At 59.8% G+C, this 57,671-nt stretch carries 51 protein-coding genes, 3 tRNA genes and 1 other RNA gene (2 of these 55 cut by a window edge); 27 read left to right on the forward strand and 28 right to left on the reverse strand.

The genetic code is table 11. The features are described 5' to 3' along the window. The 3 genes in view from KTN04_RS06070 to KTN04_RS06080 are tightly spaced (each overlapping or abutting the next) and all read right to left on the reverse strand, a layout consistent with a single transcriptional unit that may run on beyond the window. On the reverse strand, positions 1–3,297 hold the 5' portion of the coding sequence (locus KTN04_RS06070; RefSeq protein ID WP_217334332.1) for an SbcC/MukB-like Walker B domain-containing protein. The gene continues 120 nt to the left of window position 1, outside the view; the window shows 3,297 of its 3,417 coding nt (coding positions 1–3,297); it begins with the start codon at positions 3,295–3,297; its stop codon lies off the left edge, out of view. Beyond that, complete coding sequence (locus tag KTN04_RS06075; protein WP_217334333.1) at positions 3,294–4,151, reverse strand: DUF4194 domain-containing protein; 858 nt, start codon at positions 4,149–4,151, stop codon at positions 3,294–3,296. Before KTN04_RS06075 ends, KTN04_RS06070 begins: the two co-directional genes overlap by 4 nt. Next, the gene (locus tag KTN04_RS06080) at positions 4,152–5,552 is read right to left on the reverse strand and encodes a Wadjet anti-phage system protein JetA family protein (RefSeq protein WP_217334334.1); all 1,401 of its coding nucleotides are present in this window, start codon (positions 5,550–5,552) and stop codon (positions 4,152–4,154) included. Between the two features lie 305 nt (positions 5,553–5,857). Here KTN04_RS06080 and KTN04_RS06085 point away from each other — a divergent pair. The 5 genes from KTN04_RS06085 (at position 5,858) to KTN04_RS06105 (ending at position 7,903) form a co-directional block, all read left to right on the forward strand. After that, positions 5,858–5,933, forward strand: a tRNA-Asn gene (locus KTN04_RS06085). Between the two features lie 26 nt (positions 5,934–5,959). Further along, positions 5,960–6,035, forward strand: a tRNA-Asn gene (locus KTN04_RS06090). 8 nt (positions 6,036–6,043) lie between these two features. Further along, a tRNA-Pro gene (locus KTN04_RS06095) sits at positions 6,044–6,120 on the forward strand. A 54-nt stretch (positions 6,121–6,174) separates the two neighbouring features. Then, entirely contained in the window at positions 6,175–7,431 is a 1,257-nt protein-coding gene (locus tag KTN04_RS06100) for a glycosyltransferase (protein WP_217334335.1), read from the forward strand. Between the two features lie 91 nt (positions 7,432–7,522). Then, positions 7,523–7,903, forward strand: a complete 381-nt coding sequence (locus KTN04_RS06105; RefSeq protein WP_217334336.1) for a rhodanese-like domain-containing protein — start codon at positions 7,523–7,525, stop codon at positions 7,901–7,903. Here the strand turns inward: KTN04_RS06105 and KTN04_RS06110 are convergent. After that, positions 7,875–8,837: a LysR family transcriptional regulator gene (locus KTN04_RS06110; RefSeq protein ID WP_217334337.1), complete on the reverse strand. Its 963-nt coding sequence runs from the start codon at positions 8,835–8,837 to the stop codon at positions 7,875–7,877. The two genes, KTN04_RS06105 and KTN04_RS06110, sit on opposite strands and share 29 nt — an antisense overlap. Before the next feature lie 119 nt (positions 8,838–8,956). Here KTN04_RS06110 and KTN04_RS06115 point away from each other — a divergent pair, with 119 nt between their 5' ends. Then, positions 8,957–9,898 (forward strand): sodium-dependent bicarbonate transport family permease, encoded by a 942-nt coding sequence (locus tag KTN04_RS06115; protein WP_217334338.1) that lies wholly within the window; start codon positions 8,957–8,959, stop codon positions 9,896–9,898. Here KTN04_RS06115 and KTN04_RS06120 read toward each other — a convergent pair whose 3' ends face one another. Next, on the reverse strand, positions 9,899–12,952 hold the full coding sequence (locus KTN04_RS06120) for an efflux RND transporter permease subunit (protein ID WP_217334339.1): 3,054 nt from the start codon (positions 12,950–12,952) through the stop codon (positions 9,899–9,901). Between the two features lie 6 nt (positions 12,953–12,958). Continuing rightward, positions 12,959–14,035, reverse strand: coding sequence for an efflux RND transporter periplasmic adaptor subunit (locus KTN04_RS06125; protein ID WP_217334340.1), 1,077 nt, complete (start codon positions 14,033–14,035; stop codon positions 12,959–12,961). Between the two features lie 108 nt (positions 14,036–14,143). Between KTN04_RS06125 and KTN04_RS06130 the strand changes: the two genes are divergently transcribed. Genes KTN04_RS06130 through KTN04_RS06140 form a run of 3 tightly spaced genes read left to right on the forward strand, consistent with a single transcriptional unit; the run spans position 14,144 to position 16,225 of the window. Then, entirely contained in the window at positions 14,144–15,649 is a 1,506-nt protein-coding gene (locus KTN04_RS06130) for an FAD-binding domain-containing protein (RefSeq protein ID WP_217334341.1), read from the forward strand. A gap of 31 nt (positions 15,650–15,680) precedes the next feature. Further along, positions 15,681–15,836 carry a DUF2256 domain-containing protein gene (locus tag KTN04_RS06135; RefSeq protein WP_217334453.1) on the forward strand — a complete coding sequence of 52 codons (156 nt, stop codon included), beginning with the start codon at positions 15,681–15,683 and terminating at the stop codon, positions 15,834–15,836. After that, complete coding sequence (locus KTN04_RS06140) at positions 15,833–16,225, forward strand: DUF3429 domain-containing protein (protein ID WP_217334342.1); 393 nt, start codon at positions 15,833–15,835, stop codon at positions 16,223–16,225. The genes KTN04_RS06135 and KTN04_RS06140 overlap by 4 nt, the downstream gene beginning before the upstream one ends. Before the next feature lie 42 nt (positions 16,226–16,267). Here KTN04_RS06140 and KTN04_RS06145 read toward each other — a convergent pair whose 3' ends face one another. Next, positions 16,268–17,575: a M18 family aminopeptidase gene (locus tag KTN04_RS06145; RefSeq protein WP_217334343.1), complete on the reverse strand. Its 1,308-nt coding sequence runs from the start codon at positions 17,573–17,575 to the stop codon at positions 16,268–16,270. Further along, on the reverse strand, positions 17,575–18,099 hold the full coding sequence (locus KTN04_RS06150; RefSeq protein ID WP_217334344.1) for an FKBP-type peptidyl-prolyl cis-trans isomerase: 525 nt from the start codon (positions 18,097–18,099) through the stop codon (positions 17,575–17,577). The genes KTN04_RS06145 and KTN04_RS06150 overlap by 1 nt, the downstream gene beginning before the upstream one ends. Positions 18,100–18,290: 191 nt before the next feature. Between KTN04_RS06150 and KTN04_RS06155 the strand changes: the two genes are divergently transcribed. From KTN04_RS06155 to katG, 4 genes are all read left to right on the forward strand, one after another. Further along, positions 18,291–20,378 (forward strand): carboxy terminal-processing peptidase, encoded by a 2,088-nt coding sequence (locus KTN04_RS06155; protein ID WP_217334345.1) that lies wholly within the window; start codon positions 18,291–18,293, stop codon positions 20,376–20,378. Between the two features lie 8 nt (positions 20,379–20,386). After that, entirely contained in the window at positions 20,387–21,181 is a 795-nt protein-coding gene (locus KTN04_RS06160) for a hypothetical protein (protein ID WP_217334346.1), read from the forward strand. A gap of 191 nt (positions 21,182–21,372) precedes the next feature. Then, positions 21,373–23,055, forward strand: a complete 1,683-nt coding sequence (gene rpsA / locus KTN04_RS06165) for a 30S ribosomal protein S1 (RefSeq protein ID WP_217334347.1) — start codon at positions 21,373–21,375, stop codon at positions 23,053–23,055. A 274-nt stretch (positions 23,056–23,329) separates the two neighbouring features. Continuing rightward, on the forward strand, positions 23,330–25,516 hold the full coding sequence (katG, locus tag KTN04_RS06170) for a catalase/peroxidase HPI (protein ID WP_217334348.1): 2,187 nt from the start codon (positions 23,330–23,332) through the stop codon (positions 25,514–25,516). 57 nt (positions 25,517–25,573) lie between these two features. Here katG and KTN04_RS06175 read toward each other — a convergent pair whose 3' ends face one another. From KTN04_RS06175 to dnaX, 6 genes are read right to left on the reverse strand one after another with little or no spacing between them, the layout of a single operon-like run. After that, positions 25,574–26,017, reverse strand: a complete 444-nt coding sequence (locus tag KTN04_RS06175; RefSeq protein ID WP_217334349.1) for a YcgN family cysteine cluster protein — start codon at positions 26,015–26,017, stop codon at positions 25,574–25,576. Positions 26,018–26,019: 2 nt separating this feature from the next. Continuing rightward, positions 26,020–26,310, reverse strand: coding sequence for a YcgL domain-containing protein (locus tag KTN04_RS06180; RefSeq protein ID WP_217334350.1), 291 nt, complete (start codon positions 26,308–26,310; stop codon positions 26,020–26,022). 3 nt (positions 26,311–26,313) lie between these two features. Beyond that, positions 26,314–27,495, reverse strand: coding sequence for a ribonuclease D (gene rnd / locus KTN04_RS06185; RefSeq protein ID WP_217334351.1), 1,182 nt, complete (start codon positions 27,493–27,495; stop codon positions 26,314–26,316). Then, positions 27,488–28,102: a recombination mediator RecR gene (gene recR, locus KTN04_RS06190; RefSeq protein ID WP_217334352.1), complete on the reverse strand. Its 615-nt coding sequence runs from the start codon at positions 28,100–28,102 to the stop codon at positions 27,488–27,490. Before recR ends, rnd begins: the two co-directional genes overlap by 8 nt. 2 nt (positions 28,103–28,104) lie before the next feature. Further along, positions 28,105–28,431, reverse strand: a complete 327-nt coding sequence (locus tag KTN04_RS06195; protein ID WP_217334353.1) for a YbaB/EbfC family nucleoid-associated protein — start codon at positions 28,429–28,431, stop codon at positions 28,105–28,107. A 22-nt stretch (positions 28,432–28,453) separates the two neighbouring features. Continuing rightward, complete coding sequence (gene dnaX / locus KTN04_RS06200) at positions 28,454–30,331, reverse strand: DNA polymerase III subunit gamma/tau (protein ID WP_217334354.1); 1,878 nt, start codon at positions 30,329–30,331, stop codon at positions 28,454–28,456. Between the two features lie 171 nt (positions 30,332–30,502). Here dnaX and KTN04_RS06205 point away from each other — a divergent pair, with 171 nt between their 5' ends. From KTN04_RS06205 to KTN04_RS06220, 4 genes are all read left to right on the forward strand, one after another. Further along, the gene (locus KTN04_RS06205) at positions 30,503–30,997 is read left to right on the forward strand and encodes an Lrp/AsnC ligand binding domain-containing protein (RefSeq protein WP_217334355.1); all 495 of its coding nucleotides are present in this window, start codon (positions 30,503–30,505) and stop codon (positions 30,995–30,997) included. Between the two features lie 320 nt (positions 30,998–31,317). Beyond that, on the forward strand, positions 31,318–32,691 hold the full coding sequence (locus KTN04_RS06210) for an alanine/glycine:cation symporter family protein (protein ID WP_254262403.1): 1,374 nt from the start codon (positions 31,318–31,320) through the stop codon (positions 32,689–32,691). A gap of 128 nt (positions 32,692–32,819) precedes the next feature. Next, positions 32,820–34,262, forward strand: a complete 1,443-nt coding sequence (locus KTN04_RS06215) for a YcjX family GTP-binding protein (RefSeq protein WP_217334356.1) — start codon at positions 32,820–32,822, stop codon at positions 34,260–34,262. Continuing rightward, entirely contained in the window at positions 34,259–35,305 is a 1,047-nt protein-coding gene (locus KTN04_RS06220) for a TIGR01620 family protein (RefSeq protein WP_217334357.1), read from the forward strand. Before KTN04_RS06215 ends, KTN04_RS06220 begins: the two co-directional genes overlap by 4 nt. A 39-nt stretch (positions 35,306–35,344) precedes the next feature. Here KTN04_RS06220 and KTN04_RS06225 read toward each other — a convergent pair whose 3' ends face one another. Together KTN04_RS06225 and KTN04_RS06230 are read right to left on the reverse strand one after the other, a co-directional pair. Continuing rightward, positions 35,345–36,427, reverse strand: a complete 1,083-nt coding sequence (locus KTN04_RS06225) for an alkene reductase (protein WP_217334358.1) — start codon at positions 36,425–36,427, stop codon at positions 35,345–35,347. 163 nt (positions 36,428–36,590) lie between these two features. Beyond that, on the reverse strand, positions 36,591–37,094 hold the full coding sequence (locus KTN04_RS06230) for a lactoylglutathione lyase family protein (protein WP_217334359.1): 504 nt from the start codon (positions 37,092–37,094) through the stop codon (positions 36,591–36,593). Positions 37,095–37,198: 104 nt separating this feature from the next. Between KTN04_RS06230 and KTN04_RS06235 the strand changes: the two genes are divergently transcribed. The 3 genes from KTN04_RS06235 (at position 37,199) to KTN04_RS06245 (ending at position 40,320) form a co-directional block, all read left to right on the forward strand. Next, the gene (locus KTN04_RS06235; RefSeq protein ID WP_217334360.1) at positions 37,199–38,119 is read left to right on the forward strand and encodes a LysR family transcriptional regulator; all 921 of its coding nucleotides are present in this window, start codon (positions 37,199–37,201) and stop codon (positions 38,117–38,119) included. Further along, a complete protein-coding gene (thiM, locus tag KTN04_RS06240) occupies positions 38,116–38,931 on the forward strand; it encodes a hydroxyethylthiazole kinase (protein ID WP_217334361.1) in 816 nt (271 codons plus the stop codon). Before KTN04_RS06235 ends, thiM begins: the two co-directional genes overlap by 4 nt. A 462-nt stretch (positions 38,932–39,393) precedes the next feature. After that, complete coding sequence (locus KTN04_RS06245; RefSeq protein WP_217334362.1) at positions 39,394–40,320, forward strand: LysR family transcriptional regulator; 927 nt, start codon at positions 39,394–39,396, stop codon at positions 40,318–40,320. Here KTN04_RS06245 and KTN04_RS06250 read toward each other — a convergent pair whose 3' ends face one another. The 4 genes from KTN04_RS06250 to KTN04_RS06265 all read right to left on the reverse strand — a co-directional run bounded on the left by KTN04_RS06250 (position 40,321) and on the right by KTN04_RS06265 (position 41,903). Then, positions 40,321–40,833 carry a 3'-5' exonuclease gene (locus KTN04_RS06250; protein WP_217334363.1) on the reverse strand — a complete coding sequence of 171 codons (513 nt, stop codon included), beginning with the start codon at positions 40,831–40,833 and terminating at the stop codon, positions 40,321–40,323. It abuts the gene before it with no gap. A gap of 24 nt (positions 40,834–40,857) precedes the next feature. Beyond that, positions 40,858–41,022 (reverse strand): hypothetical protein, encoded by a 165-nt coding sequence (locus KTN04_RS06255; RefSeq protein WP_217334364.1) that lies wholly within the window; start codon positions 41,020–41,022, stop codon positions 40,858–40,860. An 87-nt stretch (positions 41,023–41,109) separates the two neighbouring features. Continuing rightward, positions 41,110–41,206, reverse strand: an RNA gene (gene ffs, locus KTN04_RS06260) — signal recognition particle sRNA small type. Positions 41,207–41,291: 85 nt separating this feature from the next. Then, positions 41,292–41,903 carry a LysE family translocator gene (locus tag KTN04_RS06265; RefSeq protein ID WP_217334365.1) on the reverse strand — a complete coding sequence of 204 codons (612 nt, stop codon included), beginning with the start codon at positions 41,901–41,903 and terminating at the stop codon, positions 41,292–41,294. A gap of 125 nt (positions 41,904–42,028) precedes the next feature. Here KTN04_RS06265 and KTN04_RS06270 point away from each other — a divergent pair, with 125 nt between their 5' ends. Next, positions 42,029–42,571, forward strand: coding sequence for a DUF2058 domain-containing protein (locus tag KTN04_RS06270; RefSeq protein ID WP_217334366.1), 543 nt, complete (start codon positions 42,029–42,031; stop codon positions 42,569–42,571). 102 nt (positions 42,572–42,673) lie between these two features. Next, on the forward strand, positions 42,674–43,474 hold the full coding sequence (locus KTN04_RS06275; RefSeq protein WP_217334367.1) for a response regulator: 801 nt from the start codon (positions 42,674–42,676) through the stop codon (positions 43,472–43,474). Here the strand turns inward: KTN04_RS06275 and alr are convergent. From alr to KTN04_RS06295, 4 genes are all read right to left on the reverse strand, one after another. Beyond that, positions 43,465–44,541, reverse strand: coding sequence for an alanine racemase (gene alr, locus KTN04_RS06280; RefSeq protein WP_217334368.1), 1,077 nt, complete (start codon positions 44,539–44,541; stop codon positions 43,465–43,467). The genes KTN04_RS06275 and alr overlap by 10 nt on opposite strands. A gap of 22 nt (positions 44,542–44,563) precedes the next feature. Further along, positions 44,564–44,953 carry a RidA family protein gene (locus KTN04_RS06285; protein WP_217334369.1) on the reverse strand — a complete coding sequence of 130 codons (390 nt, stop codon included), beginning with the start codon at positions 44,951–44,953 and terminating at the stop codon, positions 44,564–44,566. Between the two features lie 83 nt (positions 44,954–45,036). Further along, the gene (locus KTN04_RS06290; protein WP_217334370.1) at positions 45,037–46,293 is read right to left on the reverse strand and encodes a D-amino acid dehydrogenase; all 1,257 of its coding nucleotides are present in this window, start codon (positions 46,291–46,293) and stop codon (positions 45,037–45,039) included. A 383-nt stretch (positions 46,294–46,676) separates the two neighbouring features. Further along, positions 46,677–47,279: a response regulator gene (locus tag KTN04_RS06295; RefSeq protein ID WP_217334371.1), complete on the reverse strand. Its 603-nt coding sequence runs from the start codon at positions 47,277–47,279 to the stop codon at positions 46,677–46,679. A 148-nt stretch (positions 47,280–47,427) separates the two neighbouring features. Between KTN04_RS06295 and folE2 the strand changes: the two genes are divergently transcribed. The 3 genes from folE2 to KTN04_RS06310 all read left to right on the forward strand — a co-directional run bounded on the left by folE2 (position 47,428) and on the right by KTN04_RS06310 (position 50,775). Next, positions 47,428–48,369, forward strand: a complete 942-nt coding sequence (gene folE2 / locus KTN04_RS06300; RefSeq protein ID WP_217334372.1) for a GTP cyclohydrolase FolE2 — start codon at positions 47,428–47,430, stop codon at positions 48,367–48,369. 54 nt (positions 48,370–48,423) lie between these two features. Continuing rightward, the gene (locus KTN04_RS06305) at positions 48,424–49,179 is read left to right on the forward strand and encodes a TlyA family RNA methyltransferase (protein ID WP_217334373.1); all 756 of its coding nucleotides are present in this window, start codon (positions 48,424–48,426) and stop codon (positions 49,177–49,179) included. Between the two features lie 69 nt (positions 49,180–49,248). Continuing rightward, positions 49,249–50,775 carry a carbon-nitrogen hydrolase family protein gene (locus KTN04_RS06310; protein WP_217334374.1) on the forward strand — a complete coding sequence of 509 codons (1,527 nt, stop codon included), beginning with the start codon at positions 49,249–49,251 and terminating at the stop codon, positions 50,773–50,775. 79 nt (positions 50,776–50,854) lie between these two features. On the opposite strand, the gene ftsZ is transcribed toward KTN04_RS06310, so the two are convergent. The 4 genes from ftsZ to KTN04_RS06330 all read right to left on the reverse strand — a co-directional run bounded on the left by ftsZ (position 50,855) and on the right by KTN04_RS06330 (position 56,072). Further along, positions 50,855–52,060, reverse strand: coding sequence for a cell division protein FtsZ (ftsZ, locus tag KTN04_RS06315; RefSeq protein ID WP_217334375.1), 1,206 nt, complete (start codon positions 52,058–52,060; stop codon positions 50,855–50,857). Positions 52,061–52,113: 53 nt separating this feature from the next. Then, positions 52,114–53,370 (reverse strand): cell division protein FtsA, encoded by a 1,257-nt coding sequence (gene ftsA, locus KTN04_RS06320; RefSeq protein WP_217334376.1) that lies wholly within the window; start codon positions 53,368–53,370, stop codon positions 52,114–52,116. 368 nt (positions 53,371–53,738) lie between these two features. Beyond that, on the reverse strand, positions 53,739–55,541 hold the full coding sequence (locus KTN04_RS06325) for a methyl-accepting chemotaxis protein (protein WP_217334377.1): 1,803 nt from the start codon (positions 55,539–55,541) through the stop codon (positions 53,739–53,741). Positions 55,542–55,718: 177 nt separating this feature from the next. After that, on the reverse strand, positions 55,719–56,072 hold the full coding sequence (locus tag KTN04_RS06330; RefSeq protein WP_217334378.1) for a hypothetical protein: 354 nt from the start codon (positions 56,070–56,072) through the stop codon (positions 55,719–55,721). Positions 56,073–56,188: 116 nt separating this feature from the next. Between KTN04_RS06330 and KTN04_RS06335 the strand changes: the two genes are divergently transcribed. Together KTN04_RS06335 and KTN04_RS06340 are read left to right on the forward strand one after the other, a co-directional pair. Next, a complete protein-coding gene (locus KTN04_RS06335) occupies positions 56,189–57,241 on the forward strand; it encodes an ion channel (RefSeq protein ID WP_217334379.1) in 1,053 nt (350 codons plus the stop codon). Between the two features lie 46 nt (positions 57,242–57,287). Beyond that, positions 57,288–57,671, forward strand: partial view of an O-methyltransferase gene (locus tag KTN04_RS06340; protein WP_217334380.1) — the 5' portion only. It continues 258 nt past the right edge of the window; only the first 384 of its 642 coding nucleotides appear in the window; it begins with the start codon at positions 57,288–57,290; its stop codon lies off the right edge, out of view.

Consider the following 57,671-nt stretch of genomic DNA (forward strand, 5'->3'; position numbering starts at 1 on the left):
GCAAACATTGATGATGGTATCCATGCAGGATGACAGCAGGGAGTACTTTTCGTCCGGTGCGGCAATAATGGTCTGCAGCCCCAGATCCGACATGAAGCCCAGCGAGGTCACTGTGTTCTCGGAATCAAGCTTGTTGAACGCTTCGTCAAACACGGACAGGCTCATTCCCCCCAACGGCTGACCGTCGTTGCCTTCCCTTAAGCGGTAGGTTGCGCCCAGGGCCGCTGCCATTGCCACATAAAAGGGCACCTGGTGCTCACCACCGGAACCGGTCTTGATACGCTGGGTCAACGTGGTCTTGCGGTTGCCATCCAGGTCTTTGACCACCAGTTCGAAATTGTAAAAGTTGCGGTAATCCTGCAGCAGGCTGCTCTCGCCTTCATCGCTGAGCACGTCGTGAATCTTGTTGAGCGCTTCGCGATGATCGTTTTCGCCCTGATGCTCGATATCGAACAGCGTACCGACATTGGCCTGATCCAGGCGGGTATACGCTTCCACCAGCTCCAGAATGTCCTTGAGCTCGGGGTTGGGCATCATCTCGAAACTGTACATTTCCTGGTGGAAGGGGCGGTTCTTGAGATGGCTGTTCAGCTCGCGGATCAAATCCTTGATCTGATTGATCTGGTCATTCAGGTGCGCCACGAAGTCGGAGCGGAACGCGGTTTCCGCTTCCAGTCGCGCCCGTTCCGCACGCTGGGTGTATTCCGCCAGCTCGGAATCGCGCAGCGCCTGTACGGTCTTGTTGACGTAGAATTCCAGATCCTCATGACTGGAGTCGGCACTGATGTTGTCCAGCTCCTGATGACTCATGCCGCCGCCGTGATAGCGCGCCTTGTACTGAGCCACGGCATCGCGCACGGCGTTCTTTTTCTTCTCATGCAGCTGAATCTCGGACTGAGCGCGCTTGGCCGCTTCAAAGATGACACGCTCCAGTTCGCCGCTGCAGCTTTCATCCAGGTAGTCGCGCTTTTCCTGTGCCGACTGGGCATCGAACTGTGGCTTTTCCTCGCACTGGGCACGAGCCTGGGCATGTTCGACCAGCTCCTGCTCCAGCACTTCAAGGCTGGCACTGTCCTTGATCATGCCGGTGCGTACCTTCTGCAGCTTATCCATCAGCGTCTTCTGCTTGGCGTCGATCTGCTTTTGCTGCTCAGCCAGTTCCGCGATGCGCTGACGGATACCGCTGTCATCGTGGTTGCGCAGGTCAACGATGGCCTGCTCGTAACCCTCGATCTCGCTGCCCAGCTGAGCGCGCTGGTTGACCAGATCGAACACGCTTTCGGTCATCTGGGCCAAACCGGTGGTCATGCTGATAAGGGCATCGCGTAACCGCTCCAGTGACTCGTGACGACGCCCCAGCGTGGTAAATTCGGCGATCAGCTCATCCACCTGACGCCCCTGCACCTGCAGCTGATCCTGACGGCGACGGATGCCCATGATCGGGCTCAGTTCATTGATGGAAGTGGTGGACCCTTCCGTTTGCAACATACAGTCGTAGGTCAGGGCACGCTCCTGGCGCAGCAGCTCGTGCTCGGTCTCCACCGCTATCACTCCGCCCAGAGCACGGTTCATGTAAGCGCGTGCATGCTCATTGTCGGTGTCGATAAACTCGGCCAGCGAGCCGCGCTTGCTGCGATGCAGCCAGTCACCGGACTTGGTGGTATTGATGATGCGGCAGCCCTTGAGGTGGCGCCCCTTGCGACGGTACAGGGTGATCGCCTCCTTGACCCGGTCCGGCGCCACCACCAGCGCTTCACGGCGCGCGCCCAGGAAGGATTCGATGGCCACGCGCCACTTGTCGTCGTTGATATCGGCCAGTTCACAGATCGGTGTCGAGTCGATGCCGTATTCCGCCAGCAGCTCCATCAGCTCACGGGTGTTGTGGCGGATGGGGGCACGGCCCTGCTGCAGCTGCTCAACGGCACTTTTCTGGTTTTGAATCAGGCTGCGCAAATCATTGATGCGAATGACCGATTCTTCATAGCGGCGACCAATCGCCTTGCGTACCTCGTCCACCTGCGTCTTGAGCTGTTCGATCACCTTGTCGACACTGACCGGCTCAGCCGGCCAGGCATCGGCCGACAGGTTTTCGCCGGAGCGCCACAGCTCAACGGAACGCTCGACAAGCGGGCGGAAGGTCTCCGGCAGCAACTCGCGGTAACCTGCAAAATCGACCGTAGTGCGCAACAGACTATAAGCTTGCTGAATCTTGTCGCGCACCACACCGTGCTCATGCTGGCGGGCCTTCACGGTGGACTCCAGCGCGCTGATCTTGTGGGCGGAGTCACTGGTATTCAGCTCGGCACGGGCATCGGCGAGATCCTGCATCGCCTGGTTCAGGCGGGTGCTGTTTTCTTCCAGCTGCTGCTGCAGCTTTTCTTCCTGTTCGGTGGCAGCCTCCAGCCGTTCGGCAGTGTCCTCCTTGCGCAGGTCGGCATTTTCAAAACGCGCTTCGTGCACCACCCACTCGTACTCGACGGCATTGCTGACGTTGCGGCTGATGCCCCCGCAAAGCTCCTGCACCTTTTCCAGCTCACCGATGCGGCTGGCGACCTCCTGGGTCTTGTTTTCCATGGCGCGGTATTCGTCGAGCGATTTGCGGAAGGCGCCGACATGGACAATGTTTTCATCGAGCACGAACTCGCGGATAAAGCGGGTCGGGCTATCGATCGGCACGAACTTGAGCGCGTTCTTGAAGTTCTTGATGAACTTATCGTCATCATTCGGCATCTGCGGGTCGTGACTCAGGTGGGTCACCATGTCACGGATAAAGCGATTGGCACGTTTCTCCAGGACCATGTCCGGGCATTGCTGGAACAGGCTGTCCCGCACCTCGTTCCAGGGACGCGGCAGCCGGCCTTGGCCCTCCTTGACGGAGAAGTCATCCAGAGACACCGAGAAGTCCGGCAGGATAAAGCGGCCCAGCACATCCTCTTCGGCACTGGCGGTGGATGCACTGATGGCGATACCGATACAGCTTTCCTTGCCGGTTTCCGTATCCATGAAACTCAGCGCCATGTAGGTCAGAGCATCTTCTCGCTCGGTGGCCTTCTTGCCCTGGTCATCCATGAAGCCCAGGCAGTAGGTACGCAGGGAGCGTTCGCTTTTTTCGCCGGCTGAGGCGTTGAAGCTCAGATGGCGCTTGTGACCGCCCATGAGCACGGTCTGGATGGCATCAAGCAGCGACGACTTGCCGGAACCGTTGGGGCCGACAATGGCCACATTGCCCTTGATCGGGATTTCGACGGCCCCCAACACATACCAGTTGACCAGTACGATTCGGTTAAGCTGTTTCATGAAGGGGTGTCCTCTGCTTTGTCATCGGCGTGTTCGGTATCGGCATCCTGGTCGCGAGGGCTCACGCGACGGGCGATGGGGTTGGTGCCCTCCTCTTCGTGCTCGGAGAACGCTTCCACATTGGCATTGGCATTGGCATTGGCGTCTGCGTCTGCGTCTGCGTCTGCGTCTGCGCTATCCTCGGCCGCTTTTTCAGCCGTGTCAGCATCCGGTTGAGCTTCGACAGACTCTGCCGCTGCCTCGGCATCCCCACCCTCAAGGCTGTCGCGGATATCCATGTCGCAGAGGGCCTCCAGCTGGCCAATGTAGTCTTCCACCACCACCTGACGGATCGTCGGATTGATGCGCAGCGGAATGTTCTTGGGCTCGGTTTCCTCGCTCTTGCCACGCTCGATCAAGCCATGTCGCGTAAACAGCGACAGTATCTCTTTCAGGCGCGTTTCGTTGGGAATATCCTTGCCGGTCAGGCTGGAAAACAGGCGCAACAGCTCATCCGTGGTGGTATAGGCCTTGCCCCCTTCCACTTCAAAATTTTCCAGCTTCTGTTCATACTGCTGGCGCAGGCACAGCATCAGCAACGATTCGTCCAGCTTGAGTTTCAGCACCCGCTCTTCGCCCTGGGGAATCACCCCCAGAAAGGCTTCGTCCGGCTGATACACCAGGGTCCAGCCGATGGCGGCAAACAGGTTGCGGAAATAGTCCAGGTTGCTCGCAATCAGGAAGTAGCCTTCACGATGCACCGGGCGGTCCGCATAAAGGAACTGGCTGCTCAGCAACTGGCCGGCGGCACGAATGAAATCATCCGCGTCATGCTGTTCATTGCGAGAGACGATTTTCTGCAGATCACCAAGCATTTAGGTATTCCTGTGGATAATGAAACCACGACACTCCACCATGTTGGAGACGTTGACGTAGTGGTCTTCAAATTGAATTCGATAGCGGTTGCGCATGTGACGCGCCTTCTTGCCCAGCGAGCTCAAATGGCGGACATAGCTGAAGCAGATGTAGTCTTCCACTGACTCGATTCTGAAATCCGTGGCCTTGAGCTGATCGCGCCCGGCCAGTTGGCTTTCCAGATAGGTTTCAATGCGGTCAACATTGACCTCGCGGCGCTCCTTCCATTCCTTGAACAGACGTCGCATTTCCAGCACCTTGGGATCGATGGCCTGCTGAGTAATCACGCGGGGCTTGGCTTCGATACGACGCCGCACCGGCGCACGCACGCTGGCCGGTGAAATGAACCCGACTTCGTCCAGCGTATCAAGGGTCGGCATCAGGTGCTCCGGCAGCTTGCTGGCCGCGGCAATAACCCGGGACAGGCGTGCAGCCATGCCCGGCGTGGTCTTGTCCATGTAGCGCACGGTATCGGCCACGCGCTTTTCCAGCTGGTAGCGGAAATCGTCGATGGCGGCCAGGCGCTGATCCACCGATTCAAAGATACGTATGACACGGTTGATATGCTGATGTACCTGCGCTTCGGCCACATCGTAGGAGAGGTCCAGCTGCATGCGGTAATGCTCGCTCAGCTGCTGCAGCTTGAGCGGGTCAAACTGCAAATCCCGCAGCATGGACAGAATCTGGCGCCGAAAGCGGAACGGGTTGTTGCGCGTCTTCAAGGTCTTGTAGTCGGAGACCAGCACCTGTTCCACAAAGCGATCAAAGAAGCCGCGGACGATTTCCTGCGGGTTGTTGCTCGCCGACAGATTGATCTTCAGCTCACGCAGGCTGAGCATCATATCGGTCAGGTGGGCGCTGAAATCCGCCGCTGTTTGTGCCGCTTCGGCCAGCGTAATGCCGCGCCCCTCGGGGTCGTTGACGGCCGACTCCAGTGAGCTGAGGACGTTCAATACCGCACCGCCGTAACTGCGTTTCTCCAGCTTGGCGATGCTGACCAGGGATCTCAACAGGTAGCTGACCGAAGGCGACAGCAGTACATAGGTACGGTAGACCCTCTGCTCCTCTTCCAGCCAGCCGGTCTGAACCAGGCGACGGTAGATACGGTTGGTGTATTCCGCCGACGAGCGCGGCAACTCGGCTGCCGGTTCGTCACCGGCCTCGTTCTCCCAGCGTCGCACGCCCAGACGTACTACGGCGTTTTCGATGGTCGAACGTACCAGGTCACGCGGAATAAAAGGGTCGATCAGATCCTCATCAAAGAAGAGATCCGCCAACTCCAGCAACACCGACTGGTACACCTGCCGGTTCTGCCCCGAAAGCGGGTGAAAAATATCATCTGGAAGCTTGTTGAACAGCACTGAATCGTCCGCTTGTGGTCGGTTTGCGTAAACGCGCTATAGTAGCGAAAAACCGGAAGCGAGATAAGAGGAATGATGCGCCCTGCGCGCGCCCGCACAACTCTGTCCCACCGGCTGGCACGGCATAACCTCTGGCACACCGTCACCGCGCGCCTCTCCGCTGTCTGCTGTCTGCTGTCTGCTGTCTGCTGTCTGCTGTCTCACCGGTGACAGCCATGCAGCGTTGATGCAAAAGGAATATTTTCAAAATAATGCTTGACGACTCCGACCCTCATCTCTAATATGCGCATCCACGGTTGAGGTGTTCCTCGATAGCTCAGTTGGTAGAGCAGTAGACTGTTAATCTATTGGTCGCTGGTTCGAGTCCAGCTCGAGGAGCCAACCTACTCAATCGTACAATTCGGTTTTCCTCGATAGCTCAGTTGGTAGAGCAGTAGACTGTTAATCTATTGGTCGCTGGTTCGAGTCCAGCTCGAGGAGCCAACCGAAGTCGGAGCATAGCGCAGTCTGGTAGCGCATCTGGTTTGGGACCAGAGGGTCGGGGGTTCGAATCCCTCTGCTCCGACCATCTTAAGCACCCCTTCTTGTTTCAAATCCCCCGAATGCTTCGGTGGAAATTTCCATGAATGTTCTTGTTATCGGTTATGTCTGGCCCGAGCCTGCTTCAAGCGCTGCTGGCTATCGCATGCTTGCACTGCTGAAAAGCTTTCGGCGCGCGAATTGGCAGGTGACGTTTGCCAGCCCCGCCGAAATGAGCCCTCATCGGGCCGACCTCCCCGCCCTGGGCATCAAAGAGACCAACATCGCCCTTAACTGCTCCAGTTTCGATGATTTCCTGCGAGCGCTGCAGCCGGATGTCGTCATGTTCGATCGCTTCATGATGGAAGAGCAGTTTGGCTGGCGGGTCGAAAAACATTGCCCGAACGCGATCCGGCTGCTGGATACCGAAGACCTCTCCTGCCTGCGCCATGCACGCCACCAGTGCAGCAAGCAAAGCGGCCAGGTCAGCCTGGAGGTTCCCGAGACACTGCTGTTCAGTGATCATGCCAAGCGCGAAGTTGCGGCTATCCTGCGCAGCGACTTGACGCTGATGATCTCGCCCGTCGAAATTGAGCAGCTGCAGAATACCTTCAAGGTCGATACCGCCCTGCTGCTGGACAGCCCGTTCATGCAGCCGCCCGTCACGGCAGAGGCTCGGCGCCAATTTCCCGCTTTTGACCAGCGTCGACACTTTATCGTGATCGGCAATTTTCGCCACGCCCCCAACTGGGATGCCGTGCTCTGGCTGAAACAGTCGATCTGGCCCCTGATCAGGGCACGTCTGCCGGAGGCCGAACTGCATGTCTACGGCGCCTACCCGCCGCCGAAAGCAACACAGCTGCACAATGCTCGCGAGGGCTTTCTGGTCAAGGGCTGGGCCGATGATGCCAGCGAGGTCATGCGACAGGCACGGGTCAATCTGGCACCGCTGCGCTTCGGCGCCGGCCTCAAGGGCAAGCTGGTGGACGCCCTGGCCTGCGGTACGCCGTCCGTGACCACCCGAGTCGGTGCCGAGGGCATGGCCGGCGATGCACACTGGCCCCAGCCGGTTGCCGACACGCCGGACGCGTTCGCGGAACACGCTCTCGCCCTCTACACCCAGCCAGAACACTGGAGCAACTGCGCACGCCAAGGGTTTGAGCTGCACAACCGTCGCTTTGACTTCGAGCGGCACGCGGATGCCCTGATCGATCGCTTGCAGCAGCTTCGCCTCAACCTGGAAGCACATCGGCTAACCAACTTCACCGGCGCCATGCTGCGTCACCACAGCATGAAAAGCACCCAGTACATGGCGCAGTGGATCGAGGCCAAAAACCGCCCTAAAGATGCCAACGCCTGATACTATTCGGCCGACCCGACAATATATGCTGTCTTTCTAATATTGTGGCTTTTAGAATAAATGCCTTTCATACCCACACAGGAAGCATGTCATGAAAACCGCACAAGATCTGGTCGCTGCCGCCAAGGCCAACATCAACGAAGTACCGGTCGCGGCAGCAGAGGCGGCCCTCCAGGCGGCCGATGTCGTGATCGACGTACGCGAAGCCGATGAATACCACGCCGGGCATATCAGTGGCGCCATCAACATTCCGCGCGGCCTGCTTGAATTCAGGCTGAGCAACGATGAGGCACTGGCGTCACGCGACCTCAACATTCTGCTGTATTGCAAGACCAGCGGCCGCGCCGCACTCAGCGCTCAGAGCCTGACCGAAATGGGCTACCTGCACGTGACGTCTCTCAGCGGCGGCATTGACGCTTGGGTCGAATCCGGCAAACCGGTGGTCACGCCGTCTCTGCCGGAATTTGACTGAATAGCCCTGCCACTTCATTGCAGACGTACTCGGCCGGCAGACAGGACTCCAGCGCTCCGGCCGCATACTCCAGAAAACCGCGGGCGGCGTGCGGCAGACGCCGGTCCCGACGAATAATGAAGTGCCAGTGACTTTCGATCGGAAAGCCGTCCACCGGCAGAATCACGATACCAGGATGCACCATCGGCACCGCGTGCCGTGACACCACCGCGACCCCCATACCGGAGGCAACCCCCACCCGAATCGCCTCGTTACTGGCCATCTGCAGCACATTGGACCATTGCAGTCCGCGGCCCTGCAGCCAGCTCTCGAACAGCATCCGCGTGGCCGAGCCAGGCTCGCGCTGCAACAGACGCTCCGACAACAACTGTTCAACTGCCACCCGACCAACCTGCGCCAGCGGGTGCGATTCGGGCGCCAGCATGACCAGCGGGTTGCGCAGAAAACGTGCGGCCAACGCTTGCTCGGAGGATGGCGGATGACTGAACACATAGATGTCATCAAGCTGACGATCAAAACGCTCCAGCAACTGCTGACGGTTGCCGATATGCACCGTCATATCGACCTCACCAAAGTCCTGCGAATAAGGGCCGAGCAGCCGCGGCAGCACATATTGCGCCGTATTGACCAGCGCAATACTGAAGCGCCCTCGGTGCCCGCCTCTTAATTCAGCCAGGTAATCCTGAAAATCGGCGAACCGCCCGGTGACGTCCAGCGCCGTGCGATACAGCTCGCGGCCGGTATCGGTCAACTCCAGTCGACCGGACGCATTGTGAAACAGAGGCTCCTGTACGGTTTCCGCCAACCGTTTGAGCTGCTGTGAAACAGTCGGCTGCGTCAGGTGCAACTGGCGCGCGGCAGCCGTCACCGAGCCGGTACGCACCACCGTCACGTAAACTTCCAGCAAGCGAAAGGTCAAATGCCTGAGATTCATGCCCGCCTCATTACATAGATGAATATCTATACATCTTTTACCAAATATTAATTAGAAGCAATGCCCTCGCACAGGCACAATCGCGCCACGCATTTGATTCGAAACCAAAAGAGGTGGTCATGCCCGATATTGTTGTGATGTTTTTTCTGCTGGGGGTTGTTGCCGGCCTGGTGAAGTCGGATCTCAGCATCCCCAAAGCGGCCTACGATACACTCAGCCTGCTGTTGATGCTGACCATCGGCCTCAAGGGCGGGATGGGGCTGCACGGCAACCTGACGCCGAGCCTGGTGCCGGAGCTACTGCTGGTGATGTCGCTCGGTGCCGTGATTCCCCTGCTGCTGTTTCCCCTGCTGCGCCGACTGGTGCGCCTGTCGCTGGCAGACAGCGCCAGCATCTGTGCACATTACGGCTCCGTCAGTGCCGGCACCTTTGCCGTTGCTCTGGCCTATGCAGAAAGCCACCAGCTAATCACCGGGCCTGAAGTCACCCTGTACCTGGTGCTGCTGGAACTGCCGGCCATCATGGTCGGACTGGCCCTGTTCCGCCACTTTGACCGCAGCAGCGACACCGCGCACTCACGCCTGAGCCTGTTACACGAGACCCTGACCAACCGTGGCGTCGTTCTGCTGGCCGGCGGCGTGATCATCGGTTACCTCTATGGCCCCATGAACGGTGCCGCCGTAACCGACCTGTTCACCGGTGCCTTCAAGGCTATTCTCGCGCTCTTCCTGCTGGAAATGGGCCTGACCGCCGCGGAAACCCTGCGTCCCATTCCCTGGCAGCACTGGCGCCTGCTGAGTTTTGCCTGCATCGTCCCAAGCATTCTGGCCTGCTTCGGCATCGCCGCCGGCACAGTGCTGGAGTTGCCGATCGGCACGACCCTGGTACTGGCCAGCCTGACCGCCAGCGCCTCTTATATCGCGGCGCCGGCGGCCATTCGAGCCGCCATACCACAGGCCAACATCGGCCTGGCAATGCTGGCATCGCTGGGATTCACCTTCCCGTTCAACGTGATCATCGGCATACCGCTGTACCACCAGATGATCCTTGCGCTGAACTGACTAGGGTTCAGTGCTCAAGCGCGCAGGGATGCGCATCAACACGCAGTAGAACAACGGCAACACCACCAGTGTAAGAGCCGTTGCAAACAGCAGGCCGAACATCACCGTGACCGCCATGCTTTTGAAGAACGGATCGACCAGCAGGGGGGCAACCCCCAGAATAGTGGTCAACGCCCCCAGCACCACCGGTCTGGCGCGGCTGAGACAGGCACTCACCACACCCTCGAAGGGTACCTGCCCGGCACGGATATTATTGTCCGCCTCATCCACCAGCACGATGGCGTTCTTGACCATCATGCCGATCAGGCTGAGGAAGCCGAGAATGGCCATGAACTCAAACGGTGTCTGGAACAGGATCAGGCCAATCACGACCCCGATCACCGCCAGCGGTGCCGTCATCCAGATCACCAGCGGCTGCCGCAGGGCATTGAACATGAACACCACGGCCAGAATCATGGCGGCAAAGCCATAGGGCGCAGAGGCCGCTATCCCGGCATTGGCTTCACGCGAGGATTCATACTCGCCATACCACTTCAACTTATAGCCGGGCGGCAGCGCCATGGCTTCAATCTGCGGCCGAATCTGAGCAAAGGCATCGTTGGTGACCACGCCAGGCGCCGGGTCGGCCTGCACCATGATGGTCGGCTGCCGATCGATGCGACGAATCTGGGCATCACGCCACACCAGATCCACCGAGGCCAGCAGCTGGTTGACCGACACCGTCTGACCGGCGGCCGGACTGTAGACTTCGGTGTTCTCGATGGCACGCAACTGATTGCGCTCTTCCAGCGGCGCCCGCACCACCAGCGGAATCAGCTGATCGGCTTCCCGGTATACACCGATCTGGCGACCGCTCAGCGTCTGTGCCAATGCGGCATTGACCTCGGATTCGGTCAGCCCCAGTCGCTGCAGCTGTTCCTGCAGCCAGCGCGGCTGGGCAACCGGCACCTGATCACGCCAGTCGTCCTGAATGGCTATCAGGGAGGGCTGCTGGTGCATCAGCGCCTTGGCCTCTTCCGCCAGCTCGCGCAGAACCCGCGAGTCCGGTCCCGTGAAGGCAACTTCGATCTTCTTGCCGCCGCCCCGGCCGAGCATGAACTTCCACACTTTGACCGAGGTGTCCGGGAACTGGTGTGACAGCTGCGCCTGAAGGTCAGCCACCAGTGGCGCAATGCGACGGTAGTCATCGACATCGATCAACAGCTGGGCATAGCTGGGGTTGCGCGGCTCCGGTGAGTAGGTCAGCATGAACCTGAGTCCGCCACCGCCGACAAAGCCGGTGGTATGGGTAACCCCCTCACGCTCGGACACCACCTGCTCGACCTGTGCCAGACGCTCGGCTGTTGTCTCGATATCAGTGCCCTGCGGCAGATACAGATCCACCACAAACTGTGGCCGCTCCGAATCTGGCATGAAACCGGGCGGTATCAGGCTCGCAGCCGATACCGCGCCCCCCAGAGCCGCCAGCAGCAGCAGGACCGACAGGCCTCGATGGGTAAGCACCCAGTGCAGCAGGCCGGCATAGCGACGCCCGATCCAACCCGGCCCCTTGTCTTCAGCCTGCACCTTGACCTTGAGGAACTGTTGACACAAAAGCGGCGTAACCGTGATCGCAAACACCCAACTGAGCAGCATGGAATACAGGATGACCCAAAACAGGGAGCCGGCATATTCACCCATGTCACTGGGCGACAGGCCGATGGCGCTGAAGGCCAGAATACCGACCAGCGTTCCCCCCAGCAGAGGCCAGATGGTGTCTTTAACCACGGCCGAAATGGCGGCCTGACGCTCCTCGCCACGCTGCAACCGCACCAGCACGCCATCACTGACGACAATGGCGTTGTCCACCAGCATGCCCAGCGCAATGATCAACGCCCCCAGCGAGATGCGCTGCATGGCGATATCGTCGAACAGCATGATGATCAGGGTACCTGCCACCGTCAGCAGCAACACGAAACCGATGATCATGCCGACTCTCAGCCCCATGAACAGTAGCAGCACTACAAACACGATGGCCACGGCCGCAATCAGGTTGCCGACAAATGCCGACACCGACTGGCGCACCGAGTCGGACTGCAGCGAAATCGGATGCAGCTCCATGCCCACTGGACGCTGCCCTTCCAGTTCGGCGAGGCGCTGCTTGACCGCATCGCCCATCTCAACCACGTTGCCGCCCTGCACGTTGGAGATACCCAGGCCGATGGCACGCTCGCCATCATAGGTCATCATCAGACCGACCGGTTCCTGGTAGCCGCGCACCACCCTGGCAATGTCGGCCAGGCGCAGTACGGTATTGTCGGCACCAACGCCGACCTGAAGGTTGTTCAGATCACTGAAGTCCGTGATGGTACGCCGGGGTACCACGGGCACCCGCATGCCATCGGCTTCCATTTCACCGGCGACCGTCACCAGATTCTGTTTCTGCAGTACCTGGTAAATCTGCTGCGACTCCAGCCCGAACCGAGCCAGGCGCTCGCGGGATATTTCGATGAAGATGCGCTCGTCCCGATCCCCCAGCAGCGCGGTGCGCGCCACGCTGGGCACCAGCGCCAGCTCCCGCGACAGCCAGTCGGCGTAGTCCTGCAGCTCGCGATCACTGTAGCCGTCACCGGTAATGGCATAGAACTGGGCATACACATCCGCGAAATCGTCATTGACGATCACCGGCCCCACACCCGGCGGCAGGGAACGCTCGACATCGGCCACCTTGCGCCGCAGCTTGTCCCAAACCTGCTGTAGCTGGGCCTGGGTGGCGGCAAATTCCATCTTGATCTCGACCGTCACCTCCGAATATCCCTGCCGGGAGACGGACTTCACCTCGTCCAGTTCCTGCAAGGCCTGCACCGCCGCCTCGATCCGATCGGTGACCTCATCCGCCACCTCTTGGGCACTGGCGCCCGGGTAAGTGGTAATGATGACGGCCTGACGAATAATGAACTCGGGGTCTTCGAACCGCGCCAGCTTGCCATAGCTGATATAACCGCCCAGCAACAGCAGCAACACGATCACCCACAGACTGGTGCGCTTGGCAATGGCGTAACGCGCAATATCCATCAGCCCTTACTCCTTGTTGTCCAACGGACGCACGGCCATGCCTTCGCGCACGCTGCCCACACCGGCGGTGATGATGCGTTCGCCCTGCGCCAGGCCATCGGTAATGACGGCACGATCCCCCAGCAGCGGCCCGACCTGCACCGGCTGTTTCATCGCCCGTCCCTCATCGCTGACGCGCCACACGAACTGCTGCCCTTGGTTGTCCGGCACGATGGCACTGAGGGGCACGGCGACCCGCTGCTCGCCATTACTGCCCACGGCAAACACCTGTGCCGACATGCCCGGCAAGACCGGCGCATCGCCCTTGTCACCTAGGCCGAACACCACCTGGTAGGTCTGGGTGACCGGGTCCGCCTCGGTGGCAAAGAATTTCAGACTCAACGGAAACTGCTGTTCCAGCCCGACGATGCGTGCGGCCACCGGCTGCTCGCGATGATGCTGCAACACCACCTTGTCCGGCACCTGGATCACGACTTCCAAATCCTGCAGGTTCTGCAGCACGACGACCGTCTGGTTGGCCCCCACGCGCGCAAAATCTTCTACCAGCTTGCGCCCGACCACCCCTGCAAAGGGAGCGGTCAGCCGGGTTTCATCCAGGGCCAGCTGCGCTTCACGCAGGCGGTTGGCAGCCAGATTCTGCTGAGTAGCCAGCTTCTCCAGATCACTCTTGGAAATCGCCTGACTGCGCTTGTAGATCGCCAGCCCGCGCTTGTAATCGGCATCGGCGCTGGCGTATTCGGCCCGGGCCGAAGACAGTGCCGTGCGCAACTCCCGGTCATCCAGTTGCGCCAGCAGATCGCCGGCTTCTACCCGGTCGCCCTCGTTCACGACCATCTTCTCAACACGCCCGGCCACCTTGAAGGCCAGCTCGGCCCTCTGGGCCGCCCGCACCGTGCCGTTGAACACCAGACTGTCGGACTCCACCGATCGCACCCGCTCGATACGTGCCGGACGCTCGACGTCCGTCACGCTGGACGCGGCAGCGGGCGGTTCGCTGTCACAACCGGTCAACAGCATGCTCAGCAGCACCCCGGTCAACGCCAGGTACAGATGACGTGGCGATTTCTGCAGTGTTCGAAACATAAGCCTTCCTTTGGTATTTATGGGCAACCGAAACGGACAGTGACCAGTATAGTTGCGTTTGGTTCATGCCAGCTGAACCAGACGACACCGCCTATACGTAACACGGGCATGCCTGCACCCATGTTACAGCTGGTCTGGTTCAAGCGTGACCTGCGCCTGGACGACCACCCCGCACTGACTGAAGCCGCCCGTTATGGTCCGGTCCTGCCCTTGTTTGTGGTCGAGCCTGGGTACTGGGCCCAGAGGGATATCTCGGCCCGCCACTGGCAGTTTTGTCTGGACAGTCTGGCCGACCTCCAGCAACAGCTGGGCACTATGGGGATCCCCCTGCTGTTGCGCAAGGGGGAGCTAACAAACGTGCTGGCTGAGATCAAAACATTCTATGGCCAATTCGTGCTCTGGTCTCACGAAGAAACCGGCAACGACTGGACCTTCGGACGCGACCGTAAGGTGGCTGCCTGGTGTCGGGAACAGGGTATCCACTGGCAGGAACGGCCCCAAAACGGCGTTGTCAGGCGCCTGGGCAACCGCGATCACTGGGCCGACCACTGGGAGCGCCGTATGCAGCCTTCCACTCTGCCAGTGCCAGACCTGCAGCCACCCTCGGACGGGCCGACCTCCGTCCCCCTGTCAGACCTGGCACCCGAAAACATGTACCCCGTGCAGCAGCAGCCCGGCGGTCGCCGGGCGGGGTTGCGCTGTCTGGACAGTTTTCTGACCAACCGCGGCCGCGATTACCGCTTTGCCATGTCCAGCCCCAATACGGCCTATGCCGCCTGCTCGCGCCTGTCACCGCATCTGTGCTGGGGCACTCTGTCCGTACGCGAGGTCTATCAGGCGGCACATCAAGCCCTGGAACAGGCCGAACACACCGCCTGGCAACGCTCGCTGCGCAGTTTCATCAGTCGCCTGTACTGGCACTGCCATTTTATGCAAAAGCTGGAAGATCGCCCCTCACTGGAGTGGGCGCCGATTCACCCCCTGTTTGACGAACTGGATCGGGCACCGAACTCAGAGCGCCTGGAACGCTGGGCCAGCGGCCTGACCGGCTGGCCCTTTGTCGATGCCTGCATGCGCGCACTCAATGCTCGTGGCTGGATCAATTTTCGCATGCGCGCCATGCTCACATCTGTGGCCAGTTATCACCTGTGGCTGCCCTGGCAGGACAGCGGACAGGTGCTGGCTCGCGCCTTTATCGATTACGAGCCCGGCATCCACTGGTCACAGATCCAGATGCAGTCCGGCACCACCGGCATCAATGCCATTCGCGTCTACAATCCGCTCAAGCAGGGTCTGGATCTGGACCCGGATGGCCTCTTCATGCGCCGTTGGCTTCCCGAACTGGCAGAAGTTCCATTGTCGGCCCTGCACGAACCGCGCCTGCTCAGGCAAGCTCGCTACCCGGCACCGATGGTGGACCTGAATATGGCGGCCCGTTCGGCCAAGGACAAGGTCGCGGCCATTCACCATCATCCCCGCTTTGATGAACTCAGCCGAGCGGTGTACCAGCAGCTGGGCAGTCGCAAACGCAGCCGTCGTGCGAGCGGCCGCCGCACCAACCGACGCACCACATCCGCCACACCTCACAACCCGCAGCTCAGCCTGTGGGACTGAAACCAGACATCCGGAAGCCGCCATGCCCCGTATGAAGCGCAAAGCCGACCTGCCTGAAAAGATCTGTCCCGCTTGCCAGCGCCCCTTCAGCTGGCGGCGCAAATGGGCCAATTGCTGGGACGAAGTGCGTTACTGCTCACAACGCTGCCGCCGTCAACGCGGGGCTCAAGGAGAACACCAACCATGATTCGAACTGCACACTGGTTAGGCTATGCCGGCCTGATTCCCTTTATTGGCCTGACTCTGGGCATGAGCCTGCACCCTCTGACAACAGTGGCCTTCACCACCTACAGCGCGGTGATTCTGTCGTTCTTGGGCGGTATACACTGGGGCGTCGCACTGAGCAGGCCGGAGTGGAGCACCCCTTCCCGACTGTGTCTATGCATGCTGCCGAGCCTGTTGGGCTGGCTGGCCTTGTTGCTGCCAATGCCCGCCACACTGATTGTACTGATCGGCAGCTACCTGAGTTGGTGGTTATGGGATAGAACGCAACTGGATCAGCCCGACTACCGCCGCCTGCGCATGCACTTGACGGCGGTCGCCGTGCTCTGCCACCTGGTTTGGCTGGCTACCTGATCCGGCAGGTTACTGGATTGAGCCGGCGCAATTTTGCCGACATCAGACCAGGTCGGTCTGCACGAAACGCTGCAACACCGTGTACAAACCATGCGCATCCTGGCTACCGGCCAGTTCGCGAATGGAATGCATGGCGAACTGGGGCACTCCGATGTCCAGCGTCTTGACCCCTAGTTCCGCCGCCGTGATCGGGCCAATGGTGCTGCCGCAGGCCATGTCAGTACGCACCACAAAGCTCTGTACCGGCACGCCCACCTGCTCGGCCAAGTGGCGGAACAACGCACTGGTTTCACTGTTGCTGGCGTAACGCTGATTGGCGTTGATCTTGATCACCGGGCCGGCGTTGAGCAGCGGGCCGTGATTGCCGTCATGCTTGTCGCTGAAATTGGGGTGCACGCCGTGGGCGTTGTCCGCAGAGATCAACATGGAACACGACAGTGAGCGGTTGCGCTGATCGGCATCCGGCATGACGCGCTCCAGCCATTGGCCGAGCATGGGGCCCTGTGCACCACAGGCGCTCATGCTGCCCACCTCTTCATGGTCATTGCAGACCAACACCTGACCCGCCGCCGCTTCGCCACCATCGATCAATGCCTGCAGACCAGTAAAGCAGCTGAGCAGGTTATCCAGCCGTGCTGAAGCCAGAAACTCCTGATTGAGCCCCACTGCCGCGGCGCTCTGGGTATCATAGAAGCACAGCTCATAATCCAGCACGGTCTCGATCTGTTCGACACCCTGCGCCTGCAAACGCTGCTTCAACAAGGCCCGAAAATCCGGTTTCGTATCCGCCTGCCCCATCACCACCGGCAGGTAAGTCTGGGCATTGATGGTACGGCTGGCGTTGGCCTCCCGGTCCAGGTGAATCGCCAGGCTCGGCAGTACCGCCACCGGCTGTTCGAAATCGATCAGGGCGCTGGCAATACGGCCCGCCTCATTGCGATAGGTTACGCGGCCGGCCAGTGACAGGTCACGGTCAAACCAGGGGTTGAGCAGTACGCCACCGTAGACCTCGACACCCAGCTGAAAGTAGCCCTGACGGTGCAATTCAGGGGTGGGCTTGACCTTCAGGCAGGGTGAATCGGTGTGCGCGCCGATCAGGCGCCAGCCCAGATTGACGGCTGCATTTCGTGTCGGCTGACGCCAGGCAATGATGGAGGAACCGTTACGGGTAATGTAGTAGCCCTTGCCCGGCTCAAGTGTCCAGCTGTCCGCTTCATCCAGCGCCGCAAAGCCCGCCGCTTCCAGGCGCTCGGCCATGCTCCGGACGGCATGAAAAGGGGTGGGCGAGGCGTCCAGAAAGGTGCGCAGGGAGGCGTTGAACGCCGACAGCTCCAAGGTGGCATTCAGCATCAGTAAGCATCCTCGTTTTTGATCACTTCAATCAGTTCAATCTTGAAAATCAGGGTGGAGTTGGCGGGAATATCCGGTGATGGGCTGGTTGCGCCATACGCCTGCTCCGGTGGCAGGTAAAGCATGGCGGTGCCACCTTCACGCATTTTGATCAAGCCGTTGCGCCAGCCGCGCACCACTTGCTTGAGCGGAAACCGGGCCGGTGTGTCACGCGTGTAAGAACTATCAAACACGTGACCATCCACACGCGTGCCCTCGTACTGCACCACAACCGTGTCGGCCGCCGTGGGGCTGGCACCACTGCCCTCGACCAAGTGTTCAATCTGCACGCCGTTTTCCAAGACCTCTACACCTTCACGCTTGGCATTTTCAGCCAAAAAGGCATCTCCGGCCTGACGGGTTTCATCATTCAAGGCGCGCTCAAGGCGCTCCTGACGCAGGCGCTCCTGCTCGGGATCCTTATTGCACCCGGCCAGCAACAGCGCGACAGCCAGCGCCAACGGGACTGATTTCCAGATCTGCATCGGCATATGCTCCGTAAATTCTGCGATAAACCAATGATTTTACATTACCAGACGCGATGACTACACTCACATGGCTGTAGCTGACGGAACCGATTAGCGCCAACGCCGTCTACCTATTAGCCGACTGCATACGGACGGACGCCCTGCACTCGGATATAGCTCCAGCCACCCGATCCGGAGATCCGCTGCTCATGACCACGCGAATTGCCAAGCCCCTTGTATCAGTCCTGGCACTGACTCTGTCACTGGGCGTCTCGTCCGCCAGCGCAGCCCTTGCACCGGCGCCTGTCCATTCGCAGACACTGCTTGATGTAGTGACGGCACTGCAACAGGGGCACTACAGCGAGGTCGACTTCGACGACGACCTCTCCAGTGATGTGCTGGATCAGTATCTCGACACGCTGGACCCGGATCGCAGTTACTTCTACGCCGAGGATATTCGAGAATTCGAAGCCTATCGCCACCAGCTGGACGACGATATCCTCAAGGGCCGTACCGACGCTGCTTTCACCATTTTCAACCGTTACCAACAGCGTCGCAGCGAACGTATCGAACACGTGCTGCAGCAGCTTGAGAGCGCGCAATGGGACTTCTCACTCGATGAGACGCTGCGTACCGACCGCAGTACAGCCCCTTGGCCCGCTGATCGTGCCAGCATGGATGAGCTTTGGCGCAAGCGTCTCAAAAGTGCCATCCTCAGCCTTCGACTGGCCGACAAAACCACGGATGAAGCGCGCGATATTCTGCGCAAGCGTTACCTCAATCAACAACAGCGTATTAACCAGGCCAAGGGGGACGACGTGTTCGAAGGCTTCGTCAACGCGCTGACTCACGAATTCGACCCGCACACCCAGTATTTCTCACCCCGCGGCTCTGAAAATTTCGAAATCAACATGAGTCTGTCCCTGGAAGGGATCGGAGCCGTGCTCCAGGCCGAGAACGATCAGACCAAGGTGGTACGCCTGGTACCGGCCGGCCCGGCAGACAAGGCCGGTCAGCTCAAGCCGGCCGATATTATCGTCGGTGTTGGCCAGGGCGCTGACGGCACCATTGAAGACGTGGTCGGCATGCGTCTGGATGATGTCGTCAGCAAGATTCGTGGCCCCAAGGGCACCATCGTGCGACTGGAGATCATTCCGGCCGATGCGGCTGATCGCCAAAAACGTGCAGTGATCAGCATCGAGCGCAACAAAGTCAAGCTAGAAGAGCAGGCGGCCCGTAAGCGTGTATTGGAGCTGGAGCGCGACGGCCAGCCTTATCGCCTGGGCGTGATCGAAGTGCCCACGTTCTACATCGACTTTGCCGCCCTGCAGAGCGGCGACCCCAACTACAAGAGCACCACCCGTGACGTGGAACGGCTGATTCATGAACTGCGCAGCGAAAATGTCGACGGGCTGGTTGTCGATCTGCGCAACAATGGCGGCGGTTCCCTGCGCGAAGCCAACGAACTGATTGGGCTGTTTATTCAGCGTGGCCCCACCGTGCAGATTCGTGATGCTTCAGGGCGCGTGGACATACTGGGCGACTTTGACCCCAAGGTCGCCTGGGACGGCCCGCTGGCGGTGATCGTCAATCGCCTGAGCGCATCGGCATCGGAAATTTTTGCCGGCGCCATCCAGGATTACAACCGCGGTATCATTGTCGGTAACCGTACCTTCGGTAAAGGCACTGTCCAAACCCTGCAGCCGATTGACCATGGTCAAGTCAAGCTGACGCACGCCAAGTTCTATCGGATTTCCGGTGACAGCACCCAGCACCGCGGTGTCGAGCCAGATATCCACTTCCCTTCGCTCTACACCGTTGACGAAATCGGTGAAAGCGCACTCGATAAGGCACTGCCCTGGGACCAGGTGCGCCCCGTACGCCACGGCCGCTTCCCCAGCCTGAGCCCGTTCATGCAACAGTTGATTGAGCGTCACCAGGCCCGTACCGCACAGGACCCGGATTTCGTGTTCATGCGCAAGCAGGTGGAGCACCGTGCCAGCCAACAGGATCAGTCCGAACTGACCCTGAATGAAGACAAGCTCCGTGCTGAACAGTCCCGCAACGAGGACTGGATGCTCAAAGCTGAAAATGAACGCAGAGTCGGCCTGGGCCTGCCCCCGGTCGGTTCTTTAAATGAAGCCGACGATGACCTGCCCAAGGATGAACAGGGTCGCCCTATCAACCCTGAAGCCGAAGCCATTCTGTCCGAAAGCGGCGAGATCCTGCTGGACCTGATCAACCTCAGCGTCAGTCAAACAGCCTCGACCGGTTTGCGCAGCAACACGGCGGAGTAATAAAACGCGTGAAATTGAACAAGCTCGGCATCCTGCTGCTGGTGCTGATTCCGATGCTGCTGATCATCGGCGGCACCGTCAGCTATTTTGCCTATCAGAAAATGCAGCAGCAGCACCAGACCAACCTCGCCGAGCTGGAACAGTTCGGCTATGAGATGGTGCCCACCGACATCTATTCCAAGACCATGGGTGAACTCGGAGCCGAGCAGCTTCCCGCCACCTTTGCCGAAAAGAAACTGACCCCGACCGAACGTGTCATTCGCGGCCTGATGCGCGACAAGGAAAACCTGCTCGCCGAACAGCAAGCCCTGTTTGATGAAATCGATGCGCTCAAACAGCGCATTGCAGAGCTTGAAGACTACAAGCGCCTGAACAAGCACTTTGCTCCCGAAAGTTTTGCTGATGAGCTGGCCCGCATCAAGTCGGTGCTCAAAAGCACACTTGCCCGCATGCCCGAGTCCGAGCCCTTCAGCAACATTCGACTGGATGTCATGGCGGCAGCAGGCACCCAGGAATATGAGCGTTTCGTGACCGCCAACCGACTGATCCTGGACCGCGCTCACAAGGCCAAGGTGGTGGAGGAGCTGCTGCCGGCCTATGCTTTCTGTGTCGGCAATGCCGTTGATCTTGCTGCCAACAGCCGCCAGGAAGAACACTTGCTGCACAACTGGTTTAGCCAGCCGGACAACAACCCCTTGCCAAGAGCATTGGCCGATGACCTCAACACGCTGCTGCCGGCATGCCAGCTGCCCCTGCGTAAAAAACTTCAGGCCAGCCTGCCGACAACGGCTACAGGCGGATAAAAGTCGTCAACCTGCTGGCGTTAACAGGTGGGCACCTGTATAATTTTGCAACTTTATATTCTCCGTGCCGACTGCACATCGCCAGCTCAGTGCAGTCATGCGTGGCTATCGACAACCGACCCTGTATAGCTGGCATACAGGCTGGAAGCTGCTCTTCTCAACCCTGAGCAGCGAAAATATAGGATACTTTCATGAGCGAAAGCTTTGCTGATCTGTTTGAAGAATCCCTGCAAGACATTGCCATGACCCCGGGCACCCTGGTAATGGGTGAAGTTGTCGACATCGACAGCGACTGGGTGACTGTCAATGCTGGCCTGAAATCTGAAGCGGTTATCCCCCGCTCACAGTTCCTGAACGACAACAACGAACTGGAAATCCAGGTTGGTGATTCTGTCAAGGTCGCACTGGAAGCGGTAGAAGACGGTTTCGGTGAAACCCGTCTGTCCCGTGAAAAAGCCAAGCGCGCTGAAGCCTGGGAAGTTCTGCAGGCTAAATTCGACGCTGAAGAAGTTGTCAAGGGTTACATCTCTGGCAAGGTCAAAGGCGGTTTCACTGTCAGCATCAACAACATCCAGGGCTTCCTGCCGGGCTCTCTGGTTGACGTACGTCCGGTACGTGATGTTGATCACCTGGAAGGCAAAGAGCTTGAATTCAAACTGATCAAGCTGGATCCGAAGCGCAACAACATCGTTGTGTCTCGTCGTGCCGTTCTGCAGGAAGCCAACAGCGCACAGCGCGAAGAACTGCTGGCTACCCTGGAAGAAGGTCAGATCGCCAAGGGTTACGTCAAGAACCTCACCAATTACGGTGCGTTCATCGACCTGGGCGGCGTTGACGGCCTGCTGCACATCACCGACATGGCGTGGAAGCGTATCTCTCACCCGAGCGAAATGCTGAACCCGGGCGATGAGATCTCCGTCAAGATCATCAAGTTCGACAAAGAGACCAACCGTATCTCCCTCGGCCTGAAACAGCTGAGCGAAGATCCGTGGGACGACATCAAGGATCGTTACCCGGCCGGTACCAAGGTTGCGGCTCGCGTCACCAACCTGACTGACTACGGCTGCTTCGCGTCTATCGAAGACGGCGTTGAAGGTCTGGTACACGTGTCTGAAATGTCCTGGACCAACAAGAACATCCACCCGTCCAAGATCGTAAACATCGGCGACGAAGTGGAAGTGATGATCCTGGACGTCGACGAAGAGCGTCGTCGTATTTCCCTGGGTATCAAGCAGTGCACTGCCAACCCGTGGGTATCCTTCTCCGAGCAGCACGCTGCCGGTGACAAGGTTGCAGGCACCATCAAGACCATCACCGACTTCGGTATCTTCGTGGGTCTGGACAACGACCTGGACGGTCTGGTTCACATGTCCGACATCTCTTGGGAAGCCGATCCGGAAACCGCTCTGCGCCAGTTCAAGAAAGGCGACGAAGTGGAAGCGGTTATCCTGTCCATCGATGCCGAGAAAGAGCGTATCTCCCTGGGCGTTAAGCAGCTGGAAAGCGACCCGTTCGCTGAATACCTGGCTGCCAACGACAAGGGCACCATCGTAACCGGTACCGTTAAGAGCGTTGAGCCGAAAGCCGCTGTCATCGAACTGGCTGAAGGCATCGAAGGCACTCTGAAGGTTTCCGAGATCGCTGCCGAGCGTATCGAAGACGCCACTACCGCTTTGAAGGTAGGTGAGTCTGTTGAAGCCAAGATCACTGCCGTTGATCGTCGCAACCGCGTCATCAACCTGTCGATCCGCGCCAAAGACCAGGCTGACGAAAAAGCGGCTCTGAACGCTGTTCGCAACCAGGAAGTTGACGTTCCGGGTCCGACCACTATCGGCGATCTGATCAAGCAGCAGATGGCCAACCAGAACAACTGATTTTCCTCTTCAGTTGCAACACTAAGGGATGCCCTCGGGCGTCCCTTTTTTTATTTACGCTTCCCTGCCCCCTCATACCACTTCATTGCCACTCGCTATCAGCTGTATTGGCAATGAGAATTGTGCAGATCAACCCGGCTCTACTATCTTCTAGTAACAGCGAATAACCACATCCGTGGTATCGGATTCATTGTCAGGCGCGCTCTGCAGCAAGGCTGCTCAACGCTTTCTGCCCGTAGCGACGCACTGTCCAGCGAGCACAAGGAGTCTACACATGAGTCAGAACAACACTCCATCCGGCAAATGTCCTGTCATGCACGGCGGCAACACGGCCAGCGGCAATGACAATATGGACTGGTGGCCCAAGTCTCTCAACCTCGACATCCTGCATCAGCACGATACCAAAACCGACCCGCTGGGCGAGCACTTCGACTACGCCGAAGCGTTCAAGTCCCTCGACCTGGAAGCTGTGAAGAATGATCTCAAGGCCCTAATGACCGACAGCCAAGACTGGTGGCCGGCCGACTGGGGACACTACGGTGGCCTGATGATCCGCATGACCTGGCACGCCGCCGGCTCCTATCGCGTTGCAGACGGTCGCGGCGGCGGTGGTACTGGCAACCAGCGCTTCGCCCCGTTGAACAGCTGGCCGGACAACACCAACCTGGACAAGGCCCGTCGCCTGCTGTGGCCGATCAAGAAGAAATACGGCAACAAGCTTTCCTGGGCCGACCTGATCATCCTCGCCGGTAACATGGCCTATGAGTCCATGGGCTTCAAGACCTTCGGCTTCGGCGGCGGACGCGAGGATATCTGGCACCCGGAAAAGGATATCTACTGGGGCTCAGAGAAAGAGTGGCTGGCCCCCAGCGGCAGCGAAGGCACCCGCTACTCCGGTGAGCGTGACCTGGAAAACCCGCTGGCCGCCGTGATGATGGGCCTGATCTATGTGAACCCGGAAGGGGTGGATGGCCAGCCTGACCCGCTGAAGACCGCCCATGACGTGCGCGTGACCTTCGAACGCATGGCCATGAACGATGAGGAGACCGTCGCGCTGACGGCCGGTGGTCACACTGTCGGCAAGACCCATGGTAACGGCAATGCTGAGCACCTCGGCCCCGAGCCGGAAGCCGCCGACGTCGACGAGCAGGGCCTGGGCTGGAACAACAAGGTTGGCCGCGGGGTTGGTCGTGATACCGTCACCAGCGGACTTGAAGGGGCCTGGACCTCCAACCCCACACGCTGGGACAACGGCTATTTCGACATGCTGCTCAATCACGAGTGGGAGCTGAAAAAGAGCCCGGCAGGCGCCTGGCAGTGGGAACCGGTCGACATCAAGGAAGAAGACAAGCCCGTGGACGTGGAGGATCCGAGCATTCGCCACAACCCGATCATGACCGATGCCGACATGGCGATGAAGATGGACCCGGAATACCGCAAGATCGCCGAGCGCTTCCACAAGGACCCGGAATACTTCAATGAAGTGTTTGCTCGGGCCTGGTTCAAGCTGACGCACCGTGATATGGGCCCGAAAAGCCGCTACCTGGGGCCGGACGTGCCGAACGAAGACCTGATCTGGCAGGATCCGATCCCCACTGTTGATTACACGCTGGATGATGCCGAAATTGCCGATTTGAAGCGCCGGATCCTTGCCAGCGACCTCAGTGTGTCCGAACTGGTGGCCACGGCCTGGGATAGCGCCCGCACCTTCCGCGGTTCGGATTACCGCGGCGGCGCCAACGGTGCTCGCATCCGCCTGGCCCCGCAGAAGGACTGGGCCGGCAACGAACCGGAACGCCTGCAGAAGGTCCTTAAGGCACTGGAAGGCATTCAGGCCGGACTCGACAAGCCGGTAAGCATGGCCGACCTGATTGTATTGGGCGGTACGGCAGCCGTTGAAAAGGCCGCACGGGATGCCGGCGTCGACATTGAGGTCCCCTTCGCACCCGGCCGTGGCGATGCCAGCCAGGAGATGACCGATGTGGCGTCATTCGAATATCTGGAACCGCTGCATGACGGCTTCCGCAACTGGCTCAAGCAGGATTATGTCGTAACGCCGGAAGAGATGATGCTCGACCGCACTCAGCTGATGGGACTGAGTGCACCGGAAATGACCGTACTGGTCGGCGGCATGCGCGTGCTGGGCACCAACCATGGCGGCAGCCGGCACGGCGTGTTCACGGAGCGCGAAGGCGTACTGAGCAATGACTTTTTCGTCAACCTGACCGACATGTCTTATCGGTGGAAACCTGCCGGCAACAATCTGTACGAAATTGTCGAGCGCAGCAGCGGCGAGGTGAAATGGACCGCCACCCGGGTGGACCTGGTGTTCGGCTCTAACTCCATCTTGCGTGCCTATGCCGAGGTCTATGCCCAGGATGACAACCGGGAGAAGTTCGTGAAGGATTTCGTCAAGGCCTGGACCAAGGTGATGAATGCGGACCGCTTCGATCTGAAATGATCCACCCTCTCGCCTGACCTGCCAACGGCCGTCTCCCAAGGGTACGGCCGTTTTTGTTCAGTCTTCGTCCAGTACGTAATCAATCAGCTGATCTTCGCTGATTTCATTGTCACGCACTTCGTACACGCTCAGCACCGATGCATTGGCCGCGATGACGCTGTTGCGTTCGCCGGTCACCAGCGGGTGCCAGTCCGGCAAGTCCTTGCCCTCGTGAATCAAACGATAGCTGCACGTGATCGGCAGCCAGTCGAACGTTTCCACGTCTTCCGGCTGCAGGCGAATACAGCTGGGCACCAGCTGACAGCGCTTTTCATATTCAGTGCACTGGCAGTTGTCCATGTCCAGCAGATGGCAGACCACCGTGGTGTAAAAAACCTCCTCGGTATCTTCATCCTCCACCTTGTGCAGACAGCAGAGTGCACAGCCGTCGCAGAGCGATTCCCACTCCGGCCGTGTCATTTCGCGCAGCGACTTGCGGCGCCAGAAGACTTCCTGAGCCATATTCAGCGCACCCCGGTCTCGGGGCGATCCCGGAACAGATCCAGCATATACTCTTCCTTCTGGGGCGGTAGCTGCAGGTAGAAGCCCTTTTCTTCGATATCATCAAGCAATTTTTGCGTATTTTCGATACGCGCCAACTTGCGTTCAGCCTTCAACGGCATGTCCATGACATGCACAGCCTTGCCAAACATCTCCTGCAGGGCTTCGGGTACCCGTTCAAGCTGCTCACGCTTGTCGACGTACAGGTACATCTCATCCTTGCGCGAGCTTTTGAAAACACTGACGATTTTCATGCATCAACTCTTGTCAAACTGTTCAATTCGCGCCAGCAGCGCCTCGCCGACCAGAGGCTTGCGCCATCCGGACAGACTGGGCGGCAGACGATAATGGCTGTACTGATCACGGGAACGAATCAGAGCATCCAGATCCCGCTTGCGCAACAGCACCTCAGGCATGAGATCGTGCGCCTGGGCGGCCTCACGGCCGATGGCTCGCAGCTGCTTGAGCCGCTTGTTCCAGACATAGTGCAGCGGCCGCTCGATTTCGGCTGGCGGGTTGTCCCGGGCCGAGGCCTCCGCCTGCGCCAGAACCGCCAGAATGGCCTGCCCAAACTCTCGGATCACCCGACCACGCTGTACGATCCGATCCAGCTGCTGCTCGGTCTGAGGCAGCTTTTCCGCAATGTCCAACAACACCTGATTGCGCAACAGGCGGTTGCGCGACAGGTCACGCGCGCGACAGGTGCGCTCGCGCCAGGCCGTCAGATCACGCAGCGCTGCACGATGGGTGGCATCGAAATGCCAGGCCTGACTGAACCGCTGATAGTAGCTTTCCGGGTCTTGTTCATCCTGTGCGGAAACCGCTTCACACAGCGCCGCACACTCTTCTTCCACCCACGAAAGACGCCCGCGCTGCTCCAATTGTTCTCGCTGCATCAGGGCCAGCGCCGGCAGATAGGCCACATCAAGCGCGGCGTAATGCTCCTGCTCCGGTGTCAGCGGACGCTGCAGCCAGTCAGACGTAGTTTCGCCCTTGCCCAGCTCGACTTCCAACACTTCGGATACCATGCGCTGCAGCCCCATGCTGAAGCCCCAGCCGACAAAGGCCGCCGCGATTTGGGTATCATGTAGCGGAGCCGGCAGCACGCCATAGCTGTGTCTGAACAGCTCCAGATCTTCGCTGCCGGCGTGTACCACCTTGAGCACTTCGGGGGCGGCCAGCACCTGTGCCAGCGGGCGCATATCACTGATCTGCAGCGGATCGATCAGATAGCACCCCTGCTCATCCGCCACCTGGATCAGGCCGGGGATGGGGTAAAAGGTTTCGGTGCGCATGAACTCGGTGTCCAGCGCCAGCAGTGGCTGGGACAGCCAGCGCCGGGCATGCTCCGCCAGGCTGGCATCATCATTGATGCGCACCGGGGTTGCCGCCAGCTGCTCCAGCTTTTGCCAGTCATAGCATTGTTTCAGATCACTCATCGACACTCCGTTTCAGTGATCGACGCCCGGCAAAGGCATGTGCCAGTGTGCCGCCGTCGACAAACTCCAGTTCGCCGCCGACCGGCACACCGTGAGCAATTCGGGTCAGGTTGACGTCGCTGTCCTGCAGCTGCTCGGCAATGTAGTGGGCCGTGGCCTCACCCTCCACTGTCGGGTTGGTGGCCAGGATCAGCTCGCGCACCTGCCCGGCATCCACACGAGCAAACAACCGTTCAAGGCCCAGCTCATCAGGGCCTATTCCATCAATCGGTGACAGATGCCCCTTGAGCACGAAGTAGACACCATTGAAGCCACCGGTCTGCTCGACCGCCATCAGATCCACCGGTGATTCCAGCACACACACGACGCCGGCATCCCGCGCTGAGTCTTCACAGATGGCACACTGTTCCTGCTCAGACAGATTGCGGCAGGTGGCGCACTCACCGACCCGCTCCACAGCCTGCTCCAGCGCTTCGGCCAACGTCAGGGCACCACTGCGATCACGTTCCAGCAGGTGCAGCGCCATGCGCTGGGCCGACTTGGGCCCCACTCCGGGCAGAGCCCGCAGGGCACCGATCAGTTCTTGCAGTAAGGGTGTCAGGCTCATGTTCAGAACGGCATTTTAAAACCCGGCGGCATGCCCATGCCGCTGGTGATCTTGGACATTTTTTCCTGGGTGTTCTGCTCCACCTTGCGCACAGCGTCGTTGACGGCCGCCGCGATCAGGTCTTCCAGGATTTCCTTGTCTTCTTCCATCAGGCTGTCATCAATGCTGACGGCCTTGACGTCATGGCGACCGTTCATGGTGATGCTGACCAAGCCGGCACCGGATTCACCGGTCACTTCCGCGCGCTGGATCTCTTCCTGCGCCTTCTGCATGTCTTCCTGCATTTTCTGGGCCTGCTTCATCAGGTTCCCCATACCACCTTTCATCATGGTGTCGTTCCTCTTGTCTGTATTAATCAATCGGCCGAATCGACTCATAGTCGATGCGGGCGCCAAACTGGTTTATCAATGTCTGTACCATGCCATCGGCTTCAATGTCCGCCACAGCCCGCGCCAGACGTTCGGCACGCTTGCGCTCGGCACGCTGGGCCGGCGTTTCGCGCGTCTGTGGCGCCTGAACAAACTCGATGCTGAAGTGCGCGCCTCTGGCCTGTTGAAGCGCCGCAATGATGCGCTCCCGCCGGTCCCCGCTGAGCAGCGCTTCCTGTTCCGGCATGTAGTGAAAGCAGAGCCGGTCATCTGTTTCGACCTCAAGCGACAGGTTACGTGCCAGACTTTCGGCCATACCGCTCAGTCCCAGCGACGCCAGCAGCTCGCTCCAGCCGCCATCATAACGCTCGGGTGCGGGTGTCGGCACAGCGGCAGCACCGTGATTGGCAGGTGCCTGCGCCGCCCCGGCAACCGCCGTGGACGGCGCAACGGGAGCCGGCTGCGCCTGGGTGACGTCAGCCGGGCGGGGCTTTTTTGGCGGCGAGTCATCCATGGCCGCCATGTCCGGCGGCAGGTCTTCCCAAGGGGGCACGTCTTCCGGCATGCCCGGGGGCGGTGAAACCTGTGTCTGTGCGGCCAGCGCCTGTGCGACCGGCTGCGGTTCAGCCTGTGGCGGTGCACTCGGCGGTGAGGTCACAGGCTTGGGCCGGTGCGCAGGTGCCGCAGCCGGCGCAACGGCCTCTGGCGCCGGAGCAGAGACTGCTGCTGCGTTATCCGCAGCCGTCGCCGAGCCCGAAGCGTCCAGCGGCTGGTGGCCGGCCGGCCGGAAAGCCAGCATGCGCAGCAACGTCATTTCGAGCCCTTCACGGGGCTCGGGCACCAGCGGCAGATCCTTGCGGCCCATGAGTGCAACCTGGTAGTACAGCTGCACTTCTTCGGCGCGCATGCGCTGAGCCAGCGCCAGCACCTGATCACGATCGCCCAGGCTGTTGTCGACGGCTGCCGGGACCACCTGCGCCAGTGCAATGCGGTGCAGCAGGCTGACGATATCGCCCAGCACACCCTGGTAGTCCGGCGAGAACTCGGCCAGTGACTGTACCGATTCCAGCAGCGCCTGAGGCTCATGTGCCGCCACATGGCCCAACATGCGGTAGACCAGGTGCTGATCGATGGTGCCCAGCATGGCGCGCACATCCGCTTCCCGCACGGCACCGGCCCCAAAGGCGATGGCCTGATCGGTCAGGCTGAGGGCATCACGCATGGAGCCGTCTGCAGCACGCGCCAGCAGCCAGAGCGCTGGCACCTCAAAGCTCACCGACTCCTCGCCCAGCACGAACTCCAGGTGTTGCTGTATGCGCTCGGCGGTCAGGTTCTTGAGGTTGAACTGCAGACAGCGCGACAGCACCGTCATCGGCAGTTTCTGCGGGTCGGTCGTCGCCAGCAGGAATTTCACATGGGGCGGTGGCTCTTCCAGCGTCTTCAGCAGGGCGTTGAAGGAGCTGTTGGACAGCATGTGCACCTCGTCAATGAGGTACACTTTGAAACGGCCGTGCGTGGGGGCATATTGCACGTTTTCCAGCAGCTCTCGGGTATCTTCTACCTTGGTACGCGACGCGGCATCGACCTCGATCAGGTCGACAAAACGCCCCTCCGCAATCTCCACACAGGCACTGCACTGGCCACAGGGCTCCGACGACACGCCGACTTCACAATTGAGCGACTTGGCGAACAGGCGAGCAATAGAGGTCTTGCCCACACCACGGGTGCCCGTGAACAGATAGGCGTGATGCAAACGGTCATCATCCAGTGCATTGACCAGTGCCTTGAGGACATGTTCCTGCCCCACCATCTCCACAAAGCGCTTGGGTCGCCATTTGCGCGCCAGAACCTGATAGCTCATGCTGCCTCGTTGCCGAAAGTAAACGTAAAATCTTGGGCGGCGATATTAACACGCTTTGACCGCCAGCGTCCTGCCGTGCGCGGCCGCATGCGCCCTCGGTTATGCCAATAAATTGCTTTATCCGCCAATTCGATCAAGACTGATAACAGGGTTTATCAACAGGGCAAAATCGTGGCGAAAACAACCAAAGCCAAGAAACTTGATCGCATCGACCGCAATATTCTCACTATTTTGCAACAGGAAGGTCGCATCTCGTATACCGAACTGGCCGAACGCGTCGGACTGTCGACCACGCCCTGTATGGAGAGGGTGAAACGTCTGGAACGCGACGGCATCATTACCGGCTACCGCGCCAGTGTCGACCCCGAAATGCTGGACTACAACCTGCTGGTGTTCGTCGAGATCGCCCTGTCCTATCAGTCACCCGACGCCTTTGAGCGCTTCAGCCGCGCGGTACGCACCCTGCCCTACATTCTCGAGTGTCACCTGGTTTCCGGCGATGCCGATTACCTGCTCAAGGCGCGTCTGCATGACATGTCCCAATATCGAGAGCTGCTGGGCGACATGCTGCTGACCCTGCCGGGGGTCAAAAACTCCAAATCCTATATCGTCATGGAGGAGATCAAGGAACAGAGCGTGCTCCCGGTCGACATGATGCGCCCGTAACAGGCCCGCTGCACCCACCTGGTGTAGGTGCTGGTCATCCATCGCCTCGACCGATCCAACCGAAACTCAGAGACCACCGCACGTCCTCCCGGCATTTTGTTCTTTTTTTCTGTTTTCTGTCACTGCCGCAGTGATTATTGCTGTTCTACAATGAAGAACTGTCATCAAGATTATTGGCACTTTCCAATGGCACGGTGGCTGCATGGCCACTGCGCCTCAAGCCTGTCTCAACTCTAGACAGCGCCCAGAGTCTACTGACAACCTCGCCTGAGGCCTACCCGGCCGGGCCACATTACATACCTTACGGAGGTACATTACTGATGGAAGCCAGCGAAGAGACCCTACTGTCCAGCCTGACCCATGCCATAGAAGCCATCAATGGCGTTGTATGGGGCCCGATGATGCTGGTTCTGATTCTGGGCGTCGGCCTGTTCCTGTCAATCGGCCTGAAACTGATGCCCATCCTCAGGATCGGAACCGGCTTCAGGCTGCTTTGGGGCGGCCGCAGCGCCGCAGAAGGAGATGAAACACGCGGCGAGATTCCCCCGTTTCAAGCGCTGATGACCGCCATGTCCGCCACCGTGGGCACCGGCAATATTGCCGGCGTCGCAACCGCCATTTTTCTGGGCGGCCCTGGCGCCCTGTTCTGGATGTGGATCACGGCACTGATCGGGATGGCGACCAAGTACTCAGAAGCCGTGCTGGCGGTACGCTACCGGGAAACCGATGCCAAAGGCCAGCATGTCGGCGGACCCATGTACTACATCAAGAATGGACTAGGCAAGAAGTGGACCTGGCTGGGTGTGCTGTTTGCCGTCTTTGGCGCTTGTGCCGGATTCGGGATCGGCAACACCGTGCAAGCCAACTCCGTTGCTGATGTATTGCATGCCAATTTCGGTGTCCCGGTACTGGCCACGGGCATCGTCATCGCCGTGCTGGTTGGCGCCGTCCTGATCGGCGGCATCAAGCGCATCGGCCAGGTGGCGGGCGCGCTGGTACCTTTCATGGCCATTTCTTACCTGGTCGCCGGCCTGGTGGTACTGGGTATCAACTCACACTTGCTGCCGCAGGCGCTGGATTTGATCCTGACTCACGCCTTTTCCCCGATTGCCGCCCAGGGTGGTTTCGCCGGTGCCGCCGTCTGGGCCGCGCTGCGCTTTGGTGTGGCCCGGGGCGTGTTTTCAAACGAGGCCGGCCTAGGCTCCGCGCCTATCGCTCACGCCGCCGCTCAGACGCATGACCCGGTACGCCAAGGCATGATTGCCATGCTGGGTACCTTTCTGGATACCCTGGTCATCTGTACCATCACCGGCCTGGTGATTGTCAGCTCCGGCGCCTGGACCGGCGGTGAATCCGGTGCCGCGCTGACCAGTCAGGCCTTCGCCACCGCACTGCCCGGTTTGGGCAATTACCTGGTCGCCATCGCACTGGCCATCTTTGCCTTTACCACCATCATCGGCTGGTCATTCTACGGCGAGCGCTGCGTCGAGTTCCTGTTCGGCATTCAGGCCGTGACGCCCTACCGCATCCTCTGGGTCATCGCCATTCCGTTGGGCGCCAGCCTGCACCTGGACTTTGTCTGGCTGGTCGCGGACACCCTCAATGCCATGATGGCCATTCCCAACCTGATTGCGCTGGCGCTGTTGAGCCCGGTGGTGTTCAAATTGACGCGTGAGTACTTCAACCGTCAGTGATAACCAGAATATGTCGGCGACAAGGGAGCCGCACGGCTCCCTTTTTTACACACGCTCCCAGTGAATTCTCAGTTTCGTTTAAGCCAAGCTCTGTCACAATGAAATAAAGCCTCGACACGGAGCCATGCATGAGCCTGAACAAAGAGCTGCACCGACTCGCACGCAAGAGCAGGCTGGACAGCCTGTCACACCATCTCAAGACGCGAGTCGAACAGGGGCTGGAGCAGCGTATCAAGCTGGCGATTACCGGTCTGAGCCGCAGCGGCAAGACCGTATTCATCAGCAGTTTTGCCCATCACCTGCTGCAGAGCGACCTGGGCACCTCGCTGCCGTTCTTTGCCGCCTCGGCCGACGGCCGCATTATTGCCGCACGGGATCTGAGCACCGGGTCAATACAGCCTTTCCCACTGGCCAAGACACTGGACGGCTTGCGCACCTACCCGCCGCACTGGCCCGACTCCACCGAAACCCTGTCGGAAATATGCCTGGCGCTGCGCTACCGGCGCTCGCCGGGGCTCGGCCGAGTGCTGGGTGAACATGCAACCCTGTATATCGACCTGATCGACTATCCCGGCGAGTGGCTGCTGGATCTGCCGCTGCTGGAGCTGACATTCGAACAATGGTGCCAGCAACAGCGCCAGCTGTTTGCGCAGGCCCCTCGTGCATCGGCCGCCCAGGCCTGGCTGGCCCGCCAGCACGACATCGATTGGCTGGCTCCAGCCACGGACGCCGAACTGGCTCAACTGAGCGAAACCTTCCGCACGCTGCTGCAGCAGCTGCGCGAGCCGCCACACAGCCTGAGCCTGCTGCAACCCGGTCGCCTGCTGATGCCCGGCGAGCTGGCCGGCAGCGACCTGCTGAACCTGTTCCCGATTCTGACCGCCTTCCCGGAGAACCCGGCCGAGGCCGCCGACGACAGTCTGCTGGTGCGCCTGCAGCAGGCCTACGACCGCTACTGCCAGGACGTGGTGCGTCCCTTTTATCAGGATCATTTTCGCCACTTCGACCGCCAGATCGTGCTGGTCGATTGCCTTAAAACCCTGAACCGGGGCCGAGCCTGCTTCAATGACATGCAACTGGCACTCAACACCCTGCTGCAGAGCTTCAACTATGGCCGCAGCGGCCTGCTCCGTCGCCTGTTCAGCCCGCGCATCAGCCGGGTGCTGTTTGCCGCGACCAAGGCCGATCATGTCACCGCCAACCAGCACCATAATCTGGACCGTTTTCTGCAACTGATGGTGGAGTCGGCCCAGCGCGATATCCGCTTCGAACACGTGGATACCCGTTGCCTGGCGCTGGCATCGGTGCGCGCAACCCAGGCGGCCGAGGCACGGCTTGATGGTCAGCATCTGTCCTGCCTGAGAGGCATGCGCAAGGATACGGGCGAAGAGATCGCGCTTTTTCCCGGCGAAGTCCCGGTGGAACTGCCCGGCGATGCCGACTGGAACAGCGAGCGTTTTCGCTTCGTCGATTTCGCCCCCCGGCCCCTGCCCGCCGGGCCGTTGCGCCCCGAGCACCACATCCGCCTTGATCAGGCGGCCGACCACCTGTTGGGAGACCTGTTCCGATGAGCACACCCGAACACTGGCAGCGCCCGGTTGAACTGTCCCCGGACGCACTCGAGCCCCCGTCTAGCTCTGCATCAGGCCAGACAACCACAGGACATGCGCAAGAGTTGCCGCTGGAGAGTACCCGCCCAGTCGAGGTGGAAACCGGGGACATACCGCTGTCTCCATCACCTCCTGCACGCCAATCCTCCCGGCGCTGGCTCTGGGGGAGCCTGGGCGCCCTTCTGGTCACCCTCGCAGGCGCCGAGCTTTACCGTCTGATTCACTGGGGCATCGACCTGCACCCGCTGCTGGGGGCCACCTTCGCTCTGCTGGCTCTGGTGCTGGTCGGCGCCATCACGGTTGAAATACACCGCGGCTGCCACAGCCGTCGTCAACTGCGCCGGGTCAACCATCTGCAGCAACAGGCAAGCCGTCTGCTGACCCGACATGACACCGGCCACAGCAGCACACTGATCCATCAACTGGAACAGCAGTATCGACAGACACCGTTGGCGCGGGAGCTGAACACCGCTTTGCAACAGCTCGACAGCAGCTACAGTGATGCGGAGATCATCCGCTACCTCGACCGTCATGCCCTGCGCCAGGCCGACCGGGCCGCGCAGCAATGTGTGCAGCGCTACAGCGTTGAATCAGGGGTTCTGGTCGCGGTCAGCCCCTGGGCCAGTTTTGACATGCTGCTGGTCGCCTGGCGCAATCTGCGCATGCTGCGCGAAATCAGTACCATTTACGGCCTGCCCTCCGGACCGCTGACTCAAGGGCGCCTGCTGCGACAGGTGCTGCAGAATCTGGCATTCGCCGGGGCCAGCGAGATGGCGGTGGATGCAGGCTCGGCACTGCTCAGCAGCTCCATCACCGCCGGGCTGTCGGCCCGCGCCGGACAGGGACTGGGAGCCGGCCTGTTCACCGCCAGAACCGGGTTCAGTGCCATTGAGCTCTGCCGTCCGCTGCCCACAACCGACGACCGAAAAACGCGCTCCAATCGGATTGCGACCTTGATTTTGCAGCGACTGGGGAAGGGCAAGGCCGCTGAGGGTCCGGCCTAGGCCGAACCTCAGCGACAGAGTCTGGCAGGATACTGCGGATCAGACGTCGGCAGACGCTTGCAGCGTCGGATAATCGTTGTAGCCCTCCGCGCCCTGGGAATAGAAGGTCTTGGGATCGGCTGCGTTCAGCGGTGCACCCAGTTTCAGGCGTTCAGGCAGGTCCGGGTTGGCAATGAAGGGCACGCCAAAGGCGATCGCCTCCGCCTGACCGACGGCAACGGCGGTGGCCGCCTCGTCACCGCTGTAGCCCATGTTCAGGATCAGGTTGCCGCGGTAATGCTCCCGCACCGGCGTGATCACATCGGCCTGTTGCGCCTGCAGAAAATCGCCGCGCATCAGATGCAGGAATGCCAGGTCGAAGTCGTTGAGGCGCCGGGCTAGCCAGGTCATCAACGCGACCGGATCGCTGTCCGTCATGCTGTTGAAGCTGTTCAACGGCGACAGGCGCACCCCGACGCGGTCACTGCCCCAGACCCCGCTGACCGCTGCAATCACCTCCAGCAGCAGACGTGCGCGGTTCTCGATCGAGCCACCGTAAAGCCCCTCGCGACGGTTGGCACCATCCCGCAAAAATTCATCCAGCAGGTAGCCGTTGGCTCCGTGCACTTCAACACCGTCAAAACCGGCACGCCTGGCGTTTTCAGCCGCGGCCTTGAAGCCCTGAATGATCGCCGGAATCTCGTCATCGGCCAATTCACGCGGCACCGTGTAGGTTTGCTTGCCTTCCGGGGTGTGCACCTGATCATTGGTAATGGCCAGGGCGCTGGGGGCCACCGGCACGCGCCCCTCGTTCAGCAACGGGTGACAGGCACGGCCACCATGCCAGATCTGCAGTACGATGGTGCCGCCCTTGGCATGAACCGCATCCGTGACCTTCTTCCAAGCTTCAACCTGAGCGTCGGAGTAGATACCCGGTTCACGCCAGAACGCCGAATTGCCTGCCATCGCCATGGTGGCCTCCGCGATGATCAGGCCCGCCGAAGCGCGCTGGGCGTAATGTTCCACCATCAGCTCAGTGGGCACATGATCGGCATCCGCACGACAGCGGGTCAGCGGTGCCATCAGCACACGGTTGTTCAACGACAGGGCACCCAGTTGCAGCGGCGTAAACAGATCGGTCATATGCTTCCTCGCAGATCGGTACAGTGATGAAAGGCCCGTACGGGACGGGCCTTGTATGCATGAAACGTTATTGCATCAGACTCGAGGCTGGCTGTGTAGCCAACGCCCCTTTGCAACGGTTTCAAACAAAGGTTGATACAGAGTCGCCTCGCTACAACCGGCATTACCCGGTGTAGGCACCACTGGCGTAATGCAGCTCGTAGCTGTGGCTGTAGATTTCGACGATGTTGCCGAACGGATCTTCCATATAGATCATACGATAGGGCTTTTCACCCGGATAGTAGTAACGCGGGGCCGGCATACGTTTCTTGCCGCCGGCCGCGACGATCTTGTCGGCCAGTTCTTCCAAGTTCGGGTCCTGCACGCAGAAGTGGAATACACCGGTTTTCCAGTATTCGAAGTTGTTTTCCGGGTTTTCCTGATTCTTGAATTCGAACAGCTCAACCCCGATACGGTCTCCGGTCGACAGGTGGGCAATGCGGAAGCGCTCCCAACCGGCACCGAACACATCCGTGCACATCTCACCGATGGCCGAGTCGTCTTCAACGATTTCGGTCGGCTCCATGATCAGGTACCACCCCATCACCTGGGTGTAGAATTCGACGGCTTTTTCCAGATCCGGCACCGAAATGCCAATGTGTGAAAAGGAACGCGGATAGGGATTCATGCTTGACTCCTGCAGGTGTTAATCAACTTGCGCAAAGCTTAGGCAGGGACTAGCATGATTTGAAATTATCATTTCTTTTTACTTTGATAACATATTGTTTTCATATGCTGAACCCCACTTGGCTCAAGACCTTTCGCACCCTGGTCGACGTCGGCCACTTCACCCGCACGGCCGAAAGACTGCACATGACCCAGCCCGGCGTCAGCCAGCACATCCGCAAGCTGGAGCAGGCCTGTGGTCACCTGTTGCTGTGCCGTGATGGCAAGGGGTTCGAACTCAGTGAACAGGGCCGCTCGGTGTACCGTTACGCGCTGGAACTCGAGGCGCGCGAGGCGCGCTTGCTGGCCGACCTGGGCGCCGATGCTCCCTTCAGTGGCGTGTGCCGGATCGCCTGCTCCGGCGCCATGGCCATGAAACTCTATCCGCCGCTGCTGGCGTTGCAGAACCGCCATCCCGGCCTGGTCTCGGAACTGGAGGCGGCGCCCGCCCAGCGTGTGTTGCAACAGGTCCGCGACGGCGACATCGACCTTGGCATCGTGACCCGGATGCCGACCCCGGCACTGTTCGAACAGGAGCCGCTGGGGTTCGAATCGCTGTCGCTGGTACTGCCCCGCCAGACCGGCCGCGACCAAACTCTGGCCGAGCGTCTCAAGGCATTGGGCCTGATCCATCACCCGGATGCGCTGGAGTACCTCGAGCTCTACTGTGTCCATTGCGGCGAGGCCGAGCTGGAAAGGCTGGATATTGCCGCTCTGCCCCGCGCAGGCTATATCAATCAACTGCACCAGATTCTGCAGCCGGTGGCGCACGGCATCGGCTTTACTGTGCTACCCCAGTCGACCGTCGACCAGTTTGCCGCCCCCGAGGCACTGCAGATACATACGCCCCGCCAGCCGGTTCAGGAGCCTTTGTATCTGATTCACAAGCGCAACCGTCAGTTGCCGGCACGTTTTGATACCCTGCGCGAGACCCTCAGGCGCAGTCTCGCGCCCTCTTCTTCCGACCTATCAGGAGCTCCGCGATGAACACGACCGCCCCTGTCATTGACATGATCTGTAACACCCTGGCACTGGTCCGCCGGCACCGGCCGCTGATTACCAACGTGACCAACCATGTCGTCATGAACAATACGGCCAACGCCCTGCTGGCACTGGGGGCGTCGCCGATCATGGCGCACAGCCGCCAGGAAATGGATGAACTGATACAGATCAGTGGTGCTCTGGTGGTCAATATCGGCACCCTCGACAGTCACTGGATTGAACGGATGCACGAGGCGGTCGCCTGCGCCAACCGATACCACAAGCCGGTCGTACTTGATCCGGTGGGGGCCGGTGCCAGCACTCTCAGGACGGATACGGCCGCTGCACTGGCGCGTTCGACCGACCAGCTGATTGTGCGTGGCAACGCTTCGGAAGTACTGGCCCTGGCGGGTCAGCTGTCACGCAGCAAGGGCGTGGATGCGCAGGATAACAGCGAGCAAGCCCTGCAGGCGGCGGATACGCTGTTGGCCCGAGGTGCACGTGGCGTCCTGATTTCGGGCGCCCGCGATTATAGCGTGACCGCTCAGCAGACGCGGATGCTTGAAAACGGCCACCCGCTGATGCCTCGAGTAACCGGCATGGGCTGCACCCTCAGCGCGCTGACTGGCGCCTTTGCCGCCATGGGCGACCTGTCCGGAACCAGCGCGGCGGCGGTGCTTGGTGTTGCCGGTGAGCTGGCCGCCCTGCACTCCGCGGGGCCGGGCAGCCTGCAGGTCAACCTGCTCGATACCCTCTACGGCCTCGATGAGCCCACATTGCGCCGGCATCTGCGCGTGACCTGCGTCGATCGGCACTGACACCGGCAGGGGTAAAAGGCATCCATGTGCGGCTCACAGCGCTACGTCCGCGCTGGGCCATGTTGCCTGGCAGTGATGGAACGGTACGCCATCTTCCTGAGCATCGTAGCGTGTAGAAGCCTTCGGCTCGAAGGTTTCCTTTAATCGCCTATTGAGTGACAACCGGGCGTCAATATGTCAGGACACGATTTTTCAGCGCTTAAACCTCATGTTTCAATCCATCATAAATGGATTAAACCTCTGAGGTTCTTTTAGGCTCGCATTTAATGGGGGCATATGAAAGCGCCCGTACATTCGCGTCAATACCCGCCAGGATCAGCGGCTGCTGACAGCCCACCGTGCAGGACCCCTTATCCCCCGCCATACTCGGATGAGCGGCCCGGCATTATTCGGTAGAATGATATTCGCAAGTTGCTACCCGGCAGTCCATACAGGCGGCCCGAGCGCCGTAAACGGTAACGCATGATCCCCAATCAGCTCCATGTATTCATTGCCGTCGTCAAGAACGGTAATTTCTCTGCCGCGGCACGCCAGCTCGGGGTCTCCTCGGCGGCCGTCAGCAAGGCCATTGCTCAACTCGAAAAAACCCTGGCACTGCGGCTGTTTCATCGCACCACGCACTCCCTGACCCTGACAGAAGACGGCGACGAACTCTATGCCCGTACCGGGCACCTGGTGGAACAGTTGGAAGATCAGATTCGGCTCAGCACGGACAAGCAGAAGACGCCCCACGGCCGGGTGCGGGTCAACCTGCCCGACAGCTTCGGGCGCATGGTGGTGCTGCCGCTGATCCCGTCCTTTCTGGAAAAATATCCGGAGGTGGAGCTGGATCTCAAGTTTGACGACCGTATTGGCGATCTGGTCAAGGAAGGCGCTGACGTCGGCATCGGCGTCATGCTGAACCCGGACAGCCGATTGATCGCGCGCGAGTTTTACAAGGTACAGCCCGTACTGGTGGCCAGCCGCCGCTATATCGAACGCCACGGCGAGCCCGCTACTCCGGCCGATCTGGCCCGACACAACTGCATCGCCTACCGCTCTTCCACCACCGGGCGTAAGAAAGCCTGGAACCTGCGCGTGAACGGCGAGCTGATCCCGGTCGAGCCACAGGGCAACCTGGTGGTCAACAACCTGTCGGCCGCCATGAAGGCCGTTGAAATGGACATGGGGATCGCCTCTGTCGGCATCGGCTACGCCAGACCCTGCCTGGAACAGGGCAGGCTACGCCGCGTACTGCGTGACTTTGAAGCAGCCCCCATTCAGATCATGATCTACTACTCGTCACGCCACTACCTGCCCGCCAAGACACGCCTGTTCATCGATCACATGCTGGAGCACGTGCAGGACGAAGGGGCGATCGACCTGGAAGACATGATTCACGAGCTCTGATCAGTCGGCATAGGGTACCGCCTGAGTGGCACCATCGGTCTGCGACCAGTCCATGAACGGCAGCAGACGTGCCATGTTACGCGCATCATCAATACCACGGTGCAGCTGCCCTTCAAACTCAAGGTGATGATACTGCAGCGCCCAGGACAGCCCATTGCGCTTGCGCTGCCCGGTGGTACGCTTCCAGAGTGTTTTCAGGTTGAGATGCGGCAGCGCCAGTACATCGGGACTCACCCCCTCACGCCTGGACTGCGCCACCAGATGACGACGATCATAATTGCCCCAGCTGGCCCAGCAGTCCACGGGCGGCAGCGTGCTCAACCAGCTATTCAACTCCCCCATGGCCGCGACATAAACCGGCGCCCGATCTACCATGCTCTGGGTGATCGTGGTCAGCTGCTGACAGAAAGCCGATAGCACGGGATGATGCTGGGGTCGCACCATGAACGACCGCTCGGCCAGAACCTGCCCCTTGCTCGATGCCAGGACACATCCCAGCTCGATGATCTCCATTTCCTCAACCGTCTGCTGCCGACCTTACGGGGTCTTCATGCCTTCCCAACAGGTCGCTTCCAGATCAATGATCAACAGGGTGTGTTCCATGACGGCTCTCCAGCATTGCTCCGGCATCGGTACGATACGATGCCCCCTTGGCAAGGGCAGGCAGAGCAGCAACAGGGTCAGGCGCGATATACGCAGCACGCATGCTCGCGAGTCACGGCGTGGAACGGAAACAGGGCCTGGATCGGAAGGTGTACAGCCATTTTCAGGAGCCTGAAATGGAGGCGGCCCCGCCAGCCACATCCCGGCACACGAATCCACCGCTGTGGCTGCTCCCTTCCGGGCCTGACCAGGTTCACGGTTTATCGTTGCGAGAGGACCAACGGGGCCACCATAGTGTGGGCGTTGCGCCCTGTCTCATCAAGACAGGCGCGCAGTATAAGCATAGCGTTTGAGAAATGCAAACCAACTCAAGGCATTGCGACCCGAATGGCCAGCCCGATCAGCACTACGCCGGTCAATTGCTCGACACGCTTGAGGTGACGCCGCAACCAGGCCAGCAGGGCAGGCTGTGAAAACAGCAGCGCCACCAGCGTGTACCAGGCGCCGTCCACCAACATGGCAGTCAGCACCAGTATCAACTGCTCGGTGAGCGACTGGTTGGCGGTCACAAACTGCGAAAAAAGAGCCGCGAAGAACACCGCCAGCTTGGGGTTCAGCAGCGAAATCAGCGCCCCCGACCGGGCCGCCTGCCAACGGCTTTCTCGCGCGCCATGCCCGGCCTCAATCTCCGGCGTCGCAGCAAAGCGCAGCGCATTGATGCCCAGCCAGACCAGATAACCGGCCCCCAGCCAGGTAATCAGTTGATACAGCGGCTGGTACTCGTTCACCAGCATCCCCAGCCCCAGCACGGTCATGGCGGCCCAGAGTCCGACGCCGAACGCATGCGCACAGCCGGCCAGAATGCCATGACCGCGCCCGTTACTCACGGTCTGGCGCAGCACGACTGCCAGACTGGGGCCGGGGGACATGGCGCCCAGCACACAAATCAACAACAGTGATAACCAGATCATCAATGACATTTCATCTCCTTTCAGTCGGTAACGCGCTAGCAGCTATCGGTCGGTTCTGCCGCATTATGCTATAGTCTCGCACCGAAATCCGTCACACTCTGTAACGCACGCAGACCAGTATTCGAGGAAACACGATGGCAGGCTCTCTGCAGGACCAGCTGCTCAAAGCTGGCGTGGCCAACAAAAAACAGGCCAAACAGGCCAACGAACACAAGCGCAAGAAGGCCAAACAGAAAAAGGCCGGCAAGGCCGTTGATGACCAACAGCAACAGCAGGCAGCCCTGGAAACGGCCCGCCAGGAAAAAGCGGCCCGTGACCGTGAGCTCAACCTCAAGCGTCAGCAGGAACAGGCCCAGAAGGCGGCGCTGGCCGAGGTACGCCAGCTGATCGAAGCACATCGCCTGCCCCTGCCGAAAGAGGCCGAAACGCGCTACAACTTTGCCCATGGCCGCAAGATCCATCACTTGTACCTGAACCAGAAATTGATTGATCAGCTGGCCCGCGGGCAGCTGCGCATTGCATTTCTGGATGAGACCTATCACCTGGTGCCCGCCGACATTGTCGAGCGTGTCGAGCAGCGCCAGGCCGACGCCATTCTGCCCCGCCCCGTAGACGACACGCCGGCTGAAGACGACCCCTATGCCGATTACGCCATCCCCGACGACCTGATATGGTAATGCACAAAGGCCTGACGCCGATCAGGCCTTTGCACTGTCATCATTCAGCTACGGCTGATAGGCTCAGAGCCTCTTTCATCTTTAGCCCCCGGGATTGGCGGTATGAGCACACTCTGCATCAGTGAACTCAATATTCTTCTGGTCGAACCCTCTGCACTGCAGCGCAAGATCATTACCCAGCAGTTGCAGGACGAACACGTCATCGCCATCGATACGGCGACGTCACTGCATGAAGCCCTGGAATCCATGCTGCGCGTTCAACCTGATCTGGTCATCAGCGCCCTTCACTTTGATGATGGCAGCGCCACCGAGCTACTCGGTGCCATGCGACGTCTGCCGGCCCTGGCGGACATTCCCTTCATGTTGATCTCCAGCGAGACCCGCAAGTCACAGCTGGAAATTTTCAAGCAGTCCGGCACCATTGCCATCCTGCCCAAGCCGTTTACGCGCCACCACCTGGGGGCCGCACTTAACGCTACGCTGGATGTGCTGGATACTGACCCGGTGGAACTGGAGCATTACGCTATCGAAAGCCTTCGCGTACTGGTGGTGGACGACAGCCGCATGGCGCGCAAACTGATCAGCCGCGTGCTGACCAACCTGGGCATCGAGCACCTGTTTGAAGCGGAAGACGGCCGTGCCGCCATCGAACTGCTGGGGCGTGAAACGGTGGACCTGGTGGTAACCGACTACAATATGCCCGAAGTCAACGGTCTGGAGTTGACCGAGTACATTCGTCACTCCGAGTTTTACGCTCACCTGCCGGTGCTGATGGTGACGTCTGAAGCCAACGAAGCGCACCTGAGCCAGGTCGCGCACGCCGGGGTCAACGCCATGACCGACAAGCCGTTCGAACCGGAAAATGTCAAACGCCTGCTGGTGCAGATGCTGGATCAGTCGTAACGACGCGGCACGCGCGGCGTCAGCCCTGACAGCAGCGTGTAGGGTATGGTGTCACTCCAGCGGGCAACTTCCGCGACGGGGAGCTGACGCCCCCAGAGCTCGACCGAGCTGCCGACACCTGCATGGGGCAGATCCGTCAGATCCACCGTAATCATATCCATGGAAACGCGCCCGGCCAGTTGCGCACGCTGCCCCGCCACCACGACAGGGGTGCCGTTGCGGGCATGGCGAGGGTAGCCGTCAGCATAACCCATCGCCACCGTGCCGATGCGACGCGGTCGATCGCAGCGGAAGGTGGCACCATATCCCACGGTTTCACAGGCCGGCACCTCCCGCACGGCGATCACCTCTGAACTCAGAGTCATCGCGGCCTGCAGCTGGTCCGCAATCGGGTTGGGCTGCTCAAACGGCGTGGCGCCGTAGAGCATGATACCCGGACGCAACCATTGCCGGTGTGCCCGGGGCCAGGCCATGACCGCAGCCGAGTTGGACAGGCTGGCCGCCAGCCCCAGCGTACCGGCCGCCTGATCGAAACAAGCCAGCTGATCCAGCGTCATGGTCTTGTCCGGCTCATCCGAGCAGGCAAAGTGCGTCATCAGCACCACATCGGCCACCGCGTTACAGGCCTGCAGGCGCGCCACGCTGGTTGCAACCTCCTGCGGCTGAACGCCGAGCCGGTGCATGCCGGTGTCGATCTTCAGCCATACCGGCACGGGTGTCGCAAGCTGCGCCTGCTCCAAAGCTTCAAGCTGATGCAGGGAATGTACCGCCGGCCAGAACCCTTCACGGGCGATGATCGGCAGCTCATCGGCATCGAAGAAGCCTTCCAGCAGTACGATGGGCGCCCCGAGACCGGCTGCGCGCAGCGCCATGGCCTCCTCGATGCAGGCGACCCCGAACGCATCCGCCTCGGCGGCCAGCGCCTGTGCCACCGGCACGGCCCCATGCCCATAGGCATCCGCCTTGACGATCGCCACGGCATGGGCGCCTGGTGCCTGAGCGCGCGCCAGGCGATAGTTGTGCACAACCGCATCAAGGTGGATCTGTGCGCAGACCTTACGACTCATGAGTGCTCAATGACCTCTCTGCTCAGCCCTTGAGAACCATGACGGCGTCCACTTCGATATCGGCCGCCTTGGGCAGCGCCTTGACCGCAAAGGCCGCACGCGCAGGATAGGGCTCGCTGAAGTAGCGAGCCATCACTTCGTTGACCTGTGCAAAATGGCCCATGTCGGACAGCAGAATGGTCAGCTTGACGCACTCGGCCAGGGAGCCACCCGCCTCTTCGGCAATCGCCTTGAGGTTCTCGAATACGCGCACCGCCTGAGCTTCAAATGATTCAGTGACCATTTCCATGCTGGCCGGGTCCAGCGGGATCTGACCGGAGATATACACGGTGTTGCCGGTCTTGACCGCCTGAGAATAGGTACCGATGGCGGCCGGAGCCTGGCGGGTGTTGATGATGCTGCGGTTGGACATGCGGAGTTTCCTGTTGTTGATGTTATGGGTGACGGCAAACTATGGCGCAGTGCCGGCCGCTTGCCAAGAGAACGCTTTGTTGCTCAGCGACTATAACGGTTTATCGACAGCCCTTCAGTATCAATGGCCGGTGTCCGGCCATCGATGATATCGCTGATATAGCGGGCCGACCCCAGCGACAGGGTCCAGCCAAGGGTGCCGTGGCCGGTGTTGAGGTATAGCCCGGGGTATGCGGTCGCACCGAGTATCGGCGTACCATCGGGCGTCATTGGGCGCAGGCCAGTCCAGAGCTCGGCGGCACCGGCATCCCCGCTGCCGGGGAACAGGTCCTTGACCACGTGCTCGACATTGATGCGGCGACTGTCCGGCGTCGACAGGTCGAAGCCGTTCAGCTCGGCCGTTCCGCCTACGCGGATACGATCCCCAAGCCGGCTGACCGCCACCTTGTAGGTTTCATCCATCACCGTGGACTCGGGCGCGCACGCAGGATCAGTGATCGGAATGGTCAGCGAGTAGCCCTTCACGGGGTAGATCGGCGCCTTGATCCCCAGTGGCGCCAGCAGTGTCGGGCTGTAGCTGCCCAGCGCCACCAGGCAGGCGTCGCCCTTGAGCACGCCTGCCGAGGTGGCCACGCCACTGACCCGCCCCGCTTCAGCCAGTAGCCGGTCGATCTCCGTGCCGAATCGAAACTCCACCCCCAGTGCCTCGCAACGCCGTGCCAACGCACGGGTAAACAGATAGCAGTCCCCGGTTTCGTCTCCCAGCAGTCGCAGACCGCCGACCAGCTTGTCACTGACGCGCGCCAGCGCCGGCTCATGTGCCGCCACGCCCGCCATATCCAGCAGTTCGTACGCCACACCACAACGATCCAGGATACGCATATCCGCAGCAGCCGCTTCCAGCTGCTGCTGCGACCTGAACAGCTGGATCAGTCCCTGGGCACGGTGGTCGTACTCAATCCCGATTTCGTTGCGCAGCTCGATCAAACAGTCGCGGCTGTACTCCGCAATGCGCAGCATGCGCAACTTGTTGCGGGTATAGGCGCGGTGGTTGCAGTTGGCCAGCATCCGGGCCAGCCAGCCCAGGGTATTCAGATCCGGGCGAGGCGAAATGCGCAGGGGCGCCAGATCCTGCATCAGCCACTTGATCGCTTTGAGCGGCACACCTGGAGCCGCCCAGGGCGCCGAGTATCCGGGGGAAATCTGGCCCGCGTTGGCATGACTGGTTTCCAGTGCCGGGCCGGGCTGGCGTTCGACGACCACCACCTCGTGCCCGGCCTGCGCCAGGTACCAGGCCGATGTCACGCCGATGACACCGCTGCCGAGAATCAGAATACGCATACTGACACCTCAAAAGTAACAAAAGATGTCGCTATTTTTGTTTATTTTACGTGAGATTTTTTTGGTTTTTTAACGATCAAAGTAGATGATTTGACTGAATATATGCGCAAGACAGGATATTACTCTGAAGACCTTCGTACCGACCCTCAATAGCAATACGCGAATCTGGAGTGGATATCGACGAGCACGCGATTCGTGCACACGGACGGACGCACGGACACAAGCGGCATAATGGATAAAGGGGGGAGGGAGAGGTGGCCCTATTAAGCTATATCAGATGGCCCCCACCTTACTGACATAGCCGTTCAGGCCATAGAAACGAAATCATTTGATTCCGATATTTCCGAATATAGGGTGCCAAAAACGGAAAATCAAGAAAAAATTCAGCGCGAGAGGATTTTTTCTACATGCAAGCGCAACTGGTCAAAGGGGATCGGCTTGGGCAGCACATTCACCCCCGCATGCACGTTGCGAACACGCGACTTGACCTGACCCAGATTGAGCGCCGTCACGACAACCAGCTCCATACGTTCCATCACCCCCTGGCGCGCCAGGGCATCGATGATGCTGAAGCCGTCCATATTAGGCAGATTGATATCGAGCACCAGCAGATCGGGCTCGAAGGCGCCCAGTTCCAGCAGCCCCTGATACCCGTCGGTGGACTGTTTCAGCTCGATCGGCAAGCCCCAGCTGCGCAGCGTCATCGCATACAGCCGCTGCAACCGCGCATCGTCCTCAATCACATGAACACGGGCCTGGTCACGCTGACCGACACGGCCACGGAGCTCGGGTACACCGACACCCTCGCGGATCTCTTCCGCCAGGCGGTGTACGGCCTCAAGGCTGAAGCGACGGTGTCCGCCGGGCGTTTTCCAGCTTTGCAGGATGCCGTCATCAGCCCACAGCTGTACGGTGCGTGGCGTCACGCCCAAAAGCTCGGCGGCCTTGCGACTGGTACACAGATCCTGATTTGACACCTGAAACATCCGATTCATACACAATGGTGGTCATGTTAATCCTTAATACCGCTTTTGCAAAAGCAAAATCCACTACCCTTAAGGCGCAAACCAGAGAATTAATCGAAAATGAATGATAAGATATGTTATAAGATAACAAGCATGGTGATTCACCCCAATGACAACCCCTACAACCACGTTGCCCGATGTCGCTCTGAACACCCGCGCCAGCCACACACTGACGCTGGACTGGGTGGGCATGAGCGGCATTGGCCTGCCACTGCAACTGAATACCGACACCCCCTTCATTCTGCCCGCCAAGGCCGATATCCATGTGGATATTCATGCGTCGGAGCACCGCGGCATTCACATGTCGCGGCTGTACCTGGCCCTGCAGGAACAACTGCAGGGCCAGCCATTGACCGGTGCCGGCATTACGGCACTGCTGGACACCGCCCTGGCACGCCATGCCGGCATCAGTCAGCATGCCGGCATACGGCTTCAATTTGATCTGCCCGTGCAGCGAGACGCCCTGACAAGCACCCACCGGGGCTGGAAACACTACCCCGCTCAGGTACACGGCCGACTGGGACCGGAAGGCTTCTGCCTTGAGTGCCGGGTCACCCTGCCCTACTCCTCGACCTGCCCCTGTTCCGCCGCGCTGTCTCGCCAGTTGATCGAGCAGGCGTTCAGCCGTGACTTCGGCGGTGCTGATGCGATCCCCACCGAACAGGTCAGTCGTTGGCTGCAGGAACATGCCAGCCTGGCGACACCGCACAGCCAGCGCAGCAGTGCCCACCTGAAGGTTCAGCTATCGAATGATTTCACTGGCGAACTGCCTTTCCTGCGGCTGATCGACGAGGCCGAAACAGCCCTGCAAACGGCTGTACAGACCGCCGTCAAACGCGAGGACGAGCAGGCCTTTGCAGCCCTGAACGGCGAAAACCAGATGTTCTGTGAGGATGCCGCACGGCGCCTTAAACAGGCACTGCTGGACAACCCGCTGTGGCAGGACTTTCATGTTCGCGTCGAGCATCATGAAAGCCTGCACCCACACGATGCCATTGCCGTGTGCGTCAAGGGCGTCCCCGGCGGCTATTCCGCCAACCTGTTCGGCTGACGTGCAGGGTATCGGCTGCGGTATACTGTGCCCTTGAGCAACGAGGAGTAACAGATGCAGCGCTTGGATACCCTTCTGGTCGAACGCGGTTTGGCCGATACGCGCACCCGTGCGCAACGCCTGATCAAGGACGGGCGCGTCCAAGCCCGGCTGGGCGGCTGGAAGGTTCAGTATAAGCCTGGCCTCAAGCTGGCCGAGGACACCCCCCTACAGGTGGAAACGCGCGAGGAAGACCGCTTCGTGTCACGTGGCGCCCTCAAGCTGCAACACATTCTGCAGGCCCTGCAGCTGCAGCCGGCAGGCCTGCATGCCATTGATGTGGGCCAGTCCACCGGCGGCTTTACCGACTGTCTGCTGCAGGCCGATATCAGCGCCGTGGTCGGCATTGAAGTCGGTCATGATCAGTTGCACCCCCGCCTGCGCCACGACCCGCGCGTGACCTGCCTGGAGGGCTATAACGCCCGCGAACTCAGCCCCAAACTGTGCGAGCACACACCGGATGCCCGTGGCTTCGATCTGGCGGTCATGGATGTTTCGTTCATTTCACAGCGCCTGATTCTGCCGTCGCTGGCCCCTCTGATCCGTCCCGGCGGCTGGCTGCTGACACTGGTTAAACCGCAGTTCGAGGTTGGCCCCGGGCATATCGGCAAGGGCGGCATCGTGCGCGATGCGTCATTGTATGCTGAGGTGCGCAACAGCATCGAAGCCTGCTGCCTGGCTCAGGGGCTGCAGCCGCTGTACTGGGACGAAAGCCCGATCAAGGGCGGTGACGGCAACCGCGAGTTCCTGCTCGGTGCGCGCCAGCCCTGAACCGAATCCGCTTGCGCCGCCCTGTCGGCTGCCGCACACTGGGGCAGTATCTGTTGAAGAGGACTGAGCATGCGCATCGAAGATATGCATCTGGTCATCCGCAATCTCGAGCATGATGACTACCCCAAACTCCAGGCGCTGATGGACCGTGTCTACGACGACATTGGCGGCGCCTGGCCGGAACACACTATCAACACGCTGATCGACGATTTCCCGGAAGGTCAGATCTGCGTTTTTGATGGCGACGAACTGGCAGGCATTGCCCTGTCGGTGCAGGTGCGCCACGACCGCTTCAGCAACCCGCACTCCTATGACGATCTGATCGGCAAGCGCATGACCATCCTCAACGATCCCAAGGGGGATGCACTGTATGGACTGGATGTGCTGATACACCCGGATTACCGCGGCTTCCGCCTGGGTCGGCGCCTGTATGAAGCACGCAAGGAGTTGTGCCGCCAGTACAACCTGCGCTCCATTCTGGCCGGCGGCCGCATTCCCAATTATTACAAGCACGCCAGCGAAATGACTGCCAGCGAGTACATCGGCAAGGTGCGTCAGCGGGAAATCTATGACCCCATCCTGACCTTTCAGCTCTCCAACGACTTTCAGGTCAAGCGCCTGCTGGGCAGCTACCTGCCCGAGGATACCAAGTCCCAGGGCTACGCCACCCTGCTGGAGTGGGACAATATCCTGTTCGACCCGGCCAACGTCATCAGCAGTCGCCCGACCAAGGCGCGCATCGGCGCCATCCAGTGGCAGATGCGGCGAGTGGAGTCGGTGGAAGAGCTGTTGCAGCAGGTGGAATACTTCGTCGATACCCTGTCCGACTATCAGAGCGACTTTGCCCTGTTCCCGGAGTTTTTCAACGCCCCGCTGATGGGCCTGACCGATCAGACCAACCAGACCGAAGCCATTCGCTTCCTGGCCGGCTTTACCGAGCGCTTCCGCAACGAGATGTCCCACCTGGCGGTGAGCTACAACATTAATATCATCACCGGTTCCATGCCCTTGCAGGAAGGGGATATCCTGTACAACGTCAGCTACCTGTGCCGCCGCGACGGTACGGTGGAAGAGCAACGCAAGCTGCACATCACGCCACACGAGCGTCGCGACTGGGTTATCAAGGGCGGTGATCAACTGCGGGTGTTCGAGACCGATGCCGGCCGTGTCGGCATCCTGATCTGTTACGACGTGGAGTTCCCGGAGCTGGCGCGACTGCTGTCGGACCAGGACATGGATATTCTGTTCGTGCCCTTCTGGACCGATACCAAAAACGGCTATCTGCGCGTGCGCCACTGCGCCCAGGCACGCGCCATCGAAAACGAGTGCTATACGGTAATCTGTGGCAGCGTGGGCAACCTGCCGTCCGTCGAGAGCCTGGATGTGCAGTATGCCCAGTCAGCCGTCTTCTCGCCCTCGGATTTCGCGTTCCCCCATGATGCCGTGATGTCGGAGACTACTCCCAACACCGAGATGATCATGTTCTCGGATCTGGATCTGGATCAGATTCGTGTCATTCGCAACGAGGGCTCGGTGACTAACCTCAAGGACCGTCGACGCGATCTTTATCGGTTGCATTGGCGCCACGAAATGTGAGCCACGAGTGCCATAAGTGAAAACACCCGCCGGGCCAGAGGCCGGGCGGGCTCAAACAGGAAGGATGGAGCAGCGGAGATCAGTCAGCTTGGCGGCGTAGGAAAGCCGGGATATCCAGAAAATCCATGTCGTCCGTGCCCGTCTTCTTCACGCCGGTTGTTTCGGACAGCTTGTCGCCGGACTCGACCCCGCGCGCCTGCTCTTCGGCCTGTCGGTTACGCAGTACCGTAGGGCGCTCCAGCTGGTTGTAATCACTGCTGGAAACCGGCTTGCGCGCATTTGCCGCCGCAGACATGCCGCCGTTGACCACACGTGACTCTATCGCCTGAGCACGCGCCAGCCCCGTTGCAACGACCGTGACTTTCAATTCGTCCGTCAACTCAGGATCAATAACCGTACCCACAACCACCGTCGCATCCTCGTGTGCATAATCTTCGACCAGATCACCCACCTCGGAGAATTCGCCAAGACTCAGGTCCAAACCCGCGGTGATATTAACCAGCACACCGCTGGCGCCCTTGAGATCAATATCCTCCAGCAGCGGGCTGTTGATTGCTGCTTCCGCCGCCTCGCGGGCACGGTTTTCACCGCGCGCGATGCCAGTCCCCATCATCGCCATGCCCATTTCAGACATCACCGTGCGCACGTCGGCAAAGTCGACGTTGATCATGCCCGGGCGAATGATCAGATCGGCAATGCCCTGAACCGCACCCTTGAGCACATCATTGGCCGTACCGAAAGCCGTTACCAGCGATGTGTTCTTGCCCAGGACCGGCAACAGTTTCTCATTGGGGATGATGATCAGTGAATCCACGTGCTCCTGGAGTTCACGAATACCCTCTTCGGCCACCTTCTTGCGACGACGCCCTTCGAAAGGAAAGGGCTTGGTGACCACGGCCACGGTCAGAATGCCCATTTCACGAGCCACTTCCGCCACGATTGGCGCGGCACCTGTGCCCGTACCACCGCCCATGCCGGCGGTAATGAAAACCATATCAGCACCCGACAAAGCACTGGCAATGCGCTCTCGATCTTCAACCGCCGCCTGGCGACCGATTTCAGGGTTGGCACCGGCTCCCAAGCCCTTGGTCAGTTCGCCACCAATGTGCAGCGCGGTCTTGGCGACCATGTTATTCAGCGCCTGTGCATCCGTATTGGCACAAATGAACTCGACGCCTTCCAGTTCAGTGGTCACCATGTGATTGACGGCGTTGCCGCCACCGCCGCCAACACCTACCACTTTGATGACGGCGCTTTGAGGTACACTATCGACCAACTCAAACATGTTTGTTCCCTCCTGCAAGACCCCGCTCTAGACGGCAGGTATCCTGTAAGTACTCAATAATTGCCCTGTAGCCACTGCCTGAGTTTGTGAATCAGGCCACGGTTGCCGGTATCCGCCATACCGGCATCAATCAAGTCGTCCCTTTCGGTAACCGGCCCGACCGGGCCGTGGTCCTGTTTGGCATAATGAAGCAACCCCACACCGGTTGCATGCACCGGATTGCTCAGCTGCTCTTCCAGCCCTCTTATGCCCTGAGGCCTGGCCAGGCGCACCGGCATATGGAAAATTTCTTCTGCCAGTTCAACAGCGCCTTCCATCTTGGCCGTTCCCCCGGTCAGCACGATGCCAGCCGCTACCAAGTCTTCAAACCCGCTACGGCGAAGCTCGGCCTGTATTAGCGTAAACAGCTCTTCATAACGCGGCTCGACCACCTCGGCCAGCGCCTGCCGTGACAGATTGCGCGGCGGACGGTCTCCTACGCTGGGCACCTTGATCATTTCGTCTGCCTGGGCCAGCTGTGCCAGTGCACAGGCGTACTTGATCTTGATTTTTTCGGCATGCGCCGTCGGCGTGCGCAGTGCCATGGCGATATCGTTGGTCACTTGGTCGCCGGCAATCGGAATCACCGCTGTATGGCGAATGGAACCTGCCGTGAACACAGCAATATCAGTGGTACCGCCACCGATATCCACCAGACATACACCCAGATCCTTTTCGTCATCCGTCAATACGGCATGACTGGAAGCCAGTTGCTCCAGCACAACCGCATCCACTTCAAGACCACATCGACGGATACACTTCTCGATGTTCTGTACCGCATTGGTTGCACCGGTCACCAGATGCACGCGTGCTTCCAAACGCACACAGGACATGCCCAGCGGCTCCTTGATGCCTTCCTGATTATCGATCAGATATTCTTGCGGCAGAATATGCAGTATTTTTTGGTCCGCGGGTATAGCAACGGCACGCGCCGCGTCAATAACCCGATCCAAGTCATAATCGGACACCTCCCGATCACGTACGGCCACGATGCCATGAGAGTTGAGGCTGCTGATATGGCTGCCGGCAATGCCGACCGTGACACCGTGTATCTTGCACCCGGCCATCAGCTCGGCTTCTTCCACTGCGCGCTGGATGGAGCTGACCGTCGACTCGATATTGACCACCACACCGCGCTTGAGACCCCGCGACGGCTGCATGCCGACACCCACGATTTCAATGGTGCCTTCGGGGGTCAATTCACCCACCAGACAAACCACCTTAGAAGTGCCGATATCGAGTGCAACGATCATATTGTGTGCTGTCACCATGGTCCCTGAGTCAGACTCTGCAAATGGGCGATTCTTTGCAGGAATATACGCAAAAATCGGGCCAGAAAATTTTGCGCCCGAATTTTAACTGATTAGTGACAAGTATCGCTGCCCAGTGGTCAGAAAATCAACAAGGAACTGCAATTTCCTGCCGGCAAAACTTTGCCGCCTTAAAGCATTTTGCCTTGATTTTCAGCCAGATATTTCCCATCAGACTGCAGCCCCTTGCCGCTATACAAATGTTTTGCCGCCTGAAAAACTGTCAGTGCCTCGCAAGAACAGGGATTAAATAACGCTGATTCATCAGAACTTTATCTTGATTAAACACCTCATATCGACGGCAATCAGAATACCCCCATCAGGCTCACCTATTCCTGACGGCCCTGCATCAGGTGCTCGGGCGTAAACGCAACGCAGAAACTGCCCCAGCGACGTCCGCCGACATGTAAGGGAACCGAGAGCGAATTCAGGATCTCGCCGGTATCACGAATAAAGGTCTGCAGCAGAAACGGCGCGTCATGATTGGCACGGCGCTTCTCGGCCCGCGTGCCATTATAGATACGACGGTGACGGCTTAAGGCATTGTCAGTCTCGAAATCACCGGTCAGCGGTCGGGAAATCTTGCTATTGTGCGCCGGACAATAGCTGTTCAGGTCAAATGCAGACGCGATCATGAAGGCATCGTTTTCCTGCACACAGCGATCATACAGTGGCTGCAGGCGGCGTTCGAAACGATCGACGTAGCCGGTATCGTACTTCTCCGGCAGCTGTCCCGGATTGGTGCGCACATAATGCGTATCGAACAGGTCGACCCCTTCGCGGGCCAGGGCTTCCAGCTCCGCCTCGGCCTGGTGCGCCCAGGCCTGGGTTGCCTTGATGATCTGTTCGAAGCCGCCGTAGCCGATGGTAAAGCGTGACAGCAACGCCTGCATCTCCTCGGTGGCCCCGTCCAGCTCCTGCGAATAACGCGTTGACAGGCTCATCTCTTCACGGATGCTGTCGGCCAGACGCGTGATATCCGAAACCTGCTCATGGCTGCTCTGGTTGGAATAAGACAACTCCTCACTGGCGGCACTGATCTCGTTCAGCTGGCTGCCCAGTGCTTCGAAGTCAGCCACAAGCACCTGAAAGCGGCTGCTGGTATCGCTGATGAAGCGGTCGGTATCACTGACACTGTGCAGAATCTGGTCGGCACCGGCCCGAGTCGTGTCAACCAGTGACACCATTTCATTGACTCGGCTGTCAATTTCAACCGTGGCCGTACTGACTTTCTGTGACAGATTGCGCACTTCATCCGCTACTACCGCAAACCCGCGCCCGGCCTCACCGGCACGCGCCGCTTCGATGGAAGCATTGAGCGCCAGCAGGTTGGTCTGCTCCGAAAACCCCTGCACCAGCGACAAAATGTCGATGATACTGGCCGAGTTCTCCGCCAGCTGCTCGACCACCTGCTGAAACTCGCGCATCCGGGTTTCCATGGCCGCGACCTGCTCGCTCACACGTTGAAGCTCTTGCGTGGAGGCCTTGACCTCATCCAGGTTGTGGCCGTTGCGCTCGGCGATTCTTTGCGTGTGACCAGCAATTTCTTCAATGGCGGAGGTCGACTCCTGGCTGGCCTGAAACACGGCCTGCGCCTTGGCAACCTGCTCTTCGGCTGATTGGCCCGCTTTGAGTACAACCTGCTGCAGCTGACTGGCACTCAGTGACACCTGGACGCTGCGCTGGCGGGTGTCGGCAATCATCTGCTTGAGACTGTCGGAGAAGTGGTTGTAACTCCGGGCCATGTGCGCAATTTCATCATGCGTGTGGGCCGGCAGTGTGGCTGATATATCACCATCACGATGCTTGACCGCGCCGAGCACCTGGGTCATGTCATCAATCGGCTTCAGGAAAAGGTGGCGCATGAACAGTAGCGCGAACAGGGCTGCAGCCAGGGTAATCACCAGCATCACGGACGCCAGCCGCCCGCCGATGGCAGCCAGCTCGGTGACGCGCTGTTCAGCCTCGGGAGCCGCACTCAACAACTGGTTGAGTTCGCCCATCGAACTGAACAGCCAGTAGTTCAGGCCGATCAGCACCAGGCTGGGCAGAATCAGAAACAGGACATTACCGAAGATCTTGCGCGTTAGCGTGTGGAAGAAGGTTTTTTCGATCAGCCGGTACAAGCTCATGGGGCAGCACTCTTTTATTGTTATGGCACGACTCCGAAGTCGCCTTTTGCTAACAAAAAGAGTACTTGCAGGCCAACCGGCTGACAAGCGAAAGCGATACATAAATAGTGCAGCCACTTCAAAAAGTGGTAACACCAGGTGGGAGGCCCGACCGGCTTTGGCCGACCGGGCAGCACATCACCAGAAGTAGTACAGGGCACCAATGGACACCACCACCAGCGGCAGCATCACGAACAGCGCTTTCATGTCACCCAACAGGCGCTGAATCACCACCATGTGGATCAACGGGAAGGTGACAAACAGGCAGCTGACCGGAATCCACCAGTCAAGATGGCGTACCCCATAGGCCAGGGCGCCTATCAGCGTCAGCGCGCCCAGATTACCGGCCATCACCACCGCGACCAGACCATTGCGACTGGACATGAATGCCGGTCGCTGGTCCTCCGGCAGCTTGTTCAGTGCACCCGCGCTCAAGGCCGCCGACATGGACACCACACCGGTGACCAGAAACAGATACAAGGCTTCGTACATGCTTACCCTCCATTGACTGAACGGCGATTGTACAAGACCGCGTCGGTTTTCGTTACCGGAATCTGTGCCGATTCCGCCATCCCTGTTAATCTAGCGCCCTGCCTTTGGAGGGATCCATGTATCTGTTTACACGACTTAAAGTTGAACTTTACCGACACCTGAAAGCACTCAGCTGGCAGGGACTGCTGATCATCCTGGCGACCTACCTGCTGCTGAGCTGGGGCCTGCTGTGCCTGGCTGATGAAGACGCCCTGACCGGTCAGGACTTTCTGTACTGGATGGTGGTCACCGCTTCGACCGTCGGGTACGGCGACCTGTCGCCCTCGACGCAGGCCGGACGCTGGTTGACCGCCCTGTTCATCATTCCGGCTGGGCTCAGCCTGTTTGCCGTCACCATCGGCCGGGTTGCGGCCTTCAGTGCACATCAATGGAGAAAAGGAATCATGGGACTCAAGCAACTGAACCTGGATGATCATATTCTGGTGATTGGCTGGGACGGCAAGCGCACCCCGCAGCTGATCAAGCTGTTGCTGCTGGAAGCGGCCCAGCACCGCAAGCGCCGCGTCTGCCTGTGCGTGACCGATGAACTGGAAAACCCGCTGCCCGGTGAAATCGATTTTGTGCGTACCGAGAGCTATAACCAGGACGCGGACATGGACCGCGCCTGCATCACCAGGGCATCCAGCATCGTCATCGATACCCCGAGTGACGACCAGACCCTGGTCTGCGCCCTGTACGCCTGGCAACGCAACCCCAAGGCCCAGATCATCGCCTACTTCCGTGATGAAAGCATCGGCCACCTGCTGCAGCATCACTGCCCGTCCGTTGAATGCGCCCCCTCGGTATCGGTCGAAATGATGGCCAAGGCCACTATGGATCCGGGCTCAACACGTCTGCATCAGCAACTGCTCAACGCCTCCGACGGTATGACTCAGTTCTCGATCCTGTACCCTGCACAGGCACCGGCAATCCGCTTCGACCAGCTGTACGGCCCGATGAAAATGCAGTACCAGGCCACCGTGCTGGGCGTACAGCGCCCCGGGGATGCACACCTGACCCTAAACCCGCCTCTGGACATGCCGGTCGAGCCCGGTGCGTTGCTATATTACATCGCCCATCAGCGCATCCATGCCATTGATTGGCAGCAACTGCAGCAGTCCGGCGCGTAGATGATAGAATGCATTTTTTCATTAGCTGTTTCAGGTAGTATCCGCCATGCCCGATTTTCTGGTTGACGAAGCCATTGAAGACTACGCCTTTGTAAACACCCGCGCCGAGCCGCCGCTGCTGCAGGAGCTGATCGATCAGACCAACCTCAACATGGGCTGGCCGCAGAAGCTGTCCGGTCGCCTGGTGGGGCGCACGTTGAAAATGCTGGCGGCGCTGGTGCAGCCGAAGCAGGCCCTGGAGATCGGCATGTTCACCGGCTACTCGGCGCTCTCCATTGCCGAAGGCATGCCCGAGGATGGCAAGCTGATCTGCTGTGAGACCAACCCGCGCGCCATCGAATTCGCCAAGGGCTTCTACGACCGCAGTGAGCATGGCCACAAGATCGAAGTGATCTTCGGCCGAGCACTGGATACGCTGGAAACACTGGAC

It is taken from the genome of Marinobacterium weihaiense (assembly GCF_019061305.1).
GTDB classification, from domain to species: domain Bacteria; phylum Pseudomonadota; class Gammaproteobacteria; order Pseudomonadales; family Balneatricaceae; genus Marinobacterium; species Marinobacterium weihaiense.

Coding starts and splice junctions, on each gene's coding strand:
- KTN04_RS06075 (WP_217334333.1), bottom strand. CDS start 4,151: ATGCTTGGTGATCTGCAGAAAATCGTCTCTCGCAATGAACAGCATGAC.
- KTN04_RS06100 (WP_217334335.1), top strand. CDS start 6,175: ATGAATGTTCTTGTTATCGGTTATGTCTGGCCCGAGCCTGCTTCAAGC.
- KTN04_RS06105 (WP_217334336.1), top strand. CDS start 7,523: ATGAAAACCGCACAAGATCTGGTCGCTGCCGCCAAGGCCAACATCAAC.
- KTN04_RS06110 (WP_217334337.1), bottom strand. CDS start 8,837: ATGAATCTCAGGCATTTGACCTTTCGCTTGCTGGAAGTTTACGTGACG.
- KTN04_RS06115 (WP_217334338.1), top strand. CDS start 8,957: ATGCCCGATATTGTTGTGATGTTTTTTCTGCTGGGGGTTGTTGCCGGC.
- KTN04_RS06120 (WP_217334339.1), bottom strand. CDS start 12,952: ATGGATATTGCGCGTTACGCCATTGCCAAGCGCACCAGTCTGTGGGTG.
- KTN04_RS06125 (WP_217334340.1), bottom strand. CDS start 14,035: ATGTTTCGAACACTGCAGAAATCGCCACGTCATCTGTACCTGGCGTTG.
- KTN04_RS06130 (WP_217334341.1), top strand. CDS start 14,144: ATGCCTGCACCCATGTTACAGCTGGTCTGGTTCAAGCGTGACCTGCGC.
- KTN04_RS06135 (WP_217334453.1), top strand. CDS start 15,681: ATGAAGCGCAAAGCCGACCTGCCTGAAAAGATCTGTCCCGCTTGCCAG.
- KTN04_RS06140 (WP_217334342.1), top strand. CDS start 15,833: ATGATTCGAACTGCACACTGGTTAGGCTATGCCGGCCTGATTCCCTTT.
- KTN04_RS06145 (WP_217334343.1), bottom strand. CDS start 17,575: ATGCTGAATGCCACCTTGGAGCTGTCGGCGTTCAACGCCTCCCTGCGC.
- KTN04_RS06150 (WP_217334344.1), bottom strand. CDS start 18,099: ATGCAGATCTGGAAATCAGTCCCGTTGGCGCTGGCTGTCGCGCTGTTG.
- KTN04_RS06155 (WP_217334345.1), top strand. CDS start 18,291: ATGACCACGCGAATTGCCAAGCCCCTTGTATCAGTCCTGGCACTGACT.
- rpsA (WP_217334347.1), top strand. CDS start 21,373: ATGAGCGAAAGCTTTGCTGATCTGTTTGAAGAATCCCTGCAAGACATT.
- katG (WP_217334348.1), top strand. CDS start 23,330: ATGAGTCAGAACAACACTCCATCCGGCAAATGTCCTGTCATGCACGGC.
- KTN04_RS06175 (WP_217334349.1), bottom strand. CDS start 26,017: ATGGCTCAGGAAGTCTTCTGGCGCCGCAAGTCGCTGCGCGAAATGACA.
- KTN04_RS06180 (WP_217334350.1), bottom strand. CDS start 26,310: ATGAAAATCGTCAGTGTTTTCAAAAGCTCGCGCAAGGATGAGATGTAC.
- rnd (WP_217334351.1), bottom strand. CDS start 27,495: ATGAGTGATCTGAAACAATGCTATGACTGGCAAAAGCTGGAGCAGCTG.
- recR (WP_217334352.1), bottom strand. CDS start 28,102: ATGAGCCTGACACCCTTACTGCAAGAACTGATCGGTGCCCTGCGGGCT.
- KTN04_RS06195 (WP_217334353.1), bottom strand. CDS start 28,431: ATGATGAAAGGTGGTATGGGGAACCTGATGAAGCAGGCCCAGAAAATG.
- dnaX (WP_217334354.1), bottom strand. CDS start 30,331: ATGAGCTATCAGGTTCTGGCGCGCAAATGGCGACCCAAGCGCTTTGTG.
- KTN04_RS06210 (WP_254262403.1), top strand. CDS start 31,318: ATGGAAGCCAGCGAAGAGACCCTACTGTCCAGCCTGACCCATGCCATA.
- KTN04_RS06215 (WP_217334356.1), top strand. CDS start 32,820: ATGAGCCTGAACAAAGAGCTGCACCGACTCGCACGCAAGAGCAGGCTG.
- KTN04_RS06220 (WP_217334357.1), top strand. CDS start 34,259: ATGAGCACACCCGAACACTGGCAGCGCCCGGTTGAACTGTCCCCGGAC.
- KTN04_RS06225 (WP_217334358.1), bottom strand. CDS start 36,427: ATGACCGATCTGTTTACGCCGCTGCAACTGGGTGCCCTGTCGTTGAAC.
- KTN04_RS06230 (WP_217334359.1), bottom strand. CDS start 37,094: ATGAATCCCTATCCGCGTTCCTTTTCACACATTGGCATTTCGGTGCCG.
- KTN04_RS06235 (WP_217334360.1), top strand. CDS start 37,199: ATGCTGAACCCCACTTGGCTCAAGACCTTTCGCACCCTGGTCGACGTC.
- thiM (WP_217334361.1), top strand. CDS start 38,116: ATGAACACGACCGCCCCTGTCATTGACATGATCTGTAACACCCTGGCA.
- KTN04_RS06245 (WP_217334362.1), top strand. CDS start 39,394: ATGATCCCCAATCAGCTCCATGTATTCATTGCCGTCGTCAAGAACGGT.
- KTN04_RS06250 (WP_217334363.1), bottom strand. CDS start 40,833: ATGGAGATCATCGAGCTGGGATGTGTCCTGGCATCGAGCAAGGGGCAG.
- KTN04_RS06265 (WP_217334365.1), bottom strand. CDS start 41,903: ATGTCATTGATGATCTGGTTATCACTGTTGTTGATTTGTGTGCTGGGC.
- KTN04_RS06270 (WP_217334366.1), top strand. CDS start 42,029: ATGGCAGGCTCTCTGCAGGACCAGCTGCTCAAAGCTGGCGTGGCCAAC.
- KTN04_RS06275 (WP_217334367.1), top strand. CDS start 42,674: ATGAGCACACTCTGCATCAGTGAACTCAATATTCTTCTGGTCGAACCC.
- alr (WP_217334368.1), bottom strand. CDS start 44,541: ATGAGTCGTAAGGTCTGCGCACAGATCCACCTTGATGCGGTTGTGCAC.
- KTN04_RS06285 (WP_217334369.1), bottom strand. CDS start 44,953: ATGTCCAACCGCAGCATCATCAACACCCGCCAGGCTCCGGCCGCCATC.
- KTN04_RS06290 (WP_217334370.1), bottom strand. CDS start 46,293: ATGCGTATTCTGATTCTCGGCAGCGGTGTCATCGGCGTGACATCGGCC.
- KTN04_RS06295 (WP_217334371.1), bottom strand. CDS start 47,279: ATGTTTCAGGTGTCAAATCAGGATCTGTGTACCAGTCGCAAGGCCGCC.
- folE2 (WP_217334372.1), top strand. CDS start 47,428: ATGACAACCCCTACAACCACGTTGCCCGATGTCGCTCTGAACACCCGC.
- KTN04_RS06305 (WP_217334373.1), top strand. CDS start 48,424: ATGCAGCGCTTGGATACCCTTCTGGTCGAACGCGGTTTGGCCGATACG.
- KTN04_RS06310 (WP_217334374.1), top strand. CDS start 49,249: ATGCGCATCGAAGATATGCATCTGGTCATCCGCAATCTCGAGCATGAT.
- ftsZ (WP_217334375.1), bottom strand. CDS start 52,060: ATGTTTGAGTTGGTCGATAGTGTACCTCAAAGCGCCGTCATCAAAGTG.
- ftsA (WP_217334376.1), bottom strand. CDS start 53,370: ATGGTGACAGCACACAATATGATCGTTGCACTCGATATCGGCACTTCT.
- KTN04_RS06325 (WP_217334377.1), bottom strand. CDS start 55,541: ATGAGCTTGTACCGGCTGATCGAAAAAACCTTCTTCCACACGCTAACG.
- KTN04_RS06330 (WP_217334378.1), bottom strand. CDS start 56,072: ATGTACGAAGCCTTGTATCTGTTTCTGGTCACCGGTGTGGTGTCCATG.
- KTN04_RS06335 (WP_217334379.1), top strand. CDS start 56,189: ATGTATCTGTTTACACGACTTAAAGTTGAACTTTACCGACACCTGAAA.